At 68.3% G+C, this 49017-nt stretch carries 44 protein-coding genes and 6 pseudogenes; 20 read left to right on the forward strand and 30 right to left on the reverse strand.

Annotated elements, in window-relative coordinates:
* From AB0M29_RS37935 to AB0M29_RS37945, 3 genes and pseudogenes are all read right to left on the reverse strand, one after another.
* Positions 1-484, reverse strand: a pseudogene (locus AB0M29_RS37935) (hypothetical protein); the annotation flags it as partial.
* Positions 485-936: 452 nt separating this feature from the next.
* Positions 937-2424: a GDSL-type esterase/lipase family protein gene (locus AB0M29_RS37940; protein WP_365391363.1), complete on the reverse strand. Its 1488-nt coding sequence runs from the start codon at positions 2422-2424 to the stop codon at positions 937-939.
* A gap of 1150 nt (positions 2425-3574) precedes the next feature.
* Positions 3575-5863 carry a LuxR C-terminal-related transcriptional regulator gene (locus AB0M29_RS37945; RefSeq protein WP_365391364.1) on the reverse strand — a complete coding sequence of 763 codons (2289 nt, stop codon included), beginning with the start codon at positions 5861-5863 and terminating at the stop codon, positions 3575-3577.
* Between the two features lie 536 nt (positions 5864-6399).
* Here AB0M29_RS37945 and AB0M29_RS37950 point away from each other — a divergent pair.
* The gene (locus AB0M29_RS37950) at positions 6400-6591 is read left to right on the forward strand and encodes a hypothetical protein (RefSeq protein WP_365391365.1); all 192 of its coding nucleotides are present in this window, start codon (positions 6400-6402) and stop codon (positions 6589-6591) included.
* Between the two features lie 292 nt (positions 6592-6883).
* On the opposite strand, the gene AB0M29_RS37955 is transcribed toward AB0M29_RS37950, so the two are convergent.
* On the reverse strand, positions 6884-7729 hold the full coding sequence (locus AB0M29_RS37955) for a fumarylacetoacetate hydrolase family protein (RefSeq protein WP_365391366.1): 846 nt from the start codon (positions 7727-7729) through the stop codon (positions 6884-6886).
* 24 nt (positions 7730-7753) lie between these two features.
* Positions 7754-8398 (reverse strand): MBL fold metallo-hydrolase, encoded by a 645-nt coding sequence (locus tag AB0M29_RS37960; protein WP_365391367.1) that lies wholly within the window; start codon positions 8396-8398, stop codon positions 7754-7756.
* Positions 8399-8580: 182 nt separating this feature from the next.
* Here AB0M29_RS37960 and AB0M29_RS37965 point away from each other — a divergent pair, with 182 nt between their 5' ends.
* Entirely contained in the window at positions 8581-9006 is a 426-nt protein-coding gene (locus AB0M29_RS37965; protein ID WP_365391368.1) for a helix-turn-helix domain-containing protein, read from the forward strand.
* A gap of 262 nt (positions 9007-9268) precedes the next feature.
* Here AB0M29_RS37965 and AB0M29_RS37970 read toward each other — a convergent pair whose 3' ends face one another.
* Both AB0M29_RS37970 and AB0M29_RS37975 read right to left on the reverse strand, forming a co-directional pair.
* Positions 9269-9961: an SDR family NAD(P)-dependent oxidoreductase gene (locus AB0M29_RS37970; RefSeq protein WP_365391369.1), complete on the reverse strand. Its 693-nt coding sequence runs from the start codon at positions 9959-9961 to the stop codon at positions 9269-9271.
* Positions 9962-10113: 152 nt separating this feature from the next.
* Positions 10114-10947, reverse strand: coding sequence for a helix-turn-helix transcriptional regulator (locus tag AB0M29_RS37975; RefSeq protein WP_365391370.1), 834 nt, complete (start codon positions 10945-10947; stop codon positions 10114-10116).
* A gap of 146 nt (positions 10948-11093) precedes the next feature.
* Here AB0M29_RS37975 and AB0M29_RS37980 point away from each other — a divergent pair, with 146 nt between their 5' ends.
* Positions 11094-11417 carry a putative quinol monooxygenase gene (locus tag AB0M29_RS37980; RefSeq protein WP_235458112.1) on the forward strand — a complete coding sequence of 108 codons (324 nt, stop codon included), beginning with the start codon at positions 11094-11096 and terminating at the stop codon, positions 11415-11417.
* A gap of 238 nt (positions 11418-11655) precedes the next feature.
* Here AB0M29_RS37980 and AB0M29_RS37985 read toward each other — a convergent pair.
* A pseudogene (locus AB0M29_RS37985) lies at positions 11656-12484 on the reverse strand (transposase family protein).
* A gap of 504 nt (positions 12485-12988) precedes the next feature.
* Here AB0M29_RS37985 and AB0M29_RS37990 point away from each other — a divergent pair.
* Positions 12989-13153 (forward strand): hypothetical protein, encoded by a 165-nt coding sequence (locus AB0M29_RS37990; RefSeq protein ID WP_365391371.1) that lies wholly within the window; start codon positions 12989-12991, stop codon positions 13151-13153.
* Between the two features lie 258 nt (positions 13154-13411).
* Here the strand turns inward: AB0M29_RS37990 and AB0M29_RS37995 are convergent, their stop codons facing one another.
* The 4 genes and pseudogenes from AB0M29_RS37995 to AB0M29_RS38010 form a co-directional block, all read right to left on the reverse strand.
* Positions 13412-13849, reverse strand: coding sequence for a hypothetical protein (locus tag AB0M29_RS37995; protein ID WP_365391372.1), 438 nt, complete (start codon positions 13847-13849; stop codon positions 13412-13414).
* Positions 13828-14436: a hypothetical protein gene (locus tag AB0M29_RS38000; protein WP_365391373.1), complete on the reverse strand. Its 609-nt coding sequence runs from the start codon at positions 14434-14436 to the stop codon at positions 13828-13830. The genes AB0M29_RS37995 and AB0M29_RS38000 overlap by 22 nt, the downstream gene beginning before the upstream one ends.
* Complete coding sequence (locus AB0M29_RS38005; protein WP_365391374.1) at positions 14340-15494, reverse strand: hypothetical protein; 1155 nt, start codon at positions 15492-15494, stop codon at positions 14340-14342. Before AB0M29_RS38005 ends, AB0M29_RS38000 begins: the two co-directional genes overlap by 97 nt.
* A 291-nt stretch (positions 15495-15785) precedes the next feature.
* Positions 15786-15935: pseudogene (locus AB0M29_RS38010) on the reverse strand (IS5/IS1182 family transposase); the annotation flags it as partial.
* Positions 15936-15944: 9 nt separating this feature from the next.
* Here AB0M29_RS38010 and AB0M29_RS38015 point away from each other — a divergent pair.
* On the forward strand, positions 15945-16442 hold the full coding sequence (locus AB0M29_RS38015; RefSeq protein ID WP_365391375.1) for a hypothetical protein: 498 nt from the start codon (positions 15945-15947) through the stop codon (positions 16440-16442).
* 14 nt (positions 16443-16456) lie between these two features.
* Here AB0M29_RS38015 and AB0M29_RS38020 read toward each other — a convergent pair whose 3' ends face one another.
* The gene (locus tag AB0M29_RS38020) at positions 16457-17575 is read right to left on the reverse strand and encodes an acyl-CoA desaturase (protein ID WP_365391376.1); all 1119 of its coding nucleotides are present in this window, start codon (positions 17573-17575) and stop codon (positions 16457-16459) included.
* Between the two features lie 7 nt (positions 17576-17582).
* Positions 17583-18638, reverse strand: coding sequence for a ferredoxin reductase (locus tag AB0M29_RS38025; RefSeq protein WP_365391377.1), 1056 nt, complete (start codon positions 18636-18638; stop codon positions 17583-17585).
* Between the two features lie 86 nt (positions 18639-18724).
* On the opposite strand from AB0M29_RS38025, the gene AB0M29_RS38030 reads away from it, so the two are divergent.
* On the forward strand, positions 18725-19864 hold the full coding sequence (locus AB0M29_RS38030; RefSeq protein ID WP_365391378.1) for a helix-turn-helix domain-containing protein: 1140 nt from the start codon (positions 18725-18727) through the stop codon (positions 19862-19864).
* Between the two features lie 549 nt (positions 19865-20413).
* Positions 20414-20752: a thioredoxin family protein gene (locus AB0M29_RS38035; RefSeq protein ID WP_365391379.1), complete on the forward strand. Its 339-nt coding sequence runs from the start codon at positions 20414-20416 to the stop codon at positions 20750-20752.
* Positions 20753-21343: 591 nt separating this feature from the next.
* Here AB0M29_RS38035 and AB0M29_RS38040 read toward each other — a convergent pair.
* Positions 21344-21796, reverse strand: a complete 453-nt coding sequence (locus AB0M29_RS38040; protein WP_365391380.1) for a hypothetical protein — start codon at positions 21794-21796, stop codon at positions 21344-21346.
* 276 nt (positions 21797-22072) lie between these two features.
* Between AB0M29_RS38040 and AB0M29_RS38045 the strand changes: the two genes are divergently transcribed.
* The gene (locus tag AB0M29_RS38045; RefSeq protein WP_365391381.1) at positions 22073-22600 is read left to right on the forward strand and encodes a hypothetical protein; all 528 of its coding nucleotides are present in this window, start codon (positions 22073-22075) and stop codon (positions 22598-22600) included.
* 423 nt (positions 22601-23023) lie between these two features.
* Here AB0M29_RS38045 and AB0M29_RS38050 read toward each other — a convergent pair whose 3' ends face one another.
* Both AB0M29_RS38050 and AB0M29_RS38055 read right to left on the reverse strand, forming a co-directional pair.
* Positions 23024-23275 carry a hypothetical protein gene (locus AB0M29_RS38050; RefSeq protein WP_365391405.1) on the reverse strand — a complete coding sequence of 84 codons (252 nt, stop codon included), beginning with the start codon at positions 23273-23275 and terminating at the stop codon, positions 23024-23026.
* On the reverse strand, positions 23160-23420 hold the full coding sequence (locus AB0M29_RS38055) for an ATP-binding cassette domain-containing protein (protein WP_365391382.1): 261 nt from the start codon (positions 23418-23420) through the stop codon (positions 23160-23162). Before AB0M29_RS38055 ends, AB0M29_RS38050 begins: the two co-directional genes overlap by 116 nt.
* Before the next feature lie 178 nt (positions 23421-23598).
* Between AB0M29_RS38055 and AB0M29_RS38060 the strand changes: the two genes are divergently transcribed.
* Positions 23599-24735: a hypothetical protein gene (locus AB0M29_RS38060; protein ID WP_365391383.1), complete on the forward strand. Its 1137-nt coding sequence runs from the start codon at positions 23599-23601 to the stop codon at positions 24733-24735.
* Positions 24736-24886: 151 nt separating this feature from the next.
* Positions 24887-26533, forward strand: coding sequence for an FAD-binding protein (locus AB0M29_RS38065; protein WP_365391384.1), 1647 nt, complete (start codon positions 24887-24889; stop codon positions 26531-26533).
* 67 nt (positions 26534-26600) lie between these two features.
* Here AB0M29_RS38065 and AB0M29_RS38070 read toward each other — a convergent pair.
* Positions 26601-26835: pseudogene (locus tag AB0M29_RS38070) on the reverse strand (CoA-transferase); the annotation flags it as partial.
* A gap of 90 nt (positions 26836-26925) precedes the next feature.
* Entirely contained in the window at positions 26926-27138 is a 213-nt protein-coding gene (locus AB0M29_RS38075; protein ID WP_365391385.1) for a hypothetical protein, read from the reverse strand.
* 633 nt (positions 27139-27771) lie between these two features.
* On the opposite strand from AB0M29_RS38075, the gene AB0M29_RS38080 reads away from it, so the two are divergent.
* Entirely contained in the window at positions 27772-29142 is a 1371-nt protein-coding gene (locus tag AB0M29_RS38080) for an SMI1/KNR4 family protein (RefSeq protein WP_365391386.1), read from the forward strand.
* 678 nt (positions 29143-29820) lie between these two features.
* Entirely contained in the window at positions 29821-30237 is a 417-nt protein-coding gene (locus AB0M29_RS38085) for a hypothetical protein (RefSeq protein WP_365391387.1), read from the forward strand.
* A gap of 198 nt (positions 30238-30435) precedes the next feature.
* Here the strand turns inward: AB0M29_RS38085 and AB0M29_RS38090 are convergent.
* Positions 30436-30501 (reverse strand): annotated as a pseudogene (locus AB0M29_RS38090) (hypothetical protein); the annotation flags it as partial.
* A gap of 501 nt (positions 30502-31002) precedes the next feature.
* Between AB0M29_RS38090 and AB0M29_RS38095 the strand changes: the two are divergent.
* Entirely contained in the window at positions 31003-31467 is a 465-nt protein-coding gene (locus AB0M29_RS38095) for a hypothetical protein (RefSeq protein WP_365391388.1), read from the forward strand.
* 637 nt (positions 31468-32104) lie between these two features.
* On the forward strand, positions 32105-32590 hold the full coding sequence (locus tag AB0M29_RS38100; protein WP_365391389.1) for a hypothetical protein: 486 nt from the start codon (positions 32105-32107) through the stop codon (positions 32588-32590).
* 192 nt (positions 32591-32782) lie between these two features.
* On the opposite strand, the gene AB0M29_RS38105 is transcribed toward AB0M29_RS38100, so the two are convergent.
* Both AB0M29_RS38105 and AB0M29_RS38110 read right to left on the reverse strand, forming a co-directional pair.
* The gene (locus AB0M29_RS38105) at positions 32783-33172 is read right to left on the reverse strand and encodes a hypothetical protein (protein ID WP_365391390.1); all 390 of its coding nucleotides are present in this window, start codon (positions 33170-33172) and stop codon (positions 32783-32785) included.
* A gap of 687 nt (positions 33173-33859) precedes the next feature.
* Positions 33860-34594: a dienelactone hydrolase family protein gene (locus AB0M29_RS38110; protein WP_365391391.1), complete on the reverse strand. Its 735-nt coding sequence runs from the start codon at positions 34592-34594 to the stop codon at positions 33860-33862.
* Between the two features lie 476 nt (positions 34595-35070).
* Here AB0M29_RS38110 and AB0M29_RS38115 point away from each other — a divergent pair, with 476 nt between their 5' ends.
* The 3 genes and pseudogenes from AB0M29_RS38115 to AB0M29_RS38125 all read left to right on the forward strand — a co-directional run bounded on the left by AB0M29_RS38115 (position 35071) and on the right by AB0M29_RS38125 (position 36870).
* Positions 35071-35325 (forward strand): hypothetical protein, encoded by a 255-nt coding sequence (locus tag AB0M29_RS38115; protein ID WP_365391392.1) that lies wholly within the window; start codon positions 35071-35073, stop codon positions 35323-35325.
* A gap of 693 nt (positions 35326-36018) precedes the next feature.
* Positions 36019-36564 (forward strand): annotated as a pseudogene (locus tag AB0M29_RS38120) (alcohol dehydrogenase catalytic domain-containing protein); the annotation flags it as partial.
* Positions 36544-36870, forward strand: a complete 327-nt coding sequence (locus AB0M29_RS38125; RefSeq protein WP_365391404.1) for an FAD-dependent oxidoreductase — start codon at positions 36544-36546, stop codon at positions 36868-36870. The pseudogene AB0M29_RS38120 and the gene AB0M29_RS38125, both read left to right, overlap by 21 nt.
* A gap of 166 nt (positions 36871-37036) precedes the next feature.
* Here the strand turns inward: AB0M29_RS38125 and AB0M29_RS38130 are convergent, their stop codons facing one another.
* From AB0M29_RS38130 to AB0M29_RS38150, 5 genes are all read right to left on the reverse strand, one after another.
* On the reverse strand, positions 37037-37465 hold the full coding sequence (locus tag AB0M29_RS38130; protein WP_365391393.1) for a hypothetical protein: 429 nt from the start codon (positions 37463-37465) through the stop codon (positions 37037-37039).
* Positions 37466-37596: 131 nt separating this feature from the next.
* A complete protein-coding gene (locus AB0M29_RS38135) occupies positions 37597-38811 on the reverse strand; it encodes an MFS transporter (protein ID WP_365391394.1) in 1215 nt (404 codons plus the stop codon).
* Complete coding sequence (locus AB0M29_RS38140; RefSeq protein ID WP_365391395.1) at positions 38808-40058, reverse strand: glycosyltransferase family 4 protein; 1251 nt, start codon at positions 40056-40058, stop codon at positions 38808-38810. The genes AB0M29_RS38135 and AB0M29_RS38140 overlap by 4 nt, the downstream gene beginning before the upstream one ends.
* Positions 40059-40676: 618 nt before the next feature.
* Positions 40677-41485 (reverse strand): IS5 family transposase gene (locus tag AB0M29_RS38145; protein ID WP_365391396.1). Its coding sequence is split into 2 segments (ribosomal slippage): positions 40677-41135 and positions 41138-41485, totalling 807 coding nucleotides; the frame shifts between segments, so codons are not numbered across the junction.
* Positions 41486-41524: 39 nt separating this feature from the next.
* Entirely contained in the window at positions 41525-42202 is a 678-nt protein-coding gene (locus AB0M29_RS38150; RefSeq protein ID WP_365391397.1) for a hypothetical protein, read from the reverse strand.
* 361 nt (positions 42203-42563) lie between these two features.
* Between AB0M29_RS38150 and AB0M29_RS38155 the strand changes: the two genes are divergently transcribed.
* On the forward strand, positions 42564-43001 hold the full coding sequence (locus AB0M29_RS38155; protein WP_365391398.1) for a DUF4231 domain-containing protein: 438 nt from the start codon (positions 42564-42566) through the stop codon (positions 42999-43001).
* 135 nt (positions 43002-43136) lie between these two features.
* On the opposite strand, the gene AB0M29_RS38160 is transcribed toward AB0M29_RS38155, so the two are convergent.
* Positions 43137-44624 carry a tetratricopeptide repeat protein gene (locus AB0M29_RS38160; protein ID WP_365391399.1) on the reverse strand — a complete coding sequence of 496 codons (1488 nt, stop codon included), beginning with the start codon at positions 44622-44624 and terminating at the stop codon, positions 43137-43139.
* Positions 44551-45552 carry a hypothetical protein gene (locus AB0M29_RS38165; protein WP_365391400.1) on the reverse strand — a complete coding sequence of 334 codons (1002 nt, stop codon included), beginning with the start codon at positions 45550-45552 and terminating at the stop codon, positions 44551-44553. Before AB0M29_RS38165 ends, AB0M29_RS38160 begins: the two co-directional genes overlap by 74 nt.
* Before the next feature lie 186 nt (positions 45553-45738).
* Here AB0M29_RS38165 and fabG point away from each other — a divergent pair, with 186 nt between their 5' ends.
* Positions 45739-46446 (forward strand): 3-oxoacyl-ACP reductase FabG, encoded by a 708-nt coding sequence (gene fabG / locus AB0M29_RS38170; RefSeq protein ID WP_365391401.1) that lies wholly within the window; start codon positions 45739-45741, stop codon positions 46444-46446.
* Between the two features lie 216 nt (positions 46447-46662).
* Positions 46663-47622 carry an MBL fold metallo-hydrolase gene (locus AB0M29_RS38175; protein ID WP_365391402.1) on the forward strand — a complete coding sequence of 320 codons (960 nt, stop codon included), beginning with the start codon at positions 46663-46665 and terminating at the stop codon, positions 47620-47622.
* A 20-nt stretch (positions 47623-47642) separates the two neighbouring features.
* Here the strand turns inward: AB0M29_RS38175 and AB0M29_RS38180 are convergent, their stop codons facing one another.
* A complete protein-coding gene (locus AB0M29_RS38180; RefSeq protein WP_365391403.1) occupies positions 47643-48476 on the reverse strand; it encodes a helix-turn-helix domain-containing protein in 834 nt (277 codons plus the stop codon).
* Between the last annotated feature and the right edge of the window lie 541 nt (positions 48477-49017).

Below are 49017 nucleotides of genomic sequence, written 5' to 3' on the forward strand. Positions count from 1 at the left end.
TACGTACCAGTTGGTGGGCGGCGTGGATCGCGAGCTGGGTTTTGCCGACCCCGGCCATGCCCTCGACCGCGGAGATCACGACCGTGTTCGCACCGCTGCGGTCGTGATGCTGCGTCGCGGTGGCGATCAGGCGCGCGAGTTCCACACGGCGCCCGGTGAACGTCGCCAGATCCGTGGGTAGTTGACCGAAGACCCCGACGGGGCCGCCGGTCCTGGCCAGCCCGTGGACCCTGATGCACTCCGTGCGCCACAGATCGACCGCGTGTTCGTCTGCCCCCAGCGCCCGGACGATTCCCACGACCAGGTCCAGGTCCAGGCGACTGCGTCCGGTCTTGAAAGCGTCCACGACCGTGGAAGTCGAGACAACCCGTGCCGTCCGCATCAGCGGTCCGACTCTTTTGGCAAGCATTCGGTACGACGGCATCCCCGCCCAGGCCCGTAACTCACCCAGCAATAGGACGAACTCCGCCAGATCCGCCGCCATGCTCGGATCCGGCATAGTGCCCCGCTGCCCACCCACCACGCTCACCCCCACCGGAACCGTGCTCCTGACAAGAAGAGTCTATGAACCGGCTGTACGGATTCGTACAGGAGGCCTGTCTCCACTCCAGCCTCCCGGACAACCAGGAGCTGCCGCTTCAGGCAAGGTCGGCCCAAGCGGCAGCACGAAGCGCTAAAGGAACAAAGTGCTGCTCCGGCGAGGGGCGTCTACAAGCCCCACTCCGAGGAGCGTCGTCGTCGCCTTCACGAAAGTGCACGGTGAGGCGCGGCTGAGCCATTCCGGAACGTCCAACGGGCCCACCGCGGACTGCAAAACACCTCTCCCCACTGGGGCACCGAGTCCCCTGAGCGGTGGCGGAGAAATCTGAACACCTGGTGCCGCAGCGAGAGTGCTGCGGCGCCAGGTGTTCGCCACGACCCGAGGGCCAGAACAGGCTAGAACTCCATGGACCCGAAGTCTGAGAAGCCGCCGCCACCCATGTCCCCCGAGAACCCAGGATCGCTGAAGCCGGGATCGCTGAATCCCGGGTCGGGCGCGTAGACGGGGTCAGGAGCGACGGGGTCAAAGATCGGGTCCGGCGTGTAGATCGGGTCCGGCGCGAAAACCGGGTCCGGCGTGTAAATCGGGTCCGGCGCGAAGACCGGATCCGGAACAACCGGTGTGGGATCCACCGGCGCTGGGTCGACCGGCGTGGGGTCCACGGGAGCGGGGTCCACGGGAGCGGGGTCCACCGGCGCGGGGTCCACCGGCGTGGGGTCCACGGGCGCTGGGTCGACCGGCGTGGGGTCCACGGGAGCGGGGTCCACGGGAGCGGGGTCCACCGGCGTGGGATCCACGGGAGCGGGGTCCACCGGCGTGGGGGCCACCGGCGCGGGATCGCTCGGGAGGGGGGTGTCGGCTACGGGGGGATCGAATTGGGTCGGGAGCGGGTCCGGGTCGGGAGCGGGTGGGCCGACAAGGCCCTGAACGGCCAGCTCGTCGATGACGGCGTGGTTCACCGTCGGGGTCAACGCGTTGGCGATGAGCGCCTGTCCGACATCGTTCGGGTGGTACGAGCCCTGCATGTTGAGGAAGTCGATGCCGTTGAGCCCTTCCTGTGCCGAGAAGAGCTCGTGCCCGGCCAGCGCCTGGGTCACATCGGCGTACGTGAAGTGGGCACCGGTCTGGTCGGCTGCCATCTGGGTCGCCTGCTGGTTCAGTTGGCTGATGGTGCTGCCGAACTGGTTGACCATCTGCGCCTCGCGGTCGCTGATCACCATCTCGCTCAACGGCGAAGCGGACCCGCTCGGTACGGTGTCCGGCAGGACCTTCGGGTAGCCCAGCGTGACGATCGTGGCGTTGGGGGCGGCCCGGGAAGCGATGTCCTTGTATACGGCGACCTGCTGGTCGAGGTAGGTGCCGTCCTGAAGCGGCGCCATGAAGCCGGGGAATTTCTGCTCCGTCGTCGACTCGCGCGAGGTGACCACGGTCTCGGCCAGCCCGCTGAAGTGCGCGTCGTTCCCGCCGATGCCGACAACGACGATGTCGGCGCCGTTGACCGCGTCGATCTGCGGCGAGTGCTCGAACTCCGTGCCCGGTCGTACCGTCTGGTAGAGCGAGTCGCGGGTCGCTCCGGAGATCGGAACGAACGTCACGTCGAACGTCACATTGGGGTTGTCCTGCTGGATCTTGTCGATGGCCCGCAGCGCCGGGGCGGATGCGGACTGGTGAGCAGGATCGATGGCATTCAGCACGGATCCTTCCGGACCGGTCACCTGCACGGTGCGGTAGGTCCCGGCCGAGGCGCCCTCCCCGCTGGTGTACGAGTCGCCGATCACCGTGATCTTGAGGTGCCCCTGTCCGGCGTTGCCGTCGGCGTGGGCGGTGCCGGCCATCGCCCCGAGCAGGGCGGATACTCCCAGCGTCTGGGTCCCGAGGATCACTGCCCGCCGTACCAACGGACTTCGCCGTGGCGCTCGGGCGTGGCGTGCGTGACGGTTGGTCACAGGTTGGGCCTTTCTTCGTGAGGGTTGATCGGGCGGGTCCCCGCTGCACGCTCAGGAACCGGCGCGGCGAAATCCCGCCGCACAGCGGGAACGCCGTACCTTCGGTGCGCGCGATCGGTGACTGGACCCCAGGGGGAGGCCGGCACCGAGGCCGCTGCACCCGTTGGCGTTGGACCTGGTGCTGCCGCAGCCGGGCGGGAGGGGTGAACCTGCGCAGGTCCAGATGCCAGCACGGGCCGGGTTTCTGGAACCAGGCGCCCGTGCCCTTGCACTGTTCACCTGGCACCACTCCTGTGAGCATGCTCAGTTGATATTTCCTGGCGGCCAAGACATATCAAGGCAGTGGAACGACTTTCCCTGCTCGGCTTCGATGGGTAAGACGTGAAGCCCCTGTGGAGCCCCCGTCGGATCAGCCTCACAGCAAGGCGTTTTTGGCGCATCGGTAGAACTACCTAATCGCCTGATCAGATGAGCGCGGTGAGTGATCCAAGGGCCCGGAGTGTTCCGGGATGTGTTGTTTGGTCAAGGAATTACGTGGAGGGCGAGCGTGGGTCGCGGGTCGGATGTGGACCCGGCGTAGGACGGTGTCGGCCCGGCCAGTCACGTGAAGAGCCGCGCGGGCGACGCTGCTGGGGCCCAGACCCTGAAGTGGCGCGCGCGTGAGGTGATCCGGAAGCCACTGACTTTCTGTTGCGGATCGCCGAATGCTGGGGCGAGTTGGTGCAGCGATATCCCCGCGAGACAGACATACGTCTCAACTCGCAGGAGTGGTCGGCGAGACGAGGAAATTCGTATGCCGTCACATGCGCTAACGAGCACGTTCCCCCCCGTCGGCCGAGGCGGTCGATGAAGATGACCTCGCATACTTTCAGAGGCGCATTCCGGAAAAGTCCGCCGCGCATTGTCTCGACCGGAAGGGAGCCGCGGGCGAGAGCTGGCTGGCGTGGCGACTTCGGACCTTCGGTACCCGCCCGCGAGCCGTACCCGCGTGACGCGGTTCGCCGCGCGTACCCCTGGAACAGGGCTCCGCACTCTGGCCATGCTGTCGGTTGGCCGGTCGCTCGCGGCTGAAGTGGCAGGACGGCCGTCAGCGGTTCCGGGAGATGCGCTGGCCGGTGCTGGTCGGCCCACCGCTCTTCAGTACGGAGCGGGTGAGTCCCGCTCGGTTGGGCACGCCGAGCTTGCGATAGATCCGGCCCAGATGCGCGTCGACCGTCCGCACGCTCAGAAACAGCGCGGCGGCGATTTCACGGTTGGTCATGCCCGTGCTCGTGAGGTCGGCTATCTCCCGTTCCCGTGCGCTGAGCGTGGCCAGCCCGTCGTTGACGCGCTCCCATCCCATGGTGGCGGTGAGCCGGCTGCGCTCGAAGGCGACCTCGCCGGTCAGGCGCGCCGAACCACACGCGTCGGCCAGGTGCGCGGCGTGGCCCAGCCAGCTGTCCACGTCGCGGGTTCGCCCCGCGTCCAGCGACAGTGCCGCCACGTCGAGCAGGGTGCGGCACGTCTCGATGCGCTTGCCACTCGCGGAGAAGTCCTTGATCGCCTGCTGTGCGCTCTGCACGGCCCGCTCGGCTTCCCCGTGCAGGAGGTGGGCTCGCATACGCGCGCGCAGGGCGAAGCCCCGTCGGCCGTGCGAGGGGAGCTGCTCCACGCAGTCCTCGGCGAGTGTGGCCGATTGTTCGACCAACTGCTCGTCGCCGCTCATCAGCGCCACCTGCGCCACAGTGTCGCACCAGCGTGGCTTGCGCCATGTCGTGAGCAGGGGCAGATCGGTTCCGCCCACGGCGTCCAGCAGGAGCCATCTGCTGTGTGCCGGGTCGCCGGTGAGAAGCACGATCTCGGCGTGGAAGCAGCGGACCGTGATGGCCCAGGCGGTCGGGGGGCCGCTGGCGATGTCCGCGGCACGCTCCGCCAGCGTGAGCACTTCGCTCACATCGCCCTGGCTGCCCTGCCACAGCAGTACGCTGGCTCGCAGCGCCATCGTGATGGCCCGTGTGGCTGGGCTGCCGGCGCGCTCGGCGTGGTGGCCGGCCTCATCGAGGGTCACCAGCGCGCGGTGCAGGTGTCCCGAACTCAGCTGCACGTTGGCCAACGCCTTCAGGATCGTGGCCAGGATGTAGGTCTGCCCACTGCCCCGTGACAGTACGGCGCCGCGAGTGAGGTGGCGCTCGGCGTCGGTCAGACGGTCGAGTGTCGCTTCGGTGAGCCCCAACTGGTAGACGGACTGGAGATTTGTCAGGACAGTGGCGTCGGTTGCCGCATCGACGAGTTCGGCTGCCCTCGTTGCCATGGTTTCCATTGCTTGGCCGGCTGTGAACAGGTTGGCGAGAGATGCCTGCGCGAGTGCGTTGGCTTCGCCGGCGCTGTCACCGTGCCCGCGTGCGATCGTCGCGGCCATGTCGGCGTGCTGCCGGGCCTCCTCGTAGCGCTGCTGGTCGAGGGCGGCGTCTGCCAGCTCGGTGTGCAAGGCGGCGGCCACCGCGGTGTCGTGGTCGGGCAGTGCCGCGAGCCCGGACCTTGCGATGGCGGCAGCTTCGGCGTACCGGCCCAGCACTCGTTCGATCCTGCTCGCATCAGCGACCGCGGACGGGTCGAGGAGTGGTTGGCCCGGTCGCAGCGCTTGGAGCAGCGCCCGGCTTTCGAAGACGTTCCCGGTCAGCAGGCGTGCGCGAGCGAGCAGAACCTGTGCTTCGTGCCAGTGGGCGTGCCCCGGATGCAGCAGCGACAAAGCCGCCTCCAGGTAGTCGGCCGCGACGACGGGAACGGAGTGCAGGGTGTCGCGAGCGGCGGCGATCAGCGTGGTGACGTGGTCCGGGCGGTTCGGGTCGGCGGCCCTCGCGACGTGGTGGGCGCGTTGCGTGATAGGGGCTGCCCGCTGGGCCAGTACGGCCTCGGCACGCAGGTGTACGGCGGCCCGCTGGTTGGGTTCGAGCTGCTCATAGACGACCTCGGCCACCCTCGGACGGCGCAGCGCGAACTGCCGCGCGGGACCGGTCGGCCGAACGAGGTCGACGCGCACGAGCGCGTCCAACGCGGTCACGGTTTCGGGCACCTTGAGGCCCGCGACCGCGGCGACCAGCTCTGGATGGAACTGCTCGCCGAGAACGGCGGCCGTCCGGACCACGCTCAGAGCGGTGGGGTCCAGTCCAGCCAGCTCGCCCAGGATCGCCGCGTCGATGTCGGCGCTCGCCTCGCCGCGAGCCGCCGCTGCCCTGACGTGCTGCGGGGCGCCCCTCCCCGCGAAGAGCGCGGGCGGAGGCTGTGGCGCCCCGTATGCCGCTTCGCTCCCGTGGATCCCGCCGTCCCGGTCTTCGCTGTGCAGGAGTGCTTCCCCCGGTGCCGGACTGTCCGGGCGTCCGAGGACCTGCTCTGGCAAGGCCGCCGGCCCCTCTTCGAACTCGGGATCTAAGCCCATACACGTCGCCTAAGGTCGAGTCGGATCAATGGACGGCACTCTATTGGGGGGCGGACAGCCACACTCTTCGACCAGGTGAAGCCGCCGTCCGCGGTCAAATGGTAGAAGCTGCCGCCAAGGCGGGTTGCCTGGGGCCGGGCGCGTGCGAACTTCAGTCGGCGGCGCAACTGCGGCACTGCCCTACGCCCCTCCTCCCGCGGCATCACGTCACTCCAGCCGTCCTCGGCCCGGCGTGCTACGGGTCCGCGCGGCACACAACGTCTTTCGCCGCCCCTGTGCGGACTACCTGCTCCAGCAGGGTGTCTACGGTGACGCCGCCCGGGTGCTTTGCGCGAGCTGGCTGTGTCCCGCCGAGGACGCGGGCATAACGCTGGAAGCCGGAACGTTCGAGAACTTCTTCACGTGTTGGCACAGCTATCCACTTGGCCATTCGCAGACACGGGCCAGCCACGGTCATGTCCCGGTTGAGGTCCCGCAGCCGGTCAATGAGTCCGGCGGTGACACAGGCCAACCTGGCCTCCACGATCTGCCGTAGGGGCGGCTACACCACAGGCATCCGCCCGCCGACGTCGGTGACGGGCAGGGAGAAGGCCGCCAACGCCACGTCCTACGGGTACACCGGCTCAATGAATCAGAAGGCCATCGTCACCGACTGGACCACCGCACTCGCCTCACTCGGCCTCGGATAGGCAAGCAGAGGCGGGCTGGGCAACTCCACCGCGAGAGCGTCCGGTTCGCCCCGGCAAGCGGTGATCCACTGCCGCTCTTGCGTCCCCCGCGCCCGCCCGCGTTCTCGCGGAGTGCCGAACTGCCGACGGATCGAAGGCGGGGGACGGTCGTGGGCGCAGCCGACCCGGGCATCCCGCGGGAGCCTGAACCGGCCCGATGACCTACCCCATGTGCATCGCCGCCGACCGGCACGAGTATTCAACTTGCCATGCACATCAGACCCGTGACCTGCAGCTTCACAATGCACAGCGCTCATTGATCTGTCTCTTCCCGCCAGATGGGGCGTGTGTCCGGCAGGGGGTCTGTGGCAGTGGGATTGATTGCGGCCCCTATGCCTTCGATGGTGGTGACCAGGTGCTGGCCCGGGGTGAGGGATGTGGCCGCGTGGGCTGTCTTGCCGGGGGTGCCGGTGAGGATGACGTCGCCGGGCTCGAGAGTGAGGAAGGTGCTGCAGTAGGCGAGTAGCTCCGCAGGTGTGAACAGCAGGTCGCTGGTGGAGCCGTGTTGCCATTCGACGCCGTCGACGGTGAAGGTGACGGTGAGGTCGCGGGCGTTGTCGAGTTCGTCAGGGGTGACCAGCATGGGTCCCAGAGGTGTGGAGCGATCGAAGACTTTGCCCTGGAGCGCTTGTGTGGTGCGGTGTTGCCAGTCGCGCAGCGACAGGTCGTTGGCGACGCAGTAGCCCGCGATGGCATGGTTCGCATCCTCCACGTCGGCGCGGCGGAGGCGCTGCCCGACGATGACGGCCAGTTCCGCTTCTCCCTCGATGTGGTCGCTGATGCAAGGCAGCGCGATCGTGTCGCGGGGTCCGGTCAGCGTGGACGGGAACTTGGCGAAGAATGTCGGGTACGTGGGAGTGGGGCATCTCAGTTCCTCGATGTGGCTCCGGTAGTTCAGGCCGACGCACAGAATGTGTGCGGGAGCCGGTGAGACGCGGGCGTAGTGGGCGGTGCGGGCATCCACTTCGCCGGTGTCCGTCAAGCGGTCGCGGCGCACGTAGGCGTCTACGGCGTCGCCGGCGTTGACCAGGACGGCGCGGTCGCCCTCGATACGGGCCGCGGTGAGGGTGTTGCCGATGCGGATGGTCGCGAAACGCATGCCCGCTCCCTGGGGTCTTCGGTCCTACAGTTGGACGGTGGTACCGGGCTCGAGGCGGTCGATCGGGGTGCCGGTCAGGCCCTTCTCGCCGAGGAGATTGGCGGTGGAGTGCTGGCCGAGGTCGCTGAGCATGAGTTCGTGGATCTGGATGATGCGCTCGGGCTTGACCGTGCGGACGTAGTCGGCGGCTTCACCGAGCTTTGTCCACGGTCCGCTGGTCGGCAGCAAGAGGGTGCGTACGGGAGCGTCGGGCGCGAAGTAGGCGTCACCGGGGTGGTAGACGGCTCCGTCATCGAGGAGGTAGCCGACATTGTCGGGGCACGGGATGTCGGCGTGGACCAGCGCGTGGCGGTGGCCGTGGACGGTGACGATGAGAGAACCGACGCTGAAGCTGTCGCCCGCGGCGACGGCGTGAACGCGGTCACCGTGGCTACCGAGGGCGGCCGCGACAGCGGCTGTGCCGTAGACCTGCAGCCCCGGCTGGGCTTCAAGAGCAGCGGCGATGAGGTTCTCGTCGAAGTGGTCGAAGTGGTTGTGGGTGATCAGGACGGCGTGAGCCTTGGCAACGGCTTCTGCTGCATCTGGGGTGAAGGTGCCGGGGTCGATGGCCAGGCGGGTGTCGCCCTTCTCGAGCGTGACGCAGGCATGGGCGTGCTTGGTGAGCTTCACAGGGGGTCCTCTCTGACCGAGAAATATCTACAACTAAACTGTACATCTGCGTTGTAGATAATGCACGCGGGGCCGCTCATGGCCTGGCAAGGGGCGTGACTCCGCCGCCCCTTGCTCGGTTCCTCAAACTACCCACCAAAGGTGCACAGTTTGGTGATACATGTGGGTAGGGTGGTGGGGTCATGGACGACAACCAACTGGCTGAAGAACTCCGCCTGACCATCGGACAGCTCGTACGCGCCGTGCGCACCGCCGACACGATGCCCCCCGGCGAAGCCGCCGTCCTGGGATACCTGGACCGCAGCGGCCCGCTGACCACCGCCGATATCGCACAAATGCGGGGAGTCAGCCATCAGTCAGCGGCCAAGGCGGTCAAAGAACTCCTCGGCCAGGGCCTTGTACGCGCCGAGACTCACCCCAGCGACGGGCGCAAGCTTTTGCTCAGCCTCACATTGGCGGGAAGCACCCGTCTGGCCCAGGAACGCCGAAGGCGCGCCGACTGGCTCGTCACCGCGTTCAACGACGTCCTCAACTCCGAAGAGCGGGAGACGATCGCGGCAGCGCTGCCCCTACTGTCACGCCTGGCCACCGACTTGAACAGCAGGTAGCCCAGGAGCTGTCACACCTGTAAAGGCTGACCGGAAAACGAGCCCCGCTTCCGATACCGCACCGTGCGAGCCGCCCTTCCAGCAGGTCGCACGGTCGGCCGGGAACCGGGACTGCGGCGTCGGCCACCGGGTCCCACAGGGGTTCGAGCAGGCAAGCTGGCAGCGCGGGCACGGCCGTCCTTCGTGATCACTGAGCATAGAGATTTCGAGCATGAGGTACGCGAAGGGCGGCGGGTCGACCGACCCTGAGTTCAGGGCAGGTTCACCACGGGAGGTTCCCGGATCGGTCGATGAACTGTCCCGTCGGCCCGTCCGGGCCGATCGTCGCGAGGGTCACGATGGACTCTGCGCCGTCGGCGACGCTGTGTCCGAGGCCGCCGGTGAAGTCGGTCGCGGTCTGCCCGGGGTCTGCGGCGTTGATCTTCACGTCCTTCAGTTCCTTGGCGTACTGCGTCGTGAGCATCGTGACCGCGGCCTTCGAGGCGCAGTAGAGGGGCAGGGCATACTGCGACTCGATCCGCGCCGGGTCCTGGGTCATGCTGAAGGAGCCCATCCCGCTGGACACGTTGACGATGATGGGGTTCGGCGACTTCCGCAGCAGCGGGAGGAAGGCGTGCGTGACGCGCACGATCCCGACGACGTTCACGTCGAGCACGGCGCTCACGTCGGCCGCGGTGTACTCCTCGACGGGGCCGACCTTGCCGAGGACGCCGGCGTTGTTGACCAGGACGTCGATCGTCCCCTCGTGCGCGGCGACATCCGCGGCCGCGGCCTGGACCGAGGCGTCGTCGGTCACGTCGATCTGAACGCACCGGGCGCCCAGCGACTCGGCCGCGGCCCGACCGCGCTCACGGTGGCGGGCACCAAGGAGGACGGTGTGCCCCGCCTCGACGAGGCGACGAGCGGTTTCAAAACCGAGGGACTTGTTGGCCCCGGTGATGAATGTGGTGGTCATGCTGGCTCCTCCTGGTCAGAACAGCACGGTCGTGCGCTGTTCACGCACTCCATGCTGGGTCCCAGGGAGGGTTGGCGGGAGCTACGGGACTTCCTGGTACCGCGCGTACCACCCAGCAGCCTGGTCCAACGGACGAGGCAGAACGCGGGCCTTCATCCCCGAGGAGACATCCTCTGGACCCCAATGGCCGCAAGGAATTCGAGTTTGCTGCGGGCGTCGGTGCCTGGCTGCGGCGTGTACACCACGAGGCGGAGGTTCGTGTCCTGGGTGTTGAGGATGTCGGAGTTCATGGCGATGTCTCCGACATCCGGGTGCTGGACGAGTTTGTGCGCACTCTGGTGACCGCCCACCGCTCGGCGGCTCCACAACTCGCAGAACCGTGGGCTGAGGTTCAGCCTCGATACCAACGCCGCGAGGTCGGGATCGTCGGGGTACCGGCTCGTCGTCGCGCGCAGGTCGGCGACGAGGGACTCCTCGAACGCCACCCGCTCGGCCGCCGTCTGCCGGACCCGGGGCAGCTCACCCAGGAACTGCCAGACCAGGACGTTGCGATCTCCCACACCGCGGACCGTGGGATCGCCGAACGTGGCCGCGAACAGCGGATTCCAGTGCAGCAACTGCCAGGTGGCGTCGTAGATCGCCAACGGGTTGCTGGCGAGCTGGTCCACGATCCGGTACAGGCTCCCTGGGATCATTCGCGGAACCCGGGCCTGATCCGCTGCGTGACCGGCCATGCGCAAAAGGTGAGCATGCTCATCGTCGGACAGGTGCAGGGCGCGAGCCAGGGCCGAGCAGACCTGCGCCGAGGGCGTCGCCACCCGTCCCTGCTCCAGCCGGACCACGTACTCGACCGAAATGCCGGCCAGCGTCGCCAGCTCCGCGCGTCGCAGACCGGAGACCCGACGGGGTGAGCCGTGTGCGAAGCCCACCGTCGCGGGATCCAGCCGGTCCCGCCACGCCCGCAGCGCGGCACCGAGTTGATCCATGCACACCATCCTCCCGCACCCCCCGCCCCGCTGGGTGGTACGCGCTGTACCACGAAGCCGCGTAGCTCCCGCCGACGCTCCCCGGGGCTCAGTGTCGAGTCGTGAACGGCGCCCAACGATGCTGTTCGGAATCAGGAGAAGCAAGGATGACCACCACGTCGAACCACTACGTCACCGTGCTGTGGGAAGCCCGGGCCAAATCCGGGAAGGAAGCCGCGATGAAGGCGTTCATGACAGCCGCCGTCACCGCATCACGCTACGATGCGGGCAACATCGACTACGAGGCTCACCAGGTCGAGGGACAACCGGGCGCGTTCGTCATCTTCGAGCGCTGGGAGAGCCGCGAGGCCCTCGAAGGCCACCTGCAGGCACCCCGCATGCAGGACCTGGTGCCCCAACTGCTGGAACTGATGGACGGCAGCATCGAGGACGGGATCCGCTTCCTGCAGCCGTTCCGCCCGGCACGGTAGGCCGACCCGGAGCACGGCGGTCGTGATCGTCGTCCTCCGATGCTGAGCGGTTTCGAGCAGCAAGACGGCAGCGCGGGCACGGCCGTCCTTCGTGATCACTGAGCGTAGAGACTCCATGATCAGGTGGATCCGTGCCTGCTCTGCATCCTCCCCCGCACCCGATGCCTATTGCCGGTCGTTCTAACGAGCTGGTGCGTGATAGCGGGTGAGGCGTGCTTCCCCTGGTCGCGGCTGATTCTCAGGTCTCGATAGTGCGGTCGGAGACGAGGCCGGCGATGGCCCGGTAGGTGGCGGGCAGGGTCTCGCGTCGGTGAGTCCAGCGGGTCAGTTGTTTCCAGCGTTTGTGGTCGGCGAGGGCGTGTTCGACGGTGATGCGTTTCGAGGAGTGCAGGTGGCGGGCCCTTTGACGGGCTTCAAGGACCTCCGGCGGGCTGATCTTGTTGCCCTTCCTCGGCGGGGTGACGGCCTGGCCGGGGTGATCGCGACGGAGCCCGAGATAGCCGTCGTCCAGCAGGACTTCGACATCGGGAAAGTGCTGGAAACAGATGGCGATACCTTCGTTGTGGGCGGCGGTTGCATCATGCATCCGCCCAGGCCGCAGAGCATCGGTCCATAAGGTGCGACCGCGGTGGTCGGCGATGACCGTGGCCTTGCTTCTTCTTGCCGGACACGAACACCCGCCGCCCGCCGCGGCCCGCTGGCGGCCGGCGGACCTGGACCTCGGTGGCGTCCAGACGCAACTCGATGCCTTCGGCCTGGGCATAGGCGAAGACATCCGGAAGTGTCCGAAGGCGCAGGCCTGGGCGGTCGGGATAGAGAAGCCCGAGGACAGCATGGGGCAGATCGTGTCGCAGATGAATGAGGGTCGCCGTCAACCGGTCGATGAATACCAGCTGATGTCGAGCGCCCGCACCAGCTGCCCGCCCTCGGGAGCCGCCGCGCGCTGCGTGACGCCGGCCTTCCACAGTGGCCTGCCACTGCTCGGCCAACTCCTCAATCAGAGAGGCCAGATGACGCCGCGAGATCCCGGTGAACCCGCGATGCGAAAGAACTGACCGCTTGACCATGATCGCCACATCCAGATCATGCCACCCAGCAGCAACGACACCTCACCCGCTATCACGCACCAGCTCGTAAGTGAGTTGCCACGGCGCGTCGCGAAGCCGACTGTGCTTCCAGTCCTTTGACAGGGCTGGAAGCACAGTCGGGTGGTGTCTGGCAGTGAAGGTGCCGGGGGAGTCAGCTGCGGTGATCGGAGCCCATGTCAACCCTGGCGATGGGGGTGTGGGTGGAGGGAGCGGGCGGAGGGACATGTACGCGAAGTACGCGGGCGGCTACCGTTCCGCCGCCGCAGCGACTCGAAGGCATCCAGGCAGACGCTGGCGACGTACGCGCCTTCGTCGCTGCAACCAATGACCGGGAGTCTTGGCTGAGCGAGTATTTCTGACGTCCCAGCCGCCTGGTCCCCGTGTGCCCCCTTGACGCACGGGCGCGTCGACAAACAGGCCAGCGCTGGGAGGCGGCCCAGCCGAGGGTGCCAGGTGGGCGCGTTCGGCCGCTCACTGGAAGGCATGTTCCGGGCCCAGCCCTACCGGGAGCTCCGCCTGCCCGTCGTGCCGCCCGGCGCCACCCGCTGCGGCCGCCTGGACACCGTCATCCGCCAGCCCGGCGCGGCCGACATCGTCGTGGAGATCGACTCCGCGCCCAACCGGTCCTCCGCCGCCAAGCTCACCTGAACCAGGCCCGTCCGGGGTCCGCTTCGCGGCTTGGACTGCCGGCGGTGGATCTCGGCGGCGACCGGCGGATATGTCTGCTGGTAGGGCATCAGGGTCAGGTCCCGGACGGTGGCGGGCGCCAACCGGACCGCACACGGTGTCGACCACTCCGACCGCCCGGGCTACGGCCGACCGGCCCAGGCCGTGGACGGCACCGGGCAAGGGCCCACCGGGAACGGTCAGCACGGATGACCCGGTCGGGCACCCACCCGGTTCGGCCTACTTCGGCAGGCCGCGTTGCTTCCGGTTGTAGGTGTTCATGACCAGCACGACGCCGACCATCCAGCCCAGGGCCAGGACCAGGATGAACCCCCAGAAGGCGAGGTTCTCGTCCTGGTTGGCGCCGCTCGCCGCCCAGAGCAGCAGGCCGGAGGGCCCTCCGGCGAGCAGCGGGCCGAGCAGCCACCAGACCAGGTAGGTCCGGGCTATCTCCTTGCCGACGAGCGGGCTCTCCTCGTACACGGTGTACCGGGTGACGGTTCGGCTGCCGTTCCCGATGGCCGTGTACGACGTGCCGCCGATGGTCAGGCGATGGCGACTCAGCGGGATCACCGGCAGGTCGAACAGCACGGCCCACCTGGTTGCGTGGTGACTGCCGTCGCGGTTCCGATAGCCGAACCCGAGATACTTGGTGCCTATCCCGTTCCACGTCGACATGTGCTGTGCCCTCCCGATGCGGTGCGCCGACCGCGAGCCTTGCAGCTGCACGACCGCGAGCCATCCGTGGAACTACTTAGATCACTGCGTCTCCTCACGCAGGCGGGCGGCGAGGGCGGCCAGGGCGACCTGGTGGAGGAGCCGCTGCGATGGAGCCCGCCCGCTGACTGCCTTGCCGGCATGGACCTCCCCGGCCGCGACCCCGAGGACCAGGGCGGTTTCAAAGTCTTGGTGATCAAGTAGATGTGCTGGTCACGAAGTCGTGACGATGGTCGGGCGGCCCGCCGGCCGGAGCGGCTGCCGAGGACGTCGAAGAGGTCGGCCATCGAGCCGGGTGAGACGACCTGCCAGCCGCCGGGGTCCTCCACGTCGACGTCCGCCTCGCCGAACGACAGGTGGAAGCGCTCCAGGCAGGACTGGGCGAAGTCGACCAGCAGCCGCACGTTGCGGTAGCGCAGGCGCATGGGCACCTCGGGGTTCATCCCGATGCTCATGAAGCCGAGGTCGACCGTCTTGACCTTGACGTCGACGCTGTAGTCGACCCGCAGGACGAGCTTGGTGCCAGCGGAGCCGAGCCCGGCGTCCACCGGCCCTGGTCGCCGAGCGCCTCCACCACCAGGCCGAAGTCGAGGTCGCCGGTGCCCGGTCGGCGCGCGAAGCGGCCGGTGACCCGCAGCGGGCGGCCCCCGAGCAGCTGGATCGGGCCCACGAGCGGCGGTCCCGCGGCCTCGTCGAGGGTCCACGTGGTGGTGATCTCGACGGAGGCGGGCAGCGCGGAGGCGAGCGACGTCGCGCCCGGATCGTCCCACACGACAGTGACGTCGAGGGCCGGGCGCGACCCCTCGGCCGGCAGGTGCGCCTCGGTGCGTCCGTAGAGGCCGCGGGGCATGCCGAGGTCGAACTCGACGGGGATCGGGCCGCTGCCGATCAGCGGGGTCCCCGCGGGGAGGAAGAGTTCGGCGCCGCGGATCGCGACGCCCTGCCAGTCAGGCTGCGCGGACGGCGACGGCGGGCCGGTGCCGCCGGTCACCGGCGCGGGGGCGTTCACCGGCGAGGAGTCGACGGTCAGGCCGCCGGGCAGATTCAGGCCGAAGCCCTGGCCGCCCAGCAGGAACGCCGCGGGGGCCGTCCCGGCCGTCAGCACACCCGAGCCCAGGGCGTCGAGGGCGACCAGGCCCTGCCGCGCGGGTCGGTCGGTGCCGCCCTCGATCCGGATCCCCAGCGGGTCGGCGCCGTTGAGCGTGAGGGCCACGGCGCCGCCGCCCGCCGCCGCGACGAGCGAGCGCCCGCCGGCGGGCTCGGTGCTCACGGTGGCCGGTACGCAGGCGGCGGGGAGTTTCAGCAGGCCGTTGTCCGGTTTCAGGTCGATCTGGAAGCCGGTGGGCGCCGCTGCCGGGCCGGTCAGGCGCAGGTCGAAGGGGATCGCCGGGCCGAATGGATCGAGCGTCAGGCTGGCGAAGCCGCCGGCGGTGTCGGCGGCGGAGGCCCGTACGGTGCCCGAGACGGGCGCGTCGGCGGGTCCCGCGGGCAGCGGCAGGTCCGTCGCGAGATGGCTGAGGAGACCGCGCAGTTCGGTGGGGAAGACGATCCGCTCGTACGCGCCGGGGAGCAGCGGCCGCAGGAAGTCGAGCAGGGAGGTGGCCATGCGCCCGTCCTTCCGGTGACCGCGCGCGCACCGCACACGGATACAAGGGCAGTGCTCGGACCGGCCGCCGGGGGGCCGGGGGTTCGGGGGCCGTCCCGGGGGTCCCGTGGGACGGGCCGTCAACCGGGCCTGATGCGTGGTCAGGTCCGGCGCCAGCGTAGGAGGGAGGGCGGGACGGAACGCGACGACGCGGCCGGTGGGCGGCGTGTCGGGGGCCGTTCGGCGCAACGGCCGGAGCGCACCGGCAACGTACCGGAAAATGCCGGACCGGACCGTATCGCAACGGACCGGCGTGCCGTCCAGGAGCACGAACGCTTTCCTGGACGCGGCGTGTACGGCATCGGCCAGGGTGGGTGCGAGGGCGGCCAGGAGGTCCACGACCTCGGTGACGCAGCGGCACGCCGTTGTGGTCCCGACGCCGAACCCGACCGCGCTGCGGGATCGCTAGCTGTGGGTGGGCCGGCCGCCGCGGGCACCGGCTTCTACCCGGCGGTCATGGATCTCACCCTCAGCCCCGGCCACAGCTGGGGCCCCGCCTCGGGCGCCGGCGGCATCCCGGACGGCACCGTCGTCTACGCCTTCAGCAAGAAGCCGCTGACCGACGCCACATGGAGCGGAGGCGGCCTGCCCAGCGGCCTCACGGTTTCAGCGGGCACCGAAGGCTGCAAGATCTATGCCGGTGTGCCCGGCATCTTCACCTGCCCCGTGACCGAGGACAACGTCTTCGACGAGCCCACGGTGACGGCGAGCACCACGGCCGCCAACGACACCACCGCATACGTGGGTGTGGCCTACGCTGCCCGCGGTGCAAGCATCACCACAGCGGTCAAAGCCGCCGAGGTGGCCGCCACGACCAACACCGACCCGCAGCAGCAGCAGACCGCGGCCGTGATCAAGGTCAAGACCGCCGCGACCCCGCGGTGCCGCCGGTACGGCCGAAAGAGCTGAACCATTTCCAGGAATCAGGCAGCGACCAGCTCCTGCTCGCGCTCCGGCGTCCTGACCAGGGGCTTCTTGTTCGGCAGGGAGAGCCGGAAGACCTTGTGCCATGCGGAGAAGACCTGCTTGGGCAGCGGCCCGGTGACGTACTCCAGCTCGTACTTCTCGAACAGCGCGCGCACCTTCACCGCGACCTCGGCGTACCGGTTGCTCGGCAGGTCCGGGAACAGGTGGTGCTCGATCTGGTGCGACAGGTTGCCGGTCATGAAGTGCATGGCCTTGCTGCCGCTGATGTTCGCCGAGCCCATCATCTGGCGCAGGTACCACTGGCCGCGCGTCTCGCCCTTGATCGACCGGCGCTCGAAGACCTGTACGCCCTCGGGGAAGTGCCCGCACATGATCACCGAGTGGGACCAGAGGTTGCGGACCAGGTTCGCGGTGAACGTGGCGGCGAGCGTGGGGAGGAACGACGGGCCCGACAGCAGCGGGTGGATCACGTAGTCCTTGAGCACCTGCTTGCGGATCTTGCGGCCCACGGCCCTGGCCCGCGCGCGGAACTCCGGGTTCTTGCGGCGGCCCTTGTGCAGGTTGTTGCCGAGCTCCAGGTCGTACGCTGCGATGCCGTACTCGAAGAAGCAGGCGTTGATGAAGTTCCACAGCGGCTGGCCGAGGTGGAACGGGTGCCACTTCTGGTCCTCGTCGACGCGCATGATGCCGTAGCCGAGGTCGTTGTCCTTGCCGATCACGTTGGTGTACGTGTGGTGCAGCTCGTTGTGCGAGTGCTTCCACTGGTCGGCCGGCGAGACGTGATCCCATTCCCAGGTGGTGGAGTGGATCTTCGGGTCCCGCATCCAGTCCCACTGGCCGTGCAGGATGTTGTGGCCGATCTCCATGTTGTCCATGATCTTCGCCACGGACAGACCGGCGGTGCCGAGCAGCCACGCGGGCGGGAAGATCGAGAACAGCAGTACGCCCCTGCTGGCCAGCTCGAGCTTGCGCTGCGCAGAGATGACCTTGCGGATGTAGGCGGCGTCCTTCTCGCCGCGGCCGGCGATCACCTCGTCACGGATCGCGTCCAGCTCGCGGCCGAGCTCCTCGATCTGCTCCGCGGTCAGGTGGGCGGTGGGGTCGATGGCGGTCAAGGTGCTCCTACCGTTCGAGGTCGCAGGGGCCCGCCGCGGCGGACACGCAGGTCTGGATGAGGACGCCCGGCTCGGCCTCGGTGATCTCGCCGGTGCGCAGGTCGCGGACGGCGCCCGCCTTGAGCGGCGTGACGCAGCCGAAGCAGATGCCCATGCGGCACCCGGAGGGCATGAGCACGCCGGCCTCCTCGCCGATGTCCAGCAACGGCGTGGCGCCGTCCGCGTCGACGGTCTTGCCGGTGGCGCTGAACGTGACCTCGCCGCCGTCGCCGGCGACGACGATGCTGGGGCGGAAGCGTTCGGTGTGCAGGCGCTCTTGTACGCCGTACTCGGTCCAGTGCTTTTCGGCGGCGTCGAGCAGGCCCACGGGCCCGCAAGCCCAGGTCTCGCGCTCGGTCCAGTCGGGCACGAGTTCGTCGAGACGGGCGATGTCGAGCATGCCGTCTGTGTCGGTGTGCAGCTCGGTGAGCCGCAGCTTCTTGTCCGCGACCAGGCCGTGTAGTTCGTTGCGGAAGATCACGTCTTGCGGCTGTGGCGCGCAGTGGACCATGACGACGTCGTCGAACTCGGTGTCGCGCAGCATTCCCATCGCGGGCGTGATGCCGCTGCCGGCCGTCAGGTAGAGCACCTTGGCGGGCTTGGGCTGCGGCAGCACGAAGTCACCGGTCGGCTGGTCGAGCTGGATCAGCGTGCCCGGTTTCGCCCTGCGGACCAGGTGGTTGCTGACCTTGCCGTCCGGGATCGCCTTCACGGTGATCGTGACGCGGCCGTCGTGGCGGTTTGTCGGTGAGGTGATGGAGTAGGCACGCCACAGGCGCACCCCGTCGACGTCGACCCCGATCCGCACGTACTGACCGGCTGTGTGGCCGCGCCATCCCCGTCCCGGCCTGATCACGACGGTCGCGGCATCACTCGTCTCGGGGTGCACGGCCTCGATGCGCCCACGCAGGTCAGCACCCGCACGCAGCGGGCTGACCAGGTCGAGGTAGTCCGACGGCAGCAGCGGCGTCGTGACCATCTCCAGCAGTTTCCACGCCCTGCTGCGCAGGGCTGTACTCGTCATGACTCCAGCTTGCTGCGCCTCAAGGTGTAAAGTCCTGACCGCAGGACGTAAATTTGGTCGGCTGAATTGTTCGTAGGGAACAAAAAGTGAGCCATGCAGTCCGGAGGGCCAGCGAACTGGCCCTCGATGAGACGACGGTCACCGCCATTCGGGCCTCGCTGACGACCACCGCCGACGAGGTCGTCCAGGCGATCATCGACGAGGTCCCTCCCTACGCCAACGCCCTTTCGGGCCGCATGGGCGCCACCATCCGCCGAGCCGTCCGTACCGCCCTGGGGCACTACCTGGACCTCGCGAGCGGGAACGCCACAAGCGGCGACGCCGGTGACGCGGCCTACGAGCTGGGCCGCGGCGAGGTGCGCGACGGCCGTTCGATGGACGCCCTACTCAGCGCCTACCGCGTCGGCGCCCGCGTGGCCTGGCGATGCCTGGCAGCGGGTGCCGTACCCGCAGGTCTGCCCGCCGCCGAGGTCGCCAAGTTCGCCGAGTTGACCTTCGCCTACATCGACGAGCTCTCCGCAGCGAGCGCCGCGGGCCACGCCGACGCATTGGGCGCCCGGGGCCGGGCCCACGAGCGCCACCTGGAACACCTGGCCCGCGACCTCCTCGCCGGCGCGAGCCCGGACGTGCTGCTGGCCTCTGCTCAACGGGCCGGGTGGCAGCCTCCGGTTTCACTGACCGCGGTCCTGCTGCCCGCCGCCCAGGCCCGGCCGGCCTATCGCGTGCTCGACCCGAGCACCCTCGTCCTCGACGATCTGCCGGACGCCACCGGCGTGCTGCTCGTCCCCGATGCAGACCGATCACATCTCTTGCGGCAGCTGACCGACCGCGCCGCCGTGGTCGGCCCAACCCGGCCATGGGCTCGTGCGTCCGCCTCGTACGGACGAGCCCGACGCGCGCGCTCCCTCTCCTCCGATATTCGCAACACCGAGGACCACCTGCCCGAGCTGGTGCTGAGCGCCGACGTGGACGCCTTCGCAGACCTGCGTGCCCGAGCCCTCGCACCGTTGCGGACCTTGCCTGTCGCGACCGCACAGCGGCTGGAGGAGACGTTGCGGGCGTGGCTGCTGCACCAGGGCAGGCGGGACGAGGTGGCGGCGGCGTTGTTCGTCCATCCCCAGACGGTCCGGTACCGGATGTCGCAAGTGCGGGAGCTGTTTCCGGATCTCGCATCGCCACACCGGGTCCTTGAACTGACGCTGGCGATCGGTCTTCGGGTCAGCTGACGCGTACTTCGACCGTCGACGACCGCGTCTGTGAGCGGTCCAGGAATAGTGCCTCGTTCTCGGTGCCATCAGCCGGCTCATGCGGCCCGGGGAAGAGCGGCATTCCCGCTGAGACCGGGGGTTGATGCGAAGACCAGACAAAGCATCGGGAAGCCCGTCGGGGGCGCTGCCTCAGAGCAGCGCCGTGGCGGATACGGCTCGACTGGATCCGGCGGACGATGCGCACCGGTCCGCGTCGACGCTCTCATCGAGCATCTGGTCGGTGATCTGGGCCGCTGTGCCCTGGGAATCAGCTTTCATGTCGTCGTGGAGGGCGCTGTCCCGGCACGAGCTGACCCACGGGCGTGCGGCGCGGGCTGCAGCTGGGCGACCGGCGGGGCGGCCAGGCCGGGTCACCAGGGGTGGGGGTTCGGGCCGCTCGCGCCGTGGTTCTGCGACGGCCCCCTGCCTCCGTTCCGACAGGTCAACCGGACGAGGACCGGGCCGGCCTGGCACACCGCGCGAGGGATGATGGGGATGGAATGACGGAACGCGAAGTCAGGAGCTTCCATGGCGAAGCGGGTTCACCAACCCCGTGAGGACGCGGAGTTCGATTTCATCCTCGGGATGAGCGGAGTCCCGGTCCTCGCATACTTCACCGGGACATGGCCCAAGGCAATCGAGCCCTGCCGGGCGATGGACCTCGTCGTGGGTGCCATCGCCGACGACTACACGGGACGCCTGACGGCCGTCCGAACCGACATCACGCGCTGTCCGTCCGCAACCGAGCGATTCGGGATCACCGAAGCCCCGTCCTACGTCCTGCTGAAGGAGGGAGAGGCGGTGGCGCACGGTACGGGGCCCATGACCATCGCCGAGATACGGAAGTTCCTGGACGGCCACCTCTGAGGGAAGCTTCCCCGTGGACCTGGACACCTGGAGACTTGGACGTGGGGTTCCAGAGGAAGAGCCAGATGAGTAACAAGCAGGGCAAGCGGTACTCGGAGGAGTTCAAGCGGGGAGGTCTGACGCACGATGGGGTGACCTCTTGACCTGCCCCATGGTTCGGGTTCCAGCTGCGGTGGCTAACTGGCGGCGTGGATGGGGTCTTGTGCGGAGGGTGGCCGCCCTCTGGCTCCTCGCCGGCCGGGGTTCCCGGAACAGGCCGACCACGGGCGGCACGGCGGCCGGAGCCGACAGCGCAAAGGTGCGGTCAACGGGATCAGAGAACAGCGGTGCAGTCAAAGGGGGTCCCTCGTGTAGTGGCGTCGGACGTCGTCCGGCACCGGTTGTTGGACGACTCTTTGCATGAGCACGTGGGTGGTGGTTGGCGACACTCGCGGTGGGCATGAGTGTTGATCTTGGTGGGCAGTCTGATCTTGCTTCCTGCGCGACAAGATCCCCATCAGCGAAGGGTCACCGTGGCCTTTCGCTGCACGGTCCTTGGAGTGAGTGGCTTTGTATAGTCGCTGAGCTCCCTGTCCCCCCGCAGAAGGACGGTCAGTAGCTCCAGCTGTAGAGGCCACCACGTGTGCTCACCGCAGACGCCGCGAGCCGGGCAACTCCTTGCAGGACCGCAAGTAGATCATCGTCGGTCATATCGTCCCCATCCTCAGATCGGAGCCTCATGATCCAGCGACCTGCCAGTTCCTCCAACTCGGCGGAGCTGGCGTTGGCCAACGCTCGGGTCAACCGCTGCGGCAAGGCGAAGACCTCAACGCCATCATTCAAGGGAGCAGCGACCCACGCCGGCCACGACCAACCGTAGAGTCGCTCACGCGAGGGGACCTCGGCCGAAGGCTCCTCGAAATATAGGTCCCACTCGGCGATGGCACTGTCTGGCGCAATGAAGCGGCAGGTCACAGACTCAAAGTCCTCACCAGGTCCCTGCAAGCGCGTCGCAGCTGCAGTCTCGTCGTCCGGGGCGAGGAAGAACACTATGTCGTGGGCCATCTCAGCATGATGGCAGCCTGCAGACCTCCTTGATCCCCACATGCACCGCCTCACCCGCGAGCCCCAGTATGGACGGGCCAGGAGCCGTCGCTGAATCCGCGCCCGCAACATCCGCCTCGAACCGGTGCCGGAAGTCGACTCGCTGGCGGAGCTCAACGAGTTGGGACCGGCACGGCGGACGGCGCCGGATCGGGTCCAGGCCGCAGACGATCGCCGAGTACTTCGGTTGCAGCGAGCACTGGGCTTTCATCAGAAGTTGGACCAGAACCCGTTCTCGTGAACAGAGCCAACCGCCTGGAGCAGCACGGGCCCCTGGGCCCAGTGTGGTTCCGCATCGACGGGCACCACCGCGAAGATGGCGCACCGCTACTCCAAGCGCTCGAAGACGTCCGCACCGAAGCCGAGTTCGACCAGCGCCAGAAGCAGCGCCGCCGCGCCGCCGAAGCGGAGGAGCAGCGGCGCGAGGCCGAAGAGAAGCGGCAGCAGGATGAGGGCTGGGCGCGGGAGGAGTGGTTCGAAAAGCGGGAGCGGAGGATGGAGAGGCTCACCGGCCTGTGGGACGAAGCCGGGACCGCAGACTCAGTAGAACCAGACAGCGTCCGGGTAGTCGACGCCGCTCTCGTTCGGCCATGCCTGCAGCCTCAACTGGCAGCCGCCCCCGTTGAAGTTGAGCCATACGTCCGAGCGGCGGTTGCTGTGGTGGGACCGCGGTCCGTATCGGTGTGGTGTCGAGCTGGCTCTGGGTGTCCGGCTGGGAATGCGCCGTACCGGGCTGTGCCAGACGTGGTGGCTGCGGGAGAGTGAGCCGGGGCCGGTACCGGCGCCCTTTGGATGACGTCGCGTCAAGTCGCGCTCGATCACCGCCGCTCCCACCCGGCTCTCCCGTCTCGCGGTCCTCGGCTGACCAGCACGTCTCGACGGAGGAGCCGGGTCGCCCGTGGCCGCGCTGATCGCGGTCCCCGCGACTGGGTAGCCGCGCCCGCCGACGGTGTGTCCAACGCGAAGGGCGGGCCGCCGAGCGCGGTCACGCCGGGTGTGTGGGTGAGGCGTGCGGCGATGCCGGAGGGGTCCGGGTCCGTCGTCGGGACCGTCGCGCCGGGGCCGCCCTTGGCCGCGCGGGTCTTCGCGTGGCGGCAGTGACGGCGAGCAGGAGCACCACGGCCTCGCCCGGACGGCGGCGCAGGTCGCGTGCGATCAGGCGCCAGATCGGCAGCAGGCGTCCCACGGTCACCCCTCCCAGTTCAGCAGCGCGCCGAGCCGGGTGGTGTGGCCGTGGCCGCCGCCGCTGTCCAGGCCGGTGCCGTCGGCCAGCGCCCCGTTTCGTAGGGAGACGACACGGTCCGCGATGGCGGCGACGCGCTCGTCATGGGTGGCCACGACCAGGGTCTGGCCGGTGCCGTGCAGTTCGCCGAAGAGGCGGGGCACGTCGTGTGCCGCGGCGCTGTCGAGGTTGCCGGTGGGCTCGTCCGCCAGGACCACCAGGGGGCTCGTTGACCAGGGCGCGGGCGATGGCGACCCGCTGACCTTGCCCGGCGGAGAGCTCTGAGGGCAGATGCCGGGCCCGGTCGGCGAGCCCGACCCGGTCCAGAAGCACGGCGAGGTGTCCGAGGCGGGGAGGCACCACTGTCCGGAGGCCATCTTCGCGTGTCCGTAGCTCGAGGAATCCCCCAAGAGGCCCCCCGACTCACGTCGTCGCCGTGCGGCGGGCCGAATGGTGCGTTTGTGTGATGACTGACAACTCTCTGTAAACGCGTCGGTGAGGTCTCGGAGAGGCCGGACGACGCCAAGGAGGTATGACACGCATGAGGCTTCACATGGGTTCGCGTCTCGCGGCGGTGGCGATCACCGCGGTGACGGCGCTCCTGGCAGTGGGCCAGACCGCGTCGGCGGCACGGGCCGGCGGCGAGTCGAAACCGTTTCTCGGTCCCCTGCACACCGTGTCCACCGTCGCGTCGACGGTCCCCGCCAACGGCGACCTGAACCCGTACGGAACTGCTCTGGTCGACAAGAGCACCGGTAATCTGCAGCGCGGCAACGTACTTGTCAGCAACTTCAACAACGCCGCCAACGAGCAGGGCACCGGCACCACGCTGGTCCAGGTCAGCCCGAAGGGCCAGGCGACCCTCTTCGCGCAGATCGACCCGAACAACCTGCCGGGGCCGTGCCCCGGCGGTGTGGGGCTGACCACGGCGCTGTCCATCCTGCCGGGCGGCTGGGTGGTGGTGGGCAGCCTGCCCACCACGGACGGCACCTCCGCCACGGCGCAGGCCGGCTGCCTGCTCGTCCTGGACAGCCGCGGCAAGGTCCGTGAGACCTTCAGCGGGCAGGGGATCAACGGCCCCTGGGACATGGCCGCCGAGAGCCGCGGCGACTGCACCGACCTGTTCGTCACGAACGTGCTCAACGGCACGGTCGCAGCGGGCGGGAACGTCGTGCGCAAGGGCACGGTGCTGCGGATCGCTCTGCACACCGACGACAAGCGGCCGCCGACCCGGGTCTCCACGACCGTGATCGGTTCGGGCTTCGCCGAGAAGACCGACCCGGCAGCGCTGGTGATCGGGCCGACGGGCGTCGGCCTGCGGGGCAGCACGCTGTATGTCGCGGACACCGTGGACAACCGCATCACCGCGATCCCCGAAGCGCTGACCCGCCGCACCAGCGCCGGCACCGGCCGGGTGGTCACCGCGGGCCAGAACCTCAACAGCCCGCTCGGGCTCGCGATCGCGCCGAACTCCAACATCCTCACCACCAACGGCGGTGACGGCAACATCGTGGAGACCACCCCGGGTGGCAAGCAGGTGGCGGTGCGCACGCTCGACACCAGTGGCGATCCCGCGGGTGCCGGCGCGCTGTTCGGGCTCGTGGCGACCGCCCACCCCGACCGCGTGTTCTTCGTCGACGACGCCACCAACACGCTCAACCTGCTCAGCCGTCCCTGAACCTGACTGATGCCCACCACGGTGGGCAGGTCGGCGGTGCCCTCGCCGGTAGCGAGGACACCGCCGACATCATGGGCCCAGGCTCCGGCAGGGGCCGGTCATGCGGGCGTGCCTACCGGTTTCCCGGACCGACGGACCCCACTGTGGTGCCATGACGACCGATTCCCCCGGCCCGCTGAACCGTCGCGGACTGCTCGCCGCGGCCGGTGGCGCGACCGCCGGGCTGACCAGTCTGCTGTCCACCGGGTCCGCCTCCGCCGAGACCGGATCGCGTCCGCCCGTGCACTCGGGCTTCGGGCCGGTGACGGTCCGTCCGGCGGACTCCCGGTACGAGAGCCTGCTGCGCGGCAACAACTTCCGCTTCGTCGGCCGACCGGACGAGATCCGCGTGCTCGGCTCCACCGAGCAGGTGGTGCGCGCGGTGTCGGATGCCGTGGGGTCGGGGCGGCGGCTCGCGGCACGCAGCGGCGGGCACTGCTTCGAGGACTTCACCGCCAACCCGCAGGTGCGGATGCTGCTGGACCTGTCACCCATGGACGAGGTCGGCTACGACGCCGGCAGCAGGGCCTTCTCGGTGCAACCAGGAGCGACCCTGGGCCATGTGTACCGGACGCTCTTCAAGGGCTGGGGCGTCACGGTCCCGGCGGGCGGCTGCCCCGAGGTGGGCGCGGGCGGCCACTTCTCCGGCGGCGGCTACGGGCCGCTCTCCCGCCGGTACGGCTCGCTGGTGGACCACCTGCACGGTGTGGAGGTGGTGGTGGTCGACGGGCAGGGCACCGTCCGCGCGGTGCGGGCCACCCGCGATCCGGGCGACCCGAACCACGACCTGTGGTGGGCGCACACCGGCGGTGGCGGCGGGAACTTCGGTGTGGTCACGAGGTACTGGCTGCGCACACCGGGAGCCAGCGGTGACGACCCCTCCCACCTGCTGCCCGCCGCACCCCGCGAGCTGCTGGAATGCCTCACCGTCTGGTCCTGGGACGACTCGATGACCGAGCGGGCGTTCACCACCCTGCTGCGCAACTTCGGCACCTGGCACGAGCGCAACAGCGCCCCGGACTCCCCGTACACAGCCCTGTACGCGATCCTCGCCCCGGCCCACCGCAGCGCCGGCGACTTCCGGATGACGGTGCAGATCGACGCGGGCCTGCCGGACGCGGACCGGATGGTGACGGACTTCGTCGCCGCGGTGACCGCGGGCACCGGCCTCACACCGAGCCTCGAAGGCCGGCGTACATTCCCCTGGCTGCACCCGACGACATGGCCGGGCAGCGGCGAACCCGGCGACGTGGTCACCCGCCGCTACAAGGAGAAGGCCGGCTACCTGCGCCGCTCCTTCACCGACACCCAACTCACCGCCATCCACCGGCACCTCACCAACGGCACCGGCGGCCCGACCGGCGGCATGCTGCTCGTCGGCTACGGCGGCCGGGTCGGCGCCGTATCACCGCAGGCCACCGCAGTCGCCCAGCGCGACGTGGTCATGAAGGCGGTCTTCCACACCTTCTGGGCCGACGCGTCGGACGACGCGGCCAGCCTCTCCTGGATCCGCGAGTTCTACCGCGACGTGTACGGCGCCACCGGCGGCGTCCCGGTACCCGGGCAGGTCAGCGACGGCTCCTACATCAACTACCCCGACACCGACCTCGCCGACCCGGCCTGGAACACCTCGGGCACCCCCTGGCACACGCTCTACTACAAGGAGAACTACCCGCGCCTCCAGCGGATCAAGTCCCGCTGGGACCCACTCGGCGTGTTCCACCACGCCCTGGCGATCGAACCGGCCCCGGCCCCGTGACCTCTCGCGAGCCGACCCCGCCGCCGACCCCGCCGCCGGCCCGCGGCCGATTGACAGGCGTGGGCACACGTACCGGCCCGGCTGTACGGCTGGTGACGTCCTCGACGGCGACGCCCGGGGCGGTTTCACCGAGCACGAGGCCGTGCTCGGTGATGTCGAGGACCCCCAGGTGGTCGGTGATGACGCGATGGACGCAGGTCCTGCCCGCTAGCGGCAGGGTGCTTGGGTGAGCCGTCCTTGGCGGTGTGTTCCATGAGCACGATGACACCGCGCGCACCGTGTACCAGGTCCATCGCACCGCCTTCGCGGGCGTGTTATTTCCGGGCGGCGCGGATGTTGGCTGCGGGGGAGAGGCGGAGCGTGTTCTCCAGCATCCACATCCCCGGACCGGTTCACTCCGTGAGCAACTGGTCAAGCCGCCCGGTGATGATCATCTTTCGGCGTTCCTGCAGGTCCTCAAGTACGCGTATCGGCTCCGCGACGTCGGATGCTTCCATGCGTATGGCGGCGAGACGTGCTTCGGTGCGGAGCAGCCGGTAGGCCCTCTTGCGTTCGGTGGCGGAGACCTGCCGGGCCTCGGGCCGAAGGAAGGTGGAGACCGACACGAGATCATGGTGTCTTTGATCTTGGTTGTGCTGGGGTTGTGCAGTTGTTTCGGGTGGGTGAGTGTGCAGGAAGTGTCCCCGCGGGTGTTTGGGTGCTGGTGGGGGAGGGGGTTTGAGCTGGGCTCTTGGGGTGTGTGCAGGTGTTCTGGGTGGGGTGTGGGTGAGGGGGCGGCGAGGGTGAGGGTTTCGGGGTAGGTGATCAGGGTCCGGCAGGTCAGGGCGCGGGCGCGGTGACATGGATAGTGCACCCGCCGCCGGGGGGAGGACGGTGTGGTAGCCCGTCGCGATCGATTGGTGGTCGGGCTGTTCGGGATCCGGGGGCGGTTGGAGGTACTCCAATGGAGTCCAGCCGTCACCGAGGTCCGGCGGTGGGCCGGTGGTACGGGCGCTCACGGCGGCGAACATTACGTCGTCCTCGGTGCAGGACGAACGGTCACTGATGCTGAAGGACTCGCCGCGGGGGGCGCCGTCGCCGGCCCGACCGGTCGGCCGGGCCGTGGCAGTTGGAGGTGGCTATCGCGTGTGCGGAACTGCCGGGCGGCAGCTGCGTGGTCATGGTCTGCGCGTGGTGATGTCGGTGCCCCCGCCCATAATGCATCCGTCACCGAATGTGCCTATTCAGGAGGTCCGCTCGTGCCCGCGCTTCATGACTTCACGACCTGGCGACCCCTGCTGCGCCTGTTGTACGCCGCCCACGCAGAAACGCTCACCACATCCGGCGGGCATGTGGCGGGACAGATCAGTCCCGGAGCGTGGAGTGTTCCGCTGCCTTACCGGCCGCCGCAGCCGGGGCGTGCCTCACAGGTCTCCGACAACCAGGAGGAGTTCGACGCCGTGGGACAGATCGTCGAAGCGCTCAAGGACAACGGGGACGACGGTGTCTCCTTCGTCGTGGAGCCATCTTCCGCTCCCAGCGGTATCCGGCTGCATCTGATCCGACTGGGCTCTTCAGCGGAGCCGGGTGTCGCGACTGCGCACCCGGGCACGCTTCTTCTCGCGGACGGGGCACTGCCCGAGCCGGTGCGCCGCCTGCCCGAGCCGGTGCCGGACACAGGACCGGCTCCGTCCGCGGATGTGAAACTGCTGCAGCGCACTCTTCGCGAACGGCTCCCACGCGCGGTGGGCGCCTCCGACGACGAGATCGCGGCGGTCGAGGCACGTCTGGGCGTGCCGCTGCCCGCCGAGTTGAGGGCTCTGTACCAGGTGGTCCGGGGCCAGTACGAGGACTGGGACGACTACCAGCAGTCATACGACACCGTCGGCTGCGAGCTGTTTCCTCTTGGCGAGGCGTACGTCGCCGACGCGGCTTCCCGGCATGTGCTGTGGGAATTCGGCGCCATGGAGGCGGTCGAGACGGGGCCCGAGGACGCCGTGCAGGGGCTCGTCGGATCACCTGGCTGGATCGTCTTCGGCGACAACGGCGGCGGAGACCGTATCGCCGTCGACCTCACACCGGGTCCGGACGGGCACGTAGGTCAGGTGATCATCATCAGCCACGAGGAGAACACCGGTGCCGGGCTGGTCGCCGACTCCCTCACCGACATGGTCGTCCACCGTCACTTCCACGGCCGGCCGGTCAGAAGAACCGAACGGCCGCCGCTCGTCGCCCATGTCAATCACGCCTCCGTCCCCAGCATCGAGGCTGCCGCCCACCCCGGCCTGGAGGTCCTCAGCCTCGGCGTCTGGGAGAAGGAGCCTCTCAGCCTCGCCCCCGTCTTCGGCCTGCCGCGTCTGCGGACCCTCTCCGCCTATCCCGGTACTCTCGCCGATCCTCGTGAGATCGCCCGGCTCACCCACCTTGAGTATCTGGAACTCCCGCCCGCGGAATGGCGCGTCCTCCTCGATGCGGGGGCGGTACCCCCCGGGCTTCTCGCCGCAGGCATCGACGCCCACCGGCAGCAGGACAACCCCTTGCAGACCATCGCCCTCGCCAACGAGATCCTCGCTCTGTACAGTCGGCCGCCGATCGCCGACATCACGGTGCTGGAGGGAACGGTCTCCTAGCAGGGGCCGTTGCATGATCGGCCGCCCGCCCCGCGGCGTCCCGTTCGTCGCCGTGCGCCGCTCGCCGGGCGTCAACTTCCTTGCCGTGCCGCTCCACGTCTTTCCACAACTCAACGAATTCGTTGGGGAAGAAGGCGTCGGGCGCGATGCTATGGAAACGGCGGGGAGCGCAATAAGGTGAGCAACCGCCGCGGTTGCTCACCTGCCTGCGCCAGGGTCGGGACGTAAGGGCACGGCATGTCATGGGCCGGCGAGGAGTTGCGCATTCCGGGCGGTCGAGGGGTGGACCAAGGGGAAAATGGGCGCCGTGGATGTCCCGTCGTCAGCGAAATCGGACCGCTTTGCCGCTGAAGTCGGATCGACTTCGGTTTGGGACATCGAAGTCACAACGCCCCAGGTCAGAAGCGCGACAACCGATGCGCGCGGTGCCTCTGCAAGCGTCCGCAGCGGAGCGAAGACAGGTTGATAGTGAGACAGGCCGCTGACCTAGGGTTTAGTGATCCAACTTCGATGACAAACAGTCGATGTGCATTCCGGATCGTCGGACCGCGCGGTCGACGATCCGGACAAGCGGAACTCCGATCAGCACTTTTGTCGAAAGACTGGCTACCCACCCCTTTATGCGGTCCACTTCTTCTGTGACACCCGACCGCCGGGAGTCGCCAAGGGGGGAGAATTATGGAAATCGGGAAGCGGCTCGCAGCAACCGGTGCTGCTCTGGGCCTGGCAGCGACGGGCCTTCTGTTCGGCGCCACGGCCGCGCACGCGAACGGGACCCGCTGCGGCCACTACACCACGAAGTACGGGGCGTACGTCAGCATCTGTCTGACCATCTCCCAGGGTTCCTCACCGCAGGCCGACCTGAACTACTACGTAGACAGCCGCAGCGCGAGCACCGACGAGCGCGTCTACATCGAACTGGCCGGGTGTGGCAGCAGCGCTACCAGCGACTTCAACGACGAGCTGAACGGTCAGCGCGTCTGGAATTACCACCTCTACGGATACTGCGCCACGTCCTCAAGCTGGGATGGCTACTCCTACGCCACTGAAACGGGCCACACCACCGGCTCCACCAACACGGGCTGGTTCTCCTAGAGATCGTCTTCAAAGATCAGATCCAGAGCAGGTTCGAGGCGATGGTGACGGTGGCCTGGTAGAACTCGGGGGCTTTGTCGGTCGAAGCCGGTGGGTCTGCCGCCATGGATCCGCGCCGGTGGCGGTTGGTGATCTGGTCGGCGCGTTCGGGGAGGTCTTCGGGGCCTTGGAGCGGGTGCGCAAGCCCTCGATCCCCTCGGCCTGGTAGCGGCGGTACCAGATGTAGTAGGCCTGCCGGCTGATCCCGAAGTACCGGCAGGACATCGCGACGTTCCCGGTGACCTCTTCGACGTGACGTATGACCGCGAGGCGGCGTTTGGCTTCGCGGTCAAGTGGGGTGGTGGGGGTGGGCTCCGTAGTGGCCGGAAGATCCAGGTGTCAACGGTGACCGTCAGTTCTATACCGACAGTCGTCGGGGTGGTTGTCATTCGCCAGGGCTCTCCGCCGCCTGCGCGGCCCCAGCCTCCGAGCCTGCCAGCTCAAGAGGTGTGGGGCCGCTACCACGATCACCCGGCTGACCCGGCGTTAGGACGAACCCAGGACGAACCCAGGACTCGTAAAGCTAACTTCGCCTCGCACCAGACCGGCAGCGCACCCCGCGCCATGACCACCCTGAGCAGCCTCGCCATCGGCCTGATCGGCCAAGCCGGCTGCCGACCACTACCGGTCACTCCCCGGCTACGCGACCGCACTTCTCAGAATCACCTGCTGAGAATGCATCAACCCCGGGGTGGAGGCCGATCATCGAACAGGAGACAGCGACCCATGCTCAAACTCCGCAAAACCCGTGGCATCCTCGCCAGGCGCGCCGTCGCGGCTGGACTCGCGCTCGGCACCATGCTCGCCGCTGCGATCGCTCTCGCCCCTACGGCCTCCGCCAACGGCGGTGGGGGCTGCCGAGGGTTTGCATACATCGAGGGCGGCATCAGCCTCGATTCCTGCAGTGGTTGGGCCGAAAACGACCCCCAGCACCTGTTCGGCCAGATCGGCTACATCGGAGTCAACATCGACCCGTGCGCACAGCTGGTGAACGCTGACACTCATCAGTGGGTTCACGACTTCGGGTGTCTGGGCTGGTCGACGACCTACACGAAGCACTACGGTCCCTGGATGGACAGCTGGATGGATGTTCCCAAGGGCCGCTACTACGTACAGGTCGGTGCCTGGGTGAACTACGACACGCTCCACTACATCGCCAACGTTCAGAGTCCGGTTGTTACCGTCAGCTGACACTGCGACGGATCACGGTCTGCAACGGGGCCAGGCACAGCCGGTGGGTGGATGAGCCAACAAGGCTCGGTTGACCTCCCCGTGTGGACCTGCGGCGCTGCGGCGTCCTCGCCGCAGTGGCAGGCGCCGGAGCGTCCCCTGACCGACGCGACCGGGCTGCTTCGCGCCGAGCAGGGCCAGCAACTCGTGCCGCGCTCCCTCCGTGAACAGCGCCCTCTCCACTGGTTGCAGCACCAGCAGGAACCGGCCGCTGCCGGCCTTCACGTACCCAGTGACGATCTCCCTCAGGAGGCCGAACTGCTCCTGGGGCTGGGCGTCACGACTGGAGCCATGTGCTGGTGCGCCGGAGCGGTCGCTGGCTTGTCCAGGACGAGGGCACCACCACGGCGCAATACGACGATGCACAAATGCCAGACCGGGACGCGATGGGTCCATCTGCCGGAGAAGTACCACAACTGGCGAGGCGTCTTTAACGGGCTGCGGAACAACCCCCGCGCGGGTACACGCCGTCAGTGGAGGCCCCCACACATCATCCCAGCGGGGGCAGTCCGACGACGGGAGCGCCCCTGCGGGCCGAGCGATGACTTGGAAGTTGTCCGTTCGTGCCGTTGGAGCGGCGCTTCCGTAGAATCGCGCAATGACCACCAATGCCCCGCTCACCCGGCAGTCGTTCCGACGCCTCCACCCGATCAGCATGCCCCGGCCGGTGTCTCAATTGCCGGATCGTGTTTGGACTGATGCGGAGTGGGACCGGATCCGGCGCGGTTATCATGCCCGGGACATGGATGAGAAGTGGAACGTCTTCGTTGAAGGCGATGTCCTTTTCATGCACCGCAGTTGGACCGGTCGAGGCATCTATGAGGTGTCCTTTGCCCCCGCGGCAGGTCGGGGGAGGAAGATCGGCTCTGCTGTGGTCGAGGCTGATGAGGAGCGTTATCGCCGCAGTGGCGACGAGTACGACTGCTTGATGATGGAACTGGTCATCAACGCGATCATCCTTGGTGAGCCCGACCCCGAACTACGGACTCGTCTCGTTGAGTTGACTGCCAGGGCTTCGGGAACGAAAAATCTTTCCTCGGGCGTGGTGCAGCACAGTGCTCTGGGGTTGCGCTCCGGTTCCTGAGTTCTGCGTCGATGCCTCACCGAGGCGACATGCCATGGTCGCCGGTGCTGCCGTGCTGGTCGGCGAGGTCGTCTCTTTGCCCCCAGCACCCTTGGCTGGACGTCCGTGGATGTCGGCCACTCGGCTTGGCTGTCCTGGATCCCGTGAAGCGCCCCGCCAGGTGCAGGCGGGGCGCTGGGGAGTCGGGATAGGTCAGATAGCCCAGAGGGTCGGGCCGTCCTGCCCTCTGCTCGACTCGGTCGGGTAGATGTAGGCGTAGTTGAGGTTGCACGGCATGTACCAGCCGGTGTTGTTGTAGCCGGACTGGGTTATGTCGTTCCAGTTCAACGTGTAGGTGTGCCCGCAGTTGTCGCGCGCCACAGCGTAGAAGCGTTCGTCGGTGGTGGCGTTGCCGTTGCCGACAACCCAATAGACATGGTTGGTACCGGAATCGCAGATGTAGTACGCGGCCCCGTAATAGCTGTGGTACGTCTGCGTGCACCCGCCGATCACGGAGGCACTCGCGGTGCTTGCGGTACCGACCACTCCGGCGGCTGCTAATCCGAGCGCGGCGACCGTGCCGGCGATCCTGTTGAGACGCATGCGTTTCCCCCTCTGGGCGGGCCACTGGCGCGGCCCCAGAGCGATGCTAGCGACGATAAGTGGTCTGCAATAGGCCCCCGAAACAAGAAGTAGCCAGTCGTTCCGTTTATCGGAGGCGATACTAGATGCTCGTGGATGGCTTGATCAGGACCGCGGGTTGATTTCCGAACAGGGCTTGCACCAGACGTCCCAATTCCGCAAGCGGTTCGGCGCCTGTTCGGGCCGTGGTCGCTGAGCGCGCCCGCGCCTGGCTCAAGCCCGGTGGCTGCCTGGCCTTTTGCTCGTCAACCTCCCCGTGGGCGGGTCCAGGGGACTGGCTGCACGCACTCGTCGGCTTGCTCCGTACGTGGCACGAGGCTCTCGGCATGGCCAGTCGCGTCCCGCCCTGCTGGGAGCAGGCACGTCAGCAGGACCCTGACCATCAGGTGTTGTCCCGTGCCGGATTCGCGTGCGTCGAACGTCGTGAGTTCGCTGACGAGTAACTGTGGACGAATTGTGAACTCGCCGGCCACATCAGGTCGACATCATTCCTGTCCTCTTCGGTGCTTGGACTGCTCGTGTCACTGGTCCTGGCGCAAGTCCAGATCTCAAGACGGCGAAGCCAGTACATCTGATGGCGCCTCCACTTCGGTCCAATGCAAGAAACGGGCCCGCGTGCTCAGCCACTTGGCTGATGTGCCGGAGCGCTCAGTTCCTTTTTAGGGTGCGGCTGAGAAGGGGCAGCAGAAAGTCCCAGTGACGTTGCAATGCGCCGGGGTTGAAGGCATCGGTGTCTGACATGGTGAACCCGTGGACGGTGCCGGGATAGATCTCGGAGGTGTAGGCGAGGCCCGCCGCGTCCAGGGCCTTGTTGAGCTCGCCGAGAGCCGTGGGTGTCAAGTCGCTCTCGGCATGGCCGAAGTGGACCTCGGCGGTGAGCTCGGAAAGGCTGTCGGGTCCGTCGGCTCCCACCGGGGCGTGGAATGCAGCGAGGGCGGCGACCTGGCGGGGGTGCGCTGTAGCGGTGCGCGTTGCCAGGAGGCCACCGATGCAGTAGCCGGTCACCGCGACCGGTCCGGGGCGGACCTCGGGCTGAGCCGTGAGGAACCTGAGGAAGGCGTCAGCGTCGCGCAGGACACGGTCAGAGGTATGAGCCTCGATCAAGGGCATCAGCTGGGCGAGGACTACGGGCCGGGCCTCTTCTCCGATGTGCTCGGGAAGTTCGATCAGCGGTGTCGGGCCGTGTCGGTAGAAGAAGTTGGGGACGAGCACGTAGTACCCGTGCCCGGCCAGCTCGCGGGCCATTTCTCGTAGCACGGGCCGAATGCCGAAGCCGTCCGGGTACATCAGCACCCCTGGGTTCCGCCCGCCGTGGACGGGGAAGGCGGCAAGAGCATCCGCCTGGCCGTCCGGAGTGGGAATCTGCAGCGTCTTGAAGGGCATGAATTCTCCTGTCGTGGTTGATGTCACGAGTCTGTGATCAACACGACGGAGGTGGAGCCCGCGCGGCAGCGCAAGATTCTCGATCGAACAGCGCGCCCGCACTGCCCCGTGCGGCGCTCAGAAGGGCACCGGGTCACCAATCCGTGCGTGGCGCAATGCCGTCCCGGTAGTCATACCTGCAACATAGCCCATCACACGAAGCCGTCGCCAACGCAAGGCGCAGCCGAGCCGCACACTCCAGCCAAGCCGTTTCTGACCCTTGGTCTCGTACCAGAGGAAGGATGCGAGCACCACTGGACCAACCGCCATCGGGAAGAAGGACGCAGCGGAGGACCAGCCGGCCCCCACACCCTGGCCGGGCGCAGCGGTGACCATTGATGCGCCCGGATGGACTCCGCACCGGCGGCGACAACTATCGGGCCGCCGCGGCTGGCCCCGTCCCGCCACTGGCTGTCGGCAACTGACGGCCGGTCGCGATGCTCTGCAACGCGACGCTGTCGATCGCCGTACCGCGCGCGAACGGCCGCCGCCGCGGGTCCGCGCGGGCCGCGCGCCACGCGGTCACCGCGGCAGCTCTCGCCGTCCCCCTCACCGGAGCGATGCGGGCACCGCTGCGTCCGCTGACCGGCCCGACGGACACCGTTCCGGCACTCGCCGAACTGGTCCTTGCCGGTGCCGCTGTCGCAGGCGTGCTCACCTTCGTGGTCGCCGCCGCACTCGGCTCCGACTGATGCCCGCTCCTCATCCCACCCTCACTCCGGAAGTCGAATGCCGCCTTCCGGACGTACGGATCGCTTGTCCAGACATCTCCCGGGCGTGCGACCTTGCCGGCCTCTGGGGAGGCTCGGAACGGCCAGTAGCGGGAGCGGTCAGCCGACGGTGACCTGGTTCGGGACGCGGCCGAAGACTCGGAGCCTGCAGATCGGGGATGTGGTTGTAGAGAGTGCCGGGGCTGACGCCGAGGATCTTGGCGATCGAGGTGATCGAGTTCTCGGGATTGGGGAGCATGTCGCGGGCGGCCCGGATGATCTCGGGGGTGGCGACGGCGGGGCGGCCGCCGACCCGCCGTCCCGGCCGACATGACCGGCGACGTCCGCACGGCGTACCTGGAGGGCCGCTCCATCGCCGCCGTCGCCCGCGACCACGGCGTCAGCCGCGGTGCCATCCGCACCGCCGTCGCCGACCTCCTGCCCGAGCACGCCGCCGGCGACGCGGACAGCCCGGCCCCCGAGCTGCCGGTCGCACTCGACATGCCGGGCAAGGCCGCCGACTTCCTCCGCGCCGCCGAGCTGGAGCCCGCCGAACGCGCCGTGCTCGACCAGGGCGCGGCCGTACGACGCGGGCAGGGCAGCGGGCGGGCCGCGGTGCGCGGCCCAGTGGGAGGCTTTCCGACAATCCCAGAACCACGGAAGCCGAGGCACGACATCCGCGCGACGGTATGGCACGGCAAGAGGGACGTCCGGGTCGAGAACGTGCCCGATCCCACGATCCAGGAGGACACCGACGCGATCATCCGCGTCACGTCGTCGGGCCTGTGCGGCTCCGACCTCCACCTGTACGAGGCACTGACGCCGTTCATGACGCCCGGGGACATCCTGGGTCACGAGCCGATGGGCGTGGTGGAGGAGGTCGGCCCGGCGGTGCCGAACCTGAAGCCGGGGGACAGGGTCGTCGTCCCGTTCCAGATCGCGTGCGGGAGTTGCTGGATGTGCCGGCAGGGTCTGCCCACGCAGTGCGAGACGACGCAGGTCACCGAGCACGGCATGGGGGCGCGGCTGTTCGGCTATACCAAGCTCTACGGAGCGGTGCCCGGCGCTCAGGCCGAGTATCTGCGGGTGCCGCAGGCCCAGTTCGGCCCGGTGAAGGTCCCCCAGGGACCGGCCGACGACCGCTTCGTCTATCTGTCCGATGTGCTGCCTACCGCCTGGCAGGCCGTGCAGTACGCCGAGGTGCCGCCCGGCGGCACCCTGCGGAACGTCTTCACCAAACAGACCCGGCGACTGGACGCGACGGGGCTGTTCATCGCCATCGGCCACAATCCTCGCACCGAGCTGTTCGCCGGTCAGCTCGACCTCGACCCCGCCAGCTACATCCGGGTCCAAGCCCCGACCACCCGCACCAGCATTCCCGCGGTGTTCGCCGCGGGCTACGTCGTCGACCACACCTACCGCCAGTCCATCACCGCCGCCGGCACCTGCTGCGCCGCCGCCCTCGCCGACCACAACCCGGAAAGCAGGCCCTCCCGGCAAGACCCCGCGCTCGCCCCCACACCCTGATTTCACAAAGGCCGGGGCATCGGGTGTGTGCCCACCGGCCGCGGGCACACGAACTGTTGGCACCCAAGGGTGCCCATGTCCCCTCGGGGACTGGCGGCAGTGCCGCCCGGCAGCGCCCGGCCGTTCCGCCCCCCGGACGGCCGGGCGCACCACCTCCGAGGCGCCCTCAGCCCGCGTCCGGCTCGTTGCCCGAACCGAACACCGGCGCATCAGTCGGCGCCGCATCAGCCCGCACCCGCAGCCACCGCACCGGATGCCGCCACCGGCCCGCCGCATCCAGCGATACGTCCGCAGCCACCTCCCCGACCAGCACCGGCTCCACAAGCTCCACCCGCAGCACCTCCCTGGTGCCCCATCCCGCCGAGAACGTCCATCCCGTCCAGGGATGTGCGCCCGGCTGCATAGTCAGCTGAGCAGCGAGCGCTCGGGCCGCCTCGCGGGGCAGCGCCGAGGTACGGCCGACGTACTGCAGAGCACCACGCGCGTCCAAACGCCCCAAGAGCACCGTCGTCGGCGACGCGACCGAACCGCCGACCAGCAGGATCGGTGACAGCGTTCTTACCGGCACCCCTACTTGCAGCCCCCAGCTGATCATCTGGGACTGCAAAGCCCACGCCAACCAAATCTGGCACCGGCCGGCCTGATCGAACCCGCATGTTTACCCGCCGCGCTCCGCCGCCCAGTGGCGGGCACAGCCACGGGAAGGGGGCGGGACGGGAAGGTGCTTCACACGGTCAGTTCGGCCGGTACGGAGCGCCGGAGGGTCTGGCCGCCGAGGACGGTGATCAGCATGGCGAGAGCGGCGGCCAGGCCGGCGACGAGTGACACGAGGCCGAAGGAGCTTCGCTCGACCAGGAAGCCGCCGATGGCCTTTCCGGCCGAATCGCCGATGGCGTCGGCCGTGGTGATCCACATGAATGCCTCGTTGGCGAAGCCGTTCGGCACGGTGCCGTCCAGCAGGAGGTAACGGCACGTGATCATGGGGGCGGCCGGCAGGCCGACCAACAGCGTCAGCAGCACCACGGCGGGCATCGAACGCGCGAGGGAGAGCGCGGTCATCAGCAGGGCGAGGAGCAACAGGATGGCCGCGTAACGGCGGTCGAGCGCGGACCTCCAGGTGCGGTGGCCGTACACGAGCCCGCCCACGAGGCTGCCGATGGCGACCAGGGCGATCAGCAGCCCGGCGATGCCAGGGACGGCGTGCCGGGTGGCGTAGGCGGGGAGGTCGACTTCCACGACGGCGAAGGCGAAAGCGGTGGGCGCCGTCGTCGCGATCAGGACGGCCAGCGGTCCGCTGGTCATCACCGCCGGCCTGCTCCACATCTGCACTGCGGCCCGGGGTTGGCTGCGAACCGCGGACAGCTGGCTGAAGACCAGGGTCGCCGACCAGGTGAGGCAGGCGGTGGCGAGCAGGGCGAAGGTGGTCCCGGCCTGCGCGATTGCGGCACCGGCGCCGGCCGGGCCGCCGATGTATCCGATCTCCTGGAGGACCGCCTGGACCGCGTAGGCGCTCTCGCGGTCCTGCTCGCCGGTCAGCCGCGACCAGGCCGACCGCATGGCGGCGTACACCGCGGAGTAGCCGGTGCCGACGGCTGCCGAAGTCAACACCAGGACCACCAGCGGTGCGTGGGCTTCGCCGGCGGCGACCAGCGCCAGGGTGAGCACCAGGTGCGCCGTGGCGATGACGGCGAGCACGGCGGCGCCGTACCGGTCGGCCAGCCGGCCGCGCACCGGAGCGGTGGCGGCCGAGCTCAATCCGTAGCAGCCGATCACGATCCCCGCGGATCCGAACGACCCCGTGGCGTGGACCAGGAACAGCAGCATCGCGAGCGGTTCGGCGCCGACGCCTACGAACACCAGCGTGCCCACGACCGTCAGATTCCGGGTTTCGCTGCTCAGGAGGAGACGACTGACGCGCTGACGGTCGGTCTTGGTGCTCATCGCGGGTTCTCGGCCAGGCGAGGAAGGACCGCTTCGTAGACCGCTGTGATCTGCCGCAGTGCTGCCGGTGCGCCGTAGGTCTGCTCGACCGCCGGCCCGGCCGATCGGGCGAGCGCCGCATAGCGATCGGGCTCCGCGATGATCCGCCGAACCTTCGTCGCCAGCGCGTCGAGGTCGCCCGCCGGCACCAGCATGTCCGGGCAGAGTCGGCCAACGGTCGTGCGCAGACCGCCAACGGCGAAGGCGGCCATGGGAGTTCCGACGGCCAGCGCCTCCAGTGCGACGCCGCCGAGTTCCTCGTAGGAGGAGGGCATGACGAGCGTGGTCATGACTGCGAGGGCCTCCGGGACCCGGTTGTTGGGGACGAATCCGGTGATCAGGAACTCGTCCGCCAGTCCCTCGGCGCGGATCTGCTCCTCCAGGCGCTCGCGCTGCGACCCGTCGCCGACGATCAGGAACGAGGGGTGGAGGTCGCGCAAACGCAGTGCCAGCGGCACCAGGTACTGCCAGCCCTTCTCGCTGGCAAGGCGACCGACGAAGCCGATGATCGGGCGGTGGCCGGCGGCGGACGCCCAGGCGCCGAAGTCGCCCGCGCCCGCTCGGGGCACCCGGGGCGGGGCGGGCCCGGTGTCCACGATGTCCGGCACCACGGCGAACTGCTGCTCGCTCACGCCAACGGCTTTGGCCGCAACGCGCGCTGTGCTCTCCGTCAGCGTGACGACCCGTGCCGCGCGGCGGATCGCGCGCTTCTCCGCGATGGCCCCGAAGCGCTGCTGCAGCCGGGCCATGGCGGACCGCGGGACGTAGCCCGCGAGGCGCGAGCAGTGCAGGGTGAGGACGTACGGTGCACGGACCAGCCGGGCGGCAACCGGGGCGAGCAGCAGGGTCCAGAGCGCCCCATCGGCATGGACGTGGACGAGGTCCGGCTTCCACCGCCGCAATCCGAAGCAGGCGCCGAGCGTGGCGAAGAACCACGCCGGGGCCAGCCCCACCAGACCGGTCGATTCGGAGCGGATCTCGGGAATCGGCATCCGGGCGATGCGTACGGTCAGTCCTTCCCGGTCCTCGCGGACCGGCGGGAGCCCGGGGAAGCCGACGGTCACCACCACCTGCTGCACGCCGTCCTCGGCTAGCATCCGGGACAGTCGGGTGGTCTGGATCTGCATTCCCCCGATGGAGTCGTACTCCGTAGGCCAGGCATCGACCTGGTCGTGGTAGTACCACGGTGTGAGCCGCAGGATGCGCAACGGTTCCCCCGGTCCCTGTCGTTCCTCGGCAGATCAGGAAGGCGGCGCAGTTCCTCGGGCCCTGGGCGCGATCGATCGCACCGGATCAATTCGCACTGTCGCACGGGAACCGCCAGAAATCAACAATCAATGATCTTCAGGCAGTTGAGCCCGATGCGGCGGACGCGCACTGAGGCATGGCCTGGTTGGTCGGTCCCCGTGCCGGGGCCCCAGTTCCCGGCGGCCTTCTACCCTGCCGGAGGCAACGCGCCACCGGAGCGTGCTCCTGGTCACCCTGGGCGCCGTCGCCGCTGCTGTGCCGGGCTTGTGCGGGGCCGCCTCGGACCAGCCACAGCAAGATCACCGGCGGGCGGCGCGGCCTGTCGTTGTAGCCAGCCGTCTTGACCCCAGCCATGACCGGCCTCGGGGAACATCAGTACAGCGGTTACCGGCGAGGCCGCAGTAGACGACTACCGATCAAAGTCGGTACCTGGGAGGCTCATCCGCTCAGGGCCGAGCACCCACTGATCGTGGTCGAGGCCTACCGCGTCACCCAACGCTGGCCTGACTGAACCCGCCCTCTACGAAGCAGCGGTGTGCCGGCAATCGCTGTCCTCCGTGGCTGGCCCTTGGGCGTCCTCACTGGGTGAGTCGGCGGTGGCAGATGAGAACTGCGGCTATGCCGACGAAGGAGAGGAAGTACTCTGCCGTGCGTTCGTAGCGGCGGTGGAGTCGGCGGCAGCCAGCAAGCCAGGAGACCGTTCGCTCGACGACCCATCGATGCCGCCCGAGCCGCTCGGACGACTTGACGCTTTTGCGGGCGATGCGATGGCGGATTCCGCGACTGCGGAGCCATCGGCGCAGGTGGTCGTAGTCGTAGCCCTTGCCTGCGTGCAGTCTCGCCGGGCGTCGACGGCGGGGTCCGCGGCGGGAGCAGATGGGCGGGATGCCACGCACAAGGGGTTGCAGACCCTGGCTGTCGTGCACGTTCGCCCCGGAGATGCCGAGCGAGAGCGGAAGGCCGTTTCGGCCCGTGATCAGGTGGATCTTCGACCCCAACTTGCCACGGTCGGTCGGATTCGGTCCCGTCAAAGCCCCCCTTTTGCAGCCCTGAGGCTGACGGAGTCGATCGCGCAGCGAGACCAGTCCAACTCGCCGCGGGCTCCGAGCTCGTCAAGGAGCACACGGTGAAGTCGACCCCAGACCCGGGCCTGGCTCCACTGGGCAAAGCGGCGATAGACCGTCTGCCAGCACGGGCCGAACACTGGTGGAAGTTGACGCCAGGTGCAACCCGAGGTCGCTACGAAGATGATTGCGGCCAGGGCTTCGCGATCACCCGCACGACGTCGCCCCCCACCTTGCGGGCGCTTCACCTCGGTCGGAGGCACCACCCGCCGGAACAGTACCCATAACTCGTCCGGCAGCAGCCGCCCAACCAGATCCACCATGCACAGACCAACGACCCATCAAGCCATAAGAAACGGCGTCTAAGTCGGGCGACGAGCCATTCCCGGAAGCCGGTGAGCACAAACGGTGTCGGCGACGAGGACGATTCCGGACGCGCTGGTGCCCGGCCCGATCTGCCGGGGATCAAGGCTCGATTCCGCAGCGACGGTCGGCGCGTCGCAGTCGCCCCAAGTGGCTCTCCAACTGCTGGCCTGGTCGTCTTCGGGGTCGAGGTCTTCGGGCTTGCCTGGGATGCCGAACGCATCCAGAAGGCGGCGCTCGACGCCAAAGGGCTCGCCCAGTGCCAGCTCAGGGTATTCGGCAATCCACCGCCTGATGACGGTGCCGCCTTCGGCGATCAGCCACGCCTCGCCGTCGTTCTGCTCGCTATGGAAGTAGGCCTGAGCTCGTCCAAATTCCGAGCTCAGTTGTTGGCACAGGTCCGTGACGAGGTCGGTCCGCGTCGGATAGGGAAGCCCGCACCACGCCCCAACGATCAAGGTCCATCCCTCGATTGCTGGGGTGATCACGACTGTTGAGAATCGCTCCTTGCCGCTGTGCGCAACCTCGTCGATGAGATCGACACCGTCCGCCCAGGTTGTCTCACGCACGTTCCTGAGGCCAAGTTGCGCGACTAGATCGGCCTGGTTGGCGCCATGGACCGCGATCCACGAGAGCCAGCATGCACGTATCGCCAAGGGCGAGTCGGAGGTCTCCACGACCGCCACCATAGTCAGGCTGTGAGCGAGACCAGAGAGCCGGGCACCTGACCATACAAGATCATCTGAGACGCCGAGCGAATCGGTCCAGATCATCTGAGACAGGGGCCAGATCGCCTGAGACGGGACAGCAGGGGAGGGATACGTCCCCGGTACAGGTGTCCGGTGCCACTGAACCTTGACTGTTTGCCACTGAAGTTTGACCGCCGCGGAGCTCGCGTCCTGCCGCCTAGTGGACAATGGAACCGCCCGCCCACCGGGCGGGGTCAGGCAGAGGAAGTCACACGACGACAGTGGAACTGGTCTTGGGGGCGGAGTGCAGTCGCACGGCGAATCAGGAGTAGGGCTCAGCCCGATAGAGGTGGCTGTCCTACTGCTGGGCAAAATCCGTAACGGCAACGAGTACGCCCATACGAAGAAACGTCGGTTCCGCTGGCGCTCTTCCGCGATCAAGATGCTGACGCTGGCGCTCTCCGCAGCGTCCACCATCATCCTGGGCCTGCAGAGCCTTAATGTTTGGGCTGGCCTGGCCTTTGCGCTGGTGGCTCTGGTGACGGTACTTGGAGCGGTCGAGCCGTTCTTCAACTGGCGGTCCCGGTGGGTGTTGATGGAAGAGACCCAGTACCGGTTCCAACGTCTCGCCGACGACTTGGAATACCTCATGGCAACGACGGCCCCTAGCGATCTCACACACGCCCGAATTGACGATATTTTTCGTGGCTACCAGGACATTTGGGGCGACCTGAGTCGTACCTGGTTGGAACACCGCCGGGAACCCACACCATCGCTCGGGGCTTGATCCGAGCGCCATACGGAGGCGAGCCTGCGGGACGCTCGACTGGCGAGGGCTGCGCGCTGCGAGGCTGCCCCCGAGTATTCGTGGCAATCCCAGGTGCACCAGTGCACTGACGGGCTGGTCGCCGTGGAGATCGTCTCAGGCGGTGCCGCGCCGCATCGGGTCAACACCGTGGGCGCGAAGACGGTTCGCCTGCTCGGCTTGGCCGTGCTCGGCGAGGTACTTGAGCAAGGTCTCTACGGCGTGGAGTGTGCCTGCGTGGATCTCCTCCCAAAGCTCATCTTCACGCCCGCGGTCAGCCAGCATTTCGACCAACCGGTAGGGAGGGAGCCAATCGCCGAAGTCGGCAGCGCCGCGCAGGACGTCCATAGCTCCGTCGGCATTGCCCTGCTCGATGAGAAGTTCGGCTAGTCGGACGGCGGCGTAGCGATCGCCGGTGTCGACTCGGGTCCGCAGCGCCTGAAGGTCGCCTTGCTCGGCCAGTAGTTCGGCCAGTCGGGACGCGGCACGCTCATCGCCGGTATCGGCACGATTTCGCAGCACGGCAATGGCACCCTGGATGTCCCCTTGCCGGCTCAGCCGCCCAGCCAACTGGAAGGATGCGTCAGCATTGCCGGCGGCGGTGAGCTCCCGCAGTACGTCGTTGGCCCCGCCGATGTTCCCCCGTCGGGTCAGCAGCACAGTCAACCGGAAGGCGGCGAGTTCATCGCCTGCGTCGATTGCAGCGCGCAGTACATCGATGGCACCGTCGATGTCCCCTCGCTCGGACAGCAGATCGGCAAGGCGCCGTCGGGCGTCCTGGTGGTCGGAAGCGGCGCGCAGTACATCGATGGCCGCGTCGATGTCCCCCTGGCCCTTCAGCAGCACAGCCAGCCGAAGGGCGGCGTGCTCATCGCCGTTGTCGGCGCGGGTTTGCAGTGCTGTGGTGTCGCCTCGCTGGGCCAACAGGTAGGCCAGCTTCCACCGAGAGCCCCGGTCGGTAGCGGCGCGCAGCACATCGGCGGCTCCGTCGACGTCGCCTCGCTCGGCAAGTAGATCGGCCAGCCGCCGTCTGGCGTTCGAGTCGCCAGTGTCGGAGGCGGCGCGCAGGACGTCGATGGCACGTTCGGTGTCGCCTTGTGTGGTGAGTAGTTCGGCGAGTCGGGCGGCGGCGTGGTGGTCGCCGTTGTCGGCGCGGGTTTGCAGTGCTGTGGTGTCGCCTTGTGTGGTCAGTAGATCTGCCAGGTGGGAGGCAGCGCGCATATCGCCGGTGTCAGCGCGTGCCCGGAGCAGGTCGATGGCTCCTTCGATGTCGCCTCGTTGGATCAGCAGGCCGGAGAGCCGCTCGCTGGCGTCCGGGTGGGTGGCGGCGAGGGTCCCGTACAGGGTCGCCGCGGTTCGGTAGAGCATGCGGCGTTTGGCGCTGTCAGCAAGGCGGTAGCGGTCATCGGGGCTGGTGGTGTGGTGTGTGAGGGCGCGCCAGGTGTGGGAGGAAAGTTGCTCGCTGCGGCGTGTGCGGGTGAGGTTTTGCAGGAGGTAGTCGGTGATGGTGTAGCCGAGGGTGGTGTGGCGGTCAGGGCTCGGGAGAGGGATGAGGAGGGAGGTCGCACGGTCGTGGGTGCGGGTGCTGCTGGTCAGTTCGGCCATGGCGGGTTCGAACCAGCTGTCGTCGGGGTGGGCCGTGGTGAGGGGCGAGTTCCTTGTCCACATGCGCCTTGCGAACCGCCGGTGTGTCGAGAAGTGCCTGCTCGGACACCGCATACGACCGGAGTTCCAGAGCACGTTTCCTCGCGGCGGGCAGCTCTGCCAATTTCAACGCGCTCCACCCTCCCCGGCCAGCAACGACCGCCAGCGGCGTGATCGCCCGTGCTGCGTGTGCCTGGGCGTAGGTCTCGAACTCCGTTGGGTCCGTTCCGGCGTGCCGTGCCAGCGCAGCGGCGAGGATCCCGACGCAGGCGTCGCTGATCCGCACGGCGGACCGCCGCGCCCAGGGGATCGTGGGCTTGCCCGTGAGAAAGCCGCCCGGTCGGACGTGCCGCAGGAGGGACGCGGCGTTCGCGTGGACGAAGTACGTCGAGGTCGGCTGGTAGAAGCGGCGGTACAGACTCAGCGCTCCGGCGCCACCGGCGGCCGCCTCGACCTGGTCCACCATCTGGCGGACGGTCGGTGGGCCGCCCTTCGTGCCGAAGGCAGCAAGGGACTGTTCCACGGCGCTTTGGGTGACCAGGCCGTCGTCGACGACGTAGCTGAGGATGTCGCCCATCGCCTTGATGTTCGCCGCGTGCAAGCGGGCGACGGCACCGGGCACGTGCAGGCTGTACAGCCCGAGCAGGCACCCTTCCACGGCGGCACGGGCGAGCAGGACGGTCGCCTCCTTGTGGCGGCCGGTTGACGCCCGACGGGTCTGGTCCTGCAGCCACAGCAGCCGCAGCAGGGCGAGCTGGGCAACGTCGACCCCGGTGGTCTTGTCATCGTCAGGCCAGTTCTCGCATGTGACCAGCCGGTGGGCGGCCGCGCGCACGCGCCGCCGGCGGAAGGGCTCCGGGTAGGGGAGCAGTCCGCGGACCGTGCCCACAACGAGTTCACGCACAAGGGAATCCACGCGTCCACTGTGACGGTCCCCGCCGGACGAGACCAACGCAATACGCAGCTCGGCGCGGTGGTGCGCGCCTGCCGACCACGGATCTCGCGCACTCCCGGGAGTGACGGGCGGTGAACTGGTTGACTACGACCGATATCTGCGTCCACGGAAGGGCATCACGTGTCCCGTTCAGTTCTGGTCACCGGTGGAAACCGCGGCATCGGAGCCGCCATTGCTCGCCTGTTTGCCGAAGCCGGCGACCGCGTGGCGATCACCTACCGGACCGGTGAACCGCCGGAGGGCGACTTCCTCGCCGTGCGGTGCGACGTCACCGACACCGCGCAGGTGGACGCGGCGTTCAAAGAGGTCGAGGCCCAGCACGGCGCCGTCGAGGTCCTGGTCTCCAATGCGGGGACGACCAACGACCAACTCCTCATGCGGATGACCGAGGACGACTTCACCTCGGTTCTCGACACCAACCTCACCGGCGCCTTCCGGGTGGTCAAACGTGCCAACCGCGGCATGCTCCGTGCCCGGTCCGGGCGGGTGGTGCTGATCTCCTCGGCGGTCGCCCTGCGCGGCGAAGCGGGCCAGGCGAACTACGCCGCGTCCAAGGCCGGGCTGGTCGGCTTTGCCCGGTCGATGGCCCGTGAACTGGGCTCCCGCGGGATCACCTTCAATGTCGTTGCCCCGGGACTTACCGAGACCAATATGGCCGCGGAACTCACCGAGGAGAAGCGCGAGGCGCTGCTCGGGCAGATACCTCTGGGCCGGCTTGCACGGCCCGAGGAGATCGCAGCCGCCGTGGTGTTCCTCGCTTCGGCCGAGGCCAGCTACATCACCGGCGCGGTCATCCCGGTCGACGGCGGAGCGGGCATGGGCCACTGAGCCCAGCCAAGACTTCCGCCCGCCTGCGGAGCCCGGGCGTTCCCGGCTGCCGCTGCCGGGTAGGCATTCCTCACGGCACCGGCGGACCTGGGAACCGGGGCCGTTCGGCCGGGAATCCAACCGGGTGATCATGTGCGCTGCGGGGGATGGGAGGCTGGACTCCTCGGTCCTGCGCAGCCCTGTCCCGCGCAGCGGCTTGTCAAAGAGGGGGAAGCGTTGGAAGAAGTCGTACCGGGTGTCTGGATCGCCGAGGGCGGACCCGGCTGGGGATGGTCGAACGCCGTCTTGGTGACCGGATCGAGCGGCATTGACCACCTGCTGTTCGATTGCCAGTTCACCGCTGGCGCAGGGCACGCCCTGGCTGACCGCGCCCGTCAGATCGTCCCCGGCGGTTCCGTCGGCCGGATCGTCTACTCGCACGCGAATCCCGACCACACCTGGGGCAGCGTGGCCTTTCCGGACGCCGACATCGTGGCGTCGGCGGCGACGGCAGCCGAAATGCCTGCGGAGACACAGGCACCGGTCCTGCGCCGGATACTCGCGCAGCCGGACCCTCCGGCCGGCAGCGGGGCCGCCTACCTCCAGGAGCACTTCGGCCATTTCGACTTCGACGGGGTCCCCGGACCGCGAATCCCCACCCAGACCTACAAGGACCGCCTCGACCTCGATGTCGGCGGCCGCGAGGTACAGCTGCTGTGCGTGGGCCCGGCCCACACCGCCGGGGACACCGTCGCCTACATCCCCTCGCAGAAGACCGTCCTTGCCGGAGACATCCTCTTCATCGACGATCACGCCGTGAGTTGGGGCGCCCCGCTGACCGGCTGGGTGAGGGCGCTCGACACCCTGCTCGCTTTGGACGCGCAGTGCTTCATCCCCGGACATGGGCCCGTGGTCGGCCGCGAGCATGTAGCCGGCTTCCGGACCTATCTGGAGACAGTGGTGGAGTACGGCCAACGGCAGGCGAGTTCCGGAACACCGCTGCTGGAAGCCGCCGCCGTCTTCAACGCCCGCCGCCGGTACGGATGGGGGCTGCCGGAACGGGTGGTCACCCTGCTGGCGGCTGTCTACCGGGAGGCGGGTGTGGAAGGTGAGGCTCAGGCACAGCTTGGTCTGGTCGGCCTGATCGCGGCGCACGGAGCCGACCTGGACTGCCGGGACTCACCGCAGCGCCGCTGACCAGGAGGACAACCAGTCGTTCAGGACGGCTGGATCGAGGGGACCGGCTCAGCGGGCTGCATGATGATCAACCGCATATCGGGGTCGCGCAGCGGCGCGAGCGCGAGGATGCGCATCTTCACCGGCCGGTCCTTTCGGTAGGTCGGCACCCACATCGGGCGGACATCCCCGTCGGGGTGTACCTGTGCGCTGAGATCGTCCTCCCACAGCAGGTTGACCTCCGGATTCTGGCGCACAGTGTGGACGACTTCGGCGATGTGGGGGTCCTGGGGGTGCCGGACAGCCTGCATCCGCAGTTGAGCGAGCATCGGCGTGGCCCAGGAGTCACGCCAGTCATGGAGCTGCCACTGGGCGTCCGCTGACAAGGCCCATCTCATCACGTTGCAGTTGGGCATTTGGAGAAAGGGGAAGTGCCGCTTTCCGAGTTCGTTGACGGCCAGTACGTCCCAGGCCCGGTCCGATATATAGGCACCGTGCGGGATGCTGTCGATCAGCTCGACGAGGGGCTCGTCGATCTCCTGCAGTTGCTTGGCGCGACGCGGCTTCTCATGGCCGTGAGCCGCGTACAGAGCGGCCATCTGGTCCTCGGACAGCCTCAACACGCGGGTGACCGAGTCCAGGAACTCCCGGCTGAAGCGCCACTGCTCGCCTTGCTCCAACGCGCTGTACCAGCGGCCGCTGACGCCCGTCAGGAGCGCCACGTCGTCCTGCGTCAGCCTGGTGCGCGGCCGGCGTCGGGGCGGGAGCGTATGGATGCCTGGCACCTGCTCGGGATCCAGCGCCCCGCGCCAGCCCTTCAGCAGCCGGCCAACCTCGCGTGCCCCTTCGGCAGTTGGCAGGGGGGTGGCTTGCATGTCCAGGAACTCCCAACGTCCGAGCAGCGGGGCATATCGACCAACTCCGGTCGGTATGCGGCAATTGCCGTCCAGCCGCTATCACATACTGCCGCTCCGTATTCTAGAAGTCACCACTTCCGGAAGTACGGCAATCCTTCCGCGCGCCCGCCGAGTGCGGCAACCTCTTACCTTCACCGGCACCTCGCCGGGAGGAGTGGATCATGCCTGTGGGTAGCGCCGTCGCCAACCCCAACCCCATACCGGGGAATGGAGGACGATCGGTGATATCCGGGGTGCATGCCGAGCACCTCCGGCAGGTTGGCTCCCGGCGGGGTTCGCCCTCCGCAGAGAGGTCAGGCGCCGGTGTGATCCGCTGCCCGGTTGGATAGGGTGGCGGTTTGATGACGCCTTGTGGCAGAGGCGTTGTTACTCCAGCCAGAAATGGCACCGGCCTCGCTCCAGATGCTGCTGAGTCTCACTTCGCTGTCCCTGTGAAATCTCACTTGAGTGACACGAAGCGTCTGCACAGTGCAGAGACCCTGCCTTTGGCGCTGATCCA

Source organism: Streptomyces sp. NPDC051976, assembly GCF_040680795.1.
Lineage (GTDB): Bacteria > Actinomycetota > Actinomycetes > Streptomycetales > Streptomycetaceae > Actinacidiphila.

Excerpts from the sequence above, each read along its gene's own strand:
- AB0M29_RS37980 (WP_235458112.1), top strand. The coding sequence starts at position 11,094 with ATGACCACCACGTCGAACCACTACGTCACCGTGCTGTGGGAAGCCCGG.
- AB0M29_RS38100 (WP_365391389.1), top strand. The coding sequence starts at position 32,105 with ATGACCACCAATGCCCCGCTCACCCGGCAGTCGTTCCGACGCCTCCAC.
- AB0M29_RS37965 (WP_365391368.1), top strand. The coding sequence starts at position 8,581 with ATGGACGACAACCAACTGGCTGAAGAACTCCGCCTGACCATCGGACAG.
- AB0M29_RS38040 (WP_365391380.1), bottom strand. The coding sequence starts at position 21,796 with ATGGCCCACGACATAGTGTTCTTCCTCGCCCCGGACGACGAGACTGCA.
- AB0M29_RS38115 (WP_365391392.1), top strand. The coding sequence starts at position 35,071 with ATGCTCTGCAACGCGACGCTGTCGATCGCCGTACCGCGCGCGAACGGC.
- AB0M29_RS38110 (WP_365391391.1), bottom strand. The coding sequence starts at position 34,594 with ATGCCCTTCAAGACGCTGCAGATTCCCACTCCGGACGGCCAGGCGGAT.
- AB0M29_RS38085 (WP_365391387.1), top strand. The coding sequence starts at position 29,821 with ATGGAAATCGGGAAGCGGCTCGCAGCAACCGGTGCTGCTCTGGGCCTG.
- AB0M29_RS38035 (WP_365391379.1), top strand. The coding sequence starts at position 20,414 with ATGGCGAAGCGGGTTCACCAACCCCGTGAGGACGCGGAGTTCGATTTC.
- AB0M29_RS38005 (WP_365391374.1), bottom strand. The coding sequence starts at position 15,494 with ATGGCCACCTCCCTGCTCGACTTCCTGCGGCCGCTGCTCCCCGGCGCG.
- AB0M29_RS38130 (WP_365391393.1), bottom strand. The coding sequence starts at position 37,465 with ATGATCAGCTGGGGGCTGCAAGTAGGGGTGCCGGTAAGAACGCTGTCA.
- AB0M29_RS37990 (WP_365391371.1), top strand. The coding sequence starts at position 12,989 with ATGTTCCGGGCCCAGCCCTACCGGGAGCTCCGCCTGCCCGTCGTGCCG.
- AB0M29_RS38095 (WP_365391388.1), top strand. The coding sequence starts at position 31,003 with ATGCTCAAACTCCGCAAAACCCGTGGCATCCTCGCCAGGCGCGCCGTC.
- AB0M29_RS38135 (WP_365391394.1), bottom strand. The coding sequence starts at position 38,811 with ATGAGCACCAAGACCGACCGTCAGCGCGTCAGTCGTCTCCTCCTGAGC.
- AB0M29_RS37955 (WP_365391366.1), bottom strand. The coding sequence starts at position 7,729 with ATGCGTTTCGCGACCATCCGCATCGGCAACACCCTCACCGCGGCCCGT.
- AB0M29_RS37975 (WP_365391370.1), bottom strand. The coding sequence starts at position 10,947 with ATGGATCAACTCGGTGCCGCGCTGCGGGCGTGGCGGGACCGGCTGGAT.
- AB0M29_RS38060 (WP_365391383.1), top strand. The coding sequence starts at position 23,599 with ATGAGGCTTCACATGGGTTCGCGTCTCGCGGCGGTGGCGATCACCGCG.
- AB0M29_RS38180 (WP_365391403.1), bottom strand. The coding sequence starts at position 48,476 with ATGCAAGCCACCCCCCTGCCAACTGCCGAAGGGGCACGCGAGGTTGGC.
- AB0M29_RS38160 (WP_365391399.1), bottom strand. The coding sequence starts at position 44,624 with ATGGCCGAACTGACCAGCAGCACCCGCACCCACGACCGTGCGACCTCC.
- AB0M29_RS38065 (WP_365391384.1), top strand. The coding sequence starts at position 24,887 with ATGACGACCGATTCCCCCGGCCCGCTGAACCGTCGCGGACTGCTCGCC.
- AB0M29_RS38105 (WP_365391390.1), bottom strand. The coding sequence starts at position 33,172 with ATGCGTCTCAACAGGATCGCCGGCACGGTCGCCGCGCTCGGATTAGCA.
- AB0M29_RS37995 (WP_365391372.1), bottom strand. The coding sequence starts at position 13,849 with ATGTCGACGTGGAACGGGATAGGCACCAAGTATCTCGGGTTCGGCTAT.
- AB0M29_RS37970 (WP_365391369.1), bottom strand. The coding sequence starts at position 9,961 with ATGACCACCACATTCATCACCGGGGCCAACAAGTCCCTCGGTTTTGAA.
- AB0M29_RS38025 (WP_365391377.1), bottom strand. The coding sequence starts at position 18,638 with ATGACGAGTACAGCCCTGCGCAGCAGGGCGTGGAAACTGCTGGAGATG.